This is a genomic window from Planctopirus hydrillae, assembly GCF_001707835.1.
GTDB classification, from domain to species: domain Bacteria; phylum Planctomycetota; class Planctomycetia; order Planctomycetales; family Planctomycetaceae; genus Planctopirus; species Planctopirus hydrillae.
Genome location: NZ_LYDR01000116.1, coordinates 115,343 through 173,013, shown reverse-complemented (window position 1 = coordinate 173,013; position 57,671 = coordinate 115,343). Strand labels below are relative to the sequence as shown.

General features: G+C 55.5%; 48 protein-coding genes (2 of these 48 running past the window's edge). 18 read left to right on the top strand and 30 right to left on the bottom strand.

Annotation, left to right across the window (positions count from 1 at the left end; all coding sequences use genetic code 11):
• A protein-coding gene (gene glgP, locus A6X21_RS14495) for an alpha-glucan family phosphorylase (RefSeq protein WP_068849038.1) crosses the window boundary here: on the top strand, positions 1-1,292 show its 3' portion. It extends 850 nt beyond the left edge of the window; 1,292 of the gene's 2,142 nt are visible here — the last part of the coding sequence; its start codon lies off the left edge, out of view; it ends in the stop codon at positions 1,290-1,292.
• A gap of 154 nt (positions 1,293-1,446) precedes the next feature.
• On the opposite strand, the gene A6X21_RS14490 is transcribed toward glgP, so the two are convergent.
• The 3 genes from A6X21_RS14490 to A6X21_RS14480 all read right to left on the bottom strand — a co-directional run bounded on the left by A6X21_RS14490 (position 1,447) and on the right by A6X21_RS14480 (position 3,476).
• Positions 1,447-1,785: a rhodanese-like domain-containing protein gene (locus A6X21_RS14490; RefSeq protein ID WP_068849035.1), complete on the bottom strand. Its 339-nt coding sequence runs from the start codon at positions 1,783-1,785 to the stop codon at positions 1,447-1,449.
• Positions 1,786-1,952: 167 nt separating this feature from the next.
• The gene (locus tag A6X21_RS14485; protein ID WP_240490270.1) at positions 1,953-2,951 is read right to left on the bottom strand and encodes a dihydrodipicolinate synthase family protein; all 999 of its coding nucleotides are present in this window, start codon (positions 2,949-2,951) and stop codon (positions 1,953-1,955) included.
• Positions 2,952-3,017: 66 nt separating this feature from the next.
• Entirely contained in the window at positions 3,018-3,476 is a 459-nt protein-coding gene (locus A6X21_RS14480; protein ID WP_068849138.1) for a bis(5'-nucleosyl)-tetraphosphatase, read from the bottom strand.
• Positions 3,477-4,104: 628 nt separating this feature from the next.
• Here A6X21_RS14480 and A6X21_RS14475 point away from each other — a divergent pair.
• Together A6X21_RS14475 and A6X21_RS14470 are read left to right on the top strand one after the other, a co-directional pair.
• Positions 4,105-4,722, top strand: a complete 618-nt coding sequence (locus A6X21_RS14475) for a superoxide dismutase (RefSeq protein ID WP_068849136.1) — start codon at positions 4,105-4,107, stop codon at positions 4,720-4,722.
• Between the two features lie 443 nt (positions 4,723-5,165).
• Positions 5,166-6,557, top strand: coding sequence for a (Fe-S)-binding protein (locus A6X21_RS14470; protein ID WP_068849033.1), 1,392 nt, complete (start codon positions 5,166-5,168; stop codon positions 6,555-6,557).
• Positions 6,558-6,682: 125 nt separating this feature from the next.
• Here the strand turns inward: A6X21_RS14470 and A6X21_RS14465 are convergent, their stop codons facing one another.
• On the bottom strand, positions 6,683-7,315 hold the full coding sequence (locus A6X21_RS14465; RefSeq protein ID WP_013111743.1) for a sigma-70 family RNA polymerase sigma factor: 633 nt from the start codon (positions 7,313-7,315) through the stop codon (positions 6,683-6,685).
• 128 nt (positions 7,316-7,443) lie between these two features.
• On the bottom strand, positions 7,444-8,379 hold the full coding sequence (locus tag A6X21_RS14460; RefSeq protein WP_068849031.1) for a histone deacetylase family protein: 936 nt from the start codon (positions 8,377-8,379) through the stop codon (positions 7,444-7,446).
• A gap of 170 nt (positions 8,380-8,549) precedes the next feature.
• Between A6X21_RS14460 and A6X21_RS14455 the strand changes: the two genes are divergently transcribed.
• Positions 8,550-10,070 carry a sulfatase family protein gene (locus tag A6X21_RS14455; protein ID WP_068849029.1) on the top strand — a complete coding sequence of 507 codons (1,521 nt, stop codon included), beginning with the start codon at positions 8,550-8,552 and terminating at the stop codon, positions 10,068-10,070.
• Positions 10,071-10,308: 238 nt separating this feature from the next.
• Here A6X21_RS14455 and A6X21_RS14450 read toward each other — a convergent pair whose 3' ends face one another.
• Entirely contained in the window at positions 10,309-11,979 is a 1,671-nt protein-coding gene (locus tag A6X21_RS14450; RefSeq protein WP_068849027.1) for a 30S ribosomal protein S1, read from the bottom strand.
• A gap of 330 nt (positions 11,980-12,309) precedes the next feature.
• On the opposite strand from A6X21_RS14450, the gene A6X21_RS14445 reads away from it, so the two are divergent.
• Positions 12,310-13,233 (top strand): DNA-methyltransferase, encoded by a 924-nt coding sequence (locus tag A6X21_RS14445; protein WP_068849133.1) that lies wholly within the window; start codon positions 12,310-12,312, stop codon positions 13,231-13,233.
• Between the two features lie 2,874 nt (positions 13,234-16,107).
• On the opposite strand, the gene A6X21_RS14430 is transcribed toward A6X21_RS14445, so the two are convergent.
• Both A6X21_RS14430 and rfbB read right to left on the bottom strand, forming a co-directional pair.
• A complete protein-coding gene (locus A6X21_RS14430) occupies positions 16,108-16,425 on the bottom strand; it encodes a hypothetical protein (RefSeq protein WP_068849021.1) in 318 nt (105 codons plus the stop codon).
• Positions 16,426-16,690: 265 nt separating this feature from the next.
• Positions 16,691-17,719: a dTDP-glucose 4,6-dehydratase gene (rfbB, locus tag A6X21_RS14425; RefSeq protein ID WP_068849019.1), complete on the bottom strand. Its 1,029-nt coding sequence runs from the start codon at positions 17,717-17,719 to the stop codon at positions 16,691-16,693.
• A gap of 671 nt (positions 17,720-18,390) precedes the next feature.
• Between rfbB and A6X21_RS14415 the strand changes: the two genes are divergently transcribed.
• A complete protein-coding gene (locus A6X21_RS14415; RefSeq protein WP_013111827.1) occupies positions 18,391-18,744 on the top strand; it encodes an HPF/RaiA family ribosome-associated protein in 354 nt (117 codons plus the stop codon).
• A gap of 1,496 nt (positions 18,745-20,240) precedes the next feature.
• Here A6X21_RS14415 and A6X21_RS24730 read toward each other — a convergent pair.
• On the bottom strand, positions 20,241-20,624 hold the full coding sequence (locus A6X21_RS24730) for a hypothetical protein (RefSeq protein ID WP_165603808.1): 384 nt from the start codon (positions 20,622-20,624) through the stop codon (positions 20,241-20,243).
• Between the two features lie 71 nt (positions 20,625-20,695).
• Here A6X21_RS24730 and A6X21_RS14395 point away from each other — a divergent pair, with 71 nt between their 5' ends.
• Complete coding sequence (locus A6X21_RS14395; RefSeq protein WP_240490268.1) at positions 20,696-21,337, top strand: HEAT repeat domain-containing protein; 642 nt, start codon at positions 20,696-20,698, stop codon at positions 21,335-21,337.
• Between the two features lie 246 nt (positions 21,338-21,583).
• Here A6X21_RS14395 and A6X21_RS14390 read toward each other — a convergent pair whose 3' ends face one another.
• A complete protein-coding gene (locus A6X21_RS14390) occupies positions 21,584-22,849 on the bottom strand; it encodes a Gfo/Idh/MocA family protein (RefSeq protein WP_068849005.1) in 1,266 nt (421 codons plus the stop codon).
• A gap of 318 nt (positions 22,850-23,167) precedes the next feature.
• Between A6X21_RS14390 and rsmA the strand changes: the two genes are divergently transcribed.
• From rsmA to A6X21_RS14370, 3 genes are read left to right on the top strand one after another with little or no spacing between them, the layout of a single operon-like run.
• Positions 23,168-24,112 carry a 16S rRNA (adenine(1518)-N(6)/adenine(1519)-N(6))-dimethyltransferase RsmA gene (rsmA, locus tag A6X21_RS14380; protein WP_068849001.1) on the top strand — a complete coding sequence of 315 codons (945 nt, stop codon included), beginning with the start codon at positions 23,168-23,170 and terminating at the stop codon, positions 24,110-24,112.
• A gap of 57 nt (positions 24,113-24,169) precedes the next feature.
• The gene (guaB, locus tag A6X21_RS14375) at positions 24,170-25,666 is read left to right on the top strand and encodes an IMP dehydrogenase (RefSeq protein WP_068848999.1); all 1,497 of its coding nucleotides are present in this window, start codon (positions 24,170-24,172) and stop codon (positions 25,664-25,666) included.
• Positions 25,599-26,837, top strand: coding sequence for a hypothetical protein (locus A6X21_RS14370; RefSeq protein WP_068848997.1), 1,239 nt, complete (start codon positions 25,599-25,601; stop codon positions 26,835-26,837). Before guaB ends, A6X21_RS14370 begins: the two co-directional genes overlap by 68 nt.
• Positions 26,838-27,604: 767 nt before the next feature.
• On the opposite strand, the gene A6X21_RS14365 is transcribed toward A6X21_RS14370, so the two are convergent.
• Together A6X21_RS14365 and A6X21_RS24725 are read right to left on the bottom strand one after the other, a co-directional pair.
• Positions 27,605-28,909, bottom strand: a complete 1,305-nt coding sequence (locus tag A6X21_RS14365) for an outer membrane protein assembly factor BamB family protein (protein ID WP_068848995.1) — start codon at positions 28,907-28,909, stop codon at positions 27,605-27,607.
• Positions 28,890-29,045 (bottom strand): hypothetical protein, encoded by a 156-nt coding sequence (locus A6X21_RS24725; protein WP_165603807.1) that lies wholly within the window; start codon positions 29,043-29,045, stop codon positions 28,890-28,892. The genes A6X21_RS14365 and A6X21_RS24725 overlap by 20 nt, the downstream gene beginning before the upstream one ends.
• A 65-nt stretch (positions 29,046-29,110) precedes the next feature.
• On the opposite strand from A6X21_RS24725, the gene A6X21_RS14355 reads away from it, so the two are divergent.
• From A6X21_RS14355 to A6X21_RS14345, 3 genes are all read left to right on the top strand, one after another.
• Positions 29,111-30,427: a YkgJ family cysteine cluster protein gene (locus A6X21_RS14355; protein ID WP_068848991.1), complete on the top strand. Its 1,317-nt coding sequence runs from the start codon at positions 29,111-29,113 to the stop codon at positions 30,425-30,427.
• A gap of 187 nt (positions 30,428-30,614) precedes the next feature.
• Positions 30,615-31,112 carry a SixA phosphatase family protein gene (locus tag A6X21_RS14350; RefSeq protein ID WP_068848989.1) on the top strand — a complete coding sequence of 166 codons (498 nt, stop codon included), beginning with the start codon at positions 30,615-30,617 and terminating at the stop codon, positions 31,110-31,112.
• Positions 31,113-31,180: 68 nt separating this feature from the next.
• Complete coding sequence (locus A6X21_RS14345) at positions 31,181-31,834, top strand: HYExAFE family protein (protein WP_068848986.1); 654 nt, start codon at positions 31,181-31,183, stop codon at positions 31,832-31,834.
• 137 nt (positions 31,835-31,971) lie between these two features.
• Here A6X21_RS14345 and A6X21_RS14340 read toward each other — a convergent pair whose 3' ends face one another.
• Positions 31,972-33,459, bottom strand: a complete 1,488-nt coding sequence (locus tag A6X21_RS14340) for a high affinity choline transporter 1 (RefSeq protein WP_068849131.1) — start codon at positions 33,457-33,459, stop codon at positions 31,972-31,974.
• A gap of 657 nt (positions 33,460-34,116) precedes the next feature.
• On the opposite strand from A6X21_RS14340, the gene A6X21_RS14330 reads away from it, so the two are divergent.
• From A6X21_RS14330 to A6X21_RS14320, 3 genes are read left to right on the top strand one after another with little or no spacing between them, the layout of a single operon-like run.
• Complete coding sequence (locus A6X21_RS14330; protein ID WP_068848983.1) at positions 34,117-35,109, top strand: DUF1559 domain-containing protein; 993 nt, start codon at positions 34,117-34,119, stop codon at positions 35,107-35,109.
• Positions 35,106-35,507 (top strand): hypothetical protein, encoded by a 402-nt coding sequence (locus A6X21_RS14325; RefSeq protein ID WP_068848981.1) that lies wholly within the window; start codon positions 35,106-35,108, stop codon positions 35,505-35,507. The genes A6X21_RS14330 and A6X21_RS14325 overlap by 4 nt, the downstream gene beginning before the upstream one ends.
• Positions 35,508-35,536: 29 nt before the next feature.
• Positions 35,537-37,669: a G8 domain-containing protein gene (locus A6X21_RS14320; protein WP_068848979.1), complete on the top strand. Its 2,133-nt coding sequence runs from the start codon at positions 35,537-35,539 to the stop codon at positions 37,667-37,669.
• A gap of 23 nt (positions 37,670-37,692) precedes the next feature.
• Here the strand turns inward: A6X21_RS14320 and msrA are convergent, their stop codons facing one another.
• Together msrA and A6X21_RS14310 are read right to left on the bottom strand one after the other, a co-directional pair.
• Entirely contained in the window at positions 37,693-38,247 is a 555-nt protein-coding gene (gene msrA / locus A6X21_RS14315) for a peptide-methionine (S)-S-oxide reductase MsrA (RefSeq protein WP_068848977.1), read from the bottom strand.
• 189 nt (positions 38,248-38,436) lie between these two features.
• Positions 38,437-39,465, bottom strand: coding sequence for a GspE/PulE/PilB domain-containing protein (locus tag A6X21_RS14310; protein ID WP_068848975.1), 1,029 nt, complete (start codon positions 39,463-39,465; stop codon positions 38,437-38,439).
• A 385-nt stretch (positions 39,466-39,850) separates the two neighbouring features.
• On the opposite strand from A6X21_RS14310, the gene ispH reads away from it, so the two are divergent.
• The gene (gene ispH, locus A6X21_RS14300; protein ID WP_068849129.1) at positions 39,851-40,795 is read left to right on the top strand and encodes a 4-hydroxy-3-methylbut-2-enyl diphosphate reductase; all 945 of its coding nucleotides are present in this window, start codon (positions 39,851-39,853) and stop codon (positions 40,793-40,795) included.
• Positions 40,796-41,070: 275 nt separating this feature from the next.
• On the opposite strand, the gene A6X21_RS24720 is transcribed toward ispH, so the two are convergent.
• The 10 genes from A6X21_RS24720 to A6X21_RS14245 form a co-directional block, all read right to left on the bottom strand.
• On the bottom strand, positions 41,071-41,217 hold the full coding sequence (locus A6X21_RS24720) for a hypothetical protein (protein WP_165603806.1): 147 nt from the start codon (positions 41,215-41,217) through the stop codon (positions 41,071-41,073).
• 598 nt (positions 41,218-41,815) lie between these two features.
• Positions 41,816-43,576 (bottom strand): type II secretion system minor pseudopilin, encoded by a 1,761-nt coding sequence (locus tag A6X21_RS14295; protein ID WP_068848971.1) that lies wholly within the window; start codon positions 43,574-43,576, stop codon positions 41,816-41,818.
• Positions 43,573-44,529, bottom strand: a complete 957-nt coding sequence (locus A6X21_RS14290; RefSeq protein ID WP_068848969.1) for a type II secretion system protein GspJ — start codon at positions 44,527-44,529, stop codon at positions 43,573-43,575. Before A6X21_RS14290 ends, A6X21_RS14295 begins: the two co-directional genes overlap by 4 nt.
• Positions 44,526-45,092 carry a type IV pilus modification PilV family protein gene (locus A6X21_RS14285; protein ID WP_068848967.1) on the bottom strand — a complete coding sequence of 189 codons (567 nt, stop codon included), beginning with the start codon at positions 45,090-45,092 and terminating at the stop codon, positions 44,526-44,528. The genes A6X21_RS14290 and A6X21_RS14285 overlap by 4 nt, the downstream gene beginning before the upstream one ends.
• Before the next feature lie 17 nt (positions 45,093-45,109).
• On the bottom strand, positions 45,110-45,871 hold the full coding sequence (locus A6X21_RS14280) for a prepilin-type N-terminal cleavage/methylation domain-containing protein (RefSeq protein ID WP_068848965.1): 762 nt from the start codon (positions 45,869-45,871) through the stop codon (positions 45,110-45,112).
• A gap of 1,169 nt (positions 45,872-47,040) precedes the next feature.
• Positions 47,041-47,709 carry an FHA domain-containing protein gene (locus A6X21_RS14270; protein ID WP_165603805.1) on the bottom strand — a complete coding sequence of 223 codons (669 nt, stop codon included), beginning with the start codon at positions 47,707-47,709 and terminating at the stop codon, positions 47,041-47,043.
• Between the two features lie 1,033 nt (positions 47,710-48,742).
• Positions 48,743-49,768 (bottom strand): glycosyltransferase family protein, encoded by a 1,026-nt coding sequence (locus tag A6X21_RS14260; RefSeq protein WP_068848956.1) that lies wholly within the window; start codon positions 49,766-49,768, stop codon positions 48,743-48,745.
• Complete coding sequence (locus A6X21_RS14255) at positions 49,759-50,466, bottom strand: glycosyltransferase family 2 protein (RefSeq protein ID WP_068848953.1); 708 nt, start codon at positions 50,464-50,466, stop codon at positions 49,759-49,761. Before A6X21_RS14255 ends, A6X21_RS14260 begins: the two co-directional genes overlap by 10 nt.
• Positions 50,467-51,036: 570 nt before the next feature.
• The gene (locus A6X21_RS14250) at positions 51,037-51,987 is read right to left on the bottom strand and encodes a motility associated factor glycosyltransferase family protein (RefSeq protein WP_068848951.1); all 951 of its coding nucleotides are present in this window, start codon (positions 51,985-51,987) and stop codon (positions 51,037-51,039) included.
• A gap of 30 nt (positions 51,988-52,017) precedes the next feature.
• The gene (locus A6X21_RS14245; RefSeq protein ID WP_068848949.1) at positions 52,018-53,835 is read right to left on the bottom strand and encodes a hypothetical protein; all 1,818 of its coding nucleotides are present in this window, start codon (positions 53,833-53,835) and stop codon (positions 52,018-52,020) included.
• Between A6X21_RS14245 and A6X21_RS14240 the strand changes: the two genes are divergently transcribed.
• Positions 53,815-53,994, top strand: a complete 180-nt coding sequence (locus A6X21_RS14240; RefSeq protein ID WP_068848946.1) for a hypothetical protein — start codon at positions 53,815-53,817, stop codon at positions 53,992-53,994. The two genes, A6X21_RS14245 and A6X21_RS14240, sit on opposite strands and share 21 nt — an antisense overlap.
• Positions 53,995-54,568: 574 nt before the next feature.
• Here the strand turns inward: A6X21_RS14240 and A6X21_RS14235 are convergent.
• From A6X21_RS14235 to A6X21_RS14215, 5 genes are all read right to left on the bottom strand, one after another.
• Positions 54,569-55,009, bottom strand: a complete 441-nt coding sequence (locus A6X21_RS14235) for a hypothetical protein (RefSeq protein ID WP_068848944.1) — start codon at positions 55,007-55,009, stop codon at positions 54,569-54,571.
• A 298-nt stretch (positions 55,010-55,307) separates the two neighbouring features.
• A complete protein-coding gene (locus tag A6X21_RS14230; protein WP_068848942.1) occupies positions 55,308-56,039 on the bottom strand; it encodes a hypothetical protein in 732 nt (243 codons plus the stop codon).
• Between the two features lie 223 nt (positions 56,040-56,262).
• A complete protein-coding gene (locus A6X21_RS14225) occupies positions 56,263-56,781 on the bottom strand; it encodes a hypothetical protein (RefSeq protein WP_068848940.1) in 519 nt (172 codons plus the stop codon).
• Between the two features lie 88 nt (positions 56,782-56,869).
• Positions 56,870-57,322: a hypothetical protein gene (locus A6X21_RS14220; RefSeq protein ID WP_068848938.1), complete on the bottom strand. Its 453-nt coding sequence runs from the start codon at positions 57,320-57,322 to the stop codon at positions 56,870-56,872.
• Between the two features lie 26 nt (positions 57,323-57,348).
• Positions 57,349-57,671 carry the 3' portion of an HK97 gp10 family phage protein gene (locus A6X21_RS14215; protein WP_068848936.1) on the bottom strand. It continues 67 nt past the right edge of the window, so only the last 323 of its 390 coding nucleotides appear in the window; its start codon lies beyond the right edge, outside the window; the stop codon is at positions 57,349-57,351.

Genomic DNA, 57,671 nt, shown 5'->3' with positions numbered 1-57,671 from the left:
ATGGCATGTCCTTTACAGATGCCATGCGTGAGACAACGGAAATGTGTGTCTTCACCACACATACACCTGTCCCCGCAGGTCATGACCGTTTCGGTTACGACATGATTGACGAGCACCTGGGGCCGACGGCGGATCAACTGGGCATTGGCACAGTGGGTCTGATTGGTTTGGGCCGCGTGAATGTGGCTGATCCGAATGAGCCTTTCACCATGACCGTGCTGGCATTCAAATGCAGTCGCCGGGCGAACGGCGTTTCGGCATTGCATGGCATGGTGAGTCGTCGCATGTGGACGGGTTTGTGGCCGAACAAAGCCGAGCACGAAATCCCGATTGGTCATATTACGAACGGTGTGCACCTGGGGACGTGGCTTGCGCCGCAGCTCGCCGAAGTTTACAACCGCGTGCTGCCACCGGATTGGAAGCATCGCAGCGGTGAAGCGGACACGTGGAAGAACTTTGAGAGCATTTCGAGCGGAGAATTCTGGGAAGCTCACGAAGCCCTTAAACAGCGTCTGATTGCGATGGTTCGCCGCCGGATGATCACTCGTGCTCAAAGGCTCAATCACGATAAGAAAGAGCTGGTCGAGCTGGAGTCGCTGCTGAATCCGGAAGCATTAACGATTGGTTTTGCCCGCCGGTTTGCTCCTTACAAGCGAGCCGATCTGGTGCTGAAAGACGTGGCCCAGCTCGCGGGGATCGTGGCAGATTCTGAGCGTCCTGTGCAATTGATTTTCGCTGGTAAGAGCCACCCTGCTGACGATTTCGGCAAGGGGATCTTGCAGCGGATTTTCAAGATGTCGCAAGACCCGGCATTCAAGGGGAAAGTGGTTCTCGTCGAGAACTACGATATGAACCTGGCCCGGCACCTTGTTCAGGGTGTGGATGTGTGGCTCAACAACCCACGGCGTCCTCTGGAAGCTTCGGGAACGAGTGGTCAGAAGGTGGTCCTCAATGGTGGCCTCAACTGCTCGATTCTCGATGGCTGGTGGGCAGAGGCTTACGATGGTCTCAATGGTTTCGCGATTGGGAATGGTCGTATTCACTCGAATCAGGAAATTCAGGATGAGCGCGACGCGAAGGCGCTGATGAAGGTTCTTCAGGAAGAAGTGATTCCACTCTTCTACGACCGCGACGAGCATGGCCAGCCACACAACTGGATCAAGCACATGAAGCGGTCAGTCCGTACACTCGGCTGGCGATTCAACAGTGATCGTCAGGTGATGGATTACGTGATGAAGGGCTACATTCCTGCTGCCGGTGGCGAGTACTGCGAAATGGATCGCTTCCACTAGGCCCGACTCTCGTGGTCAACGTTCAAGAAGTTGGCTGCGGACAGGGGTAGTGGCTGGCAGATCACCGTCTCCACGACAGCCTGGATCTCGCAAGAGACCCAGGCTGTTTTCAGTTGAGTGGCGGTATCCTCTTCAATACATCTTGCGGAAGTTTTTAATAGCGGGGGAGTGTCGGATCGATGGCGGTTGCCCAGTGATCGATGCCACCCGCCATACTCACCGCCTTCGGAAAACCCTGCTGTCTGAGCCACTGCGCCACTCGCAGGCTTCGGCCACCATGGTGGCAATGCACGACGATGTCGTTTTCCTTCTGCCCGGCCAACTCACTCAGGCGATCCTGCATCTGGCTCATCGGCAGAAGCAATGCGGCTTCGAGATGCACAATCAGGTGTTCATCCGGTTCGCGGCAATCGATCAGTAAAAATGGCTTTCCTTCGTCAAGCCACTGCTTCACGAGGGAACAGTTCGTTTCGAGTGGGAGTTCTTCAGTCATCGCGTAGCTCACAATTCCAGGGTTCGTGCAGCCAACTCACTGGTTTTCAGCAGGGAGGCTCGCTTGAACATGACATTCATTGTATCGATTCAAGACCGATTGGAAGCAAAAAGCGTCGATTCTCCGGTCATTTATCGGGCCCATTGGGATCGGGCAAGGAGAGAGATTCATGCGATTCCGCCAGCATGTGCTGAATGAGCGGTCGAGGGGATTTCAAGCCCCATCGATTTCGCAATTTCCTCGAGCACAGGCAGATCGGTTGCGGGTCGTGTCGGGCTGCCGGGATAAGTGAAATCTGTTCGGGCCCAGCCACGCAGTTTCAGGAATTGCGCAGCCGTATGCTTGTAAGCGGCCCCGGGGTGACGAAAGGCAAACGCTCCCAAATATTGAAGCTGATCGTTGAGTTCAAAGAACCGGGCGTCATTCCCGGCCCAGTAACGATCGCGCAAAGCAAACAGATCGGGGGCAAATGTGCTCAGGCCCAGGAGATAATCACTGCCATACATCACCATATCGATGGCGAGGTCGTTCCCGGTGTAGAGGATGAAATCGGGTCGCTCGCGATTACGAATCACGAGTCGTTCGAACTCAGGCAGCCTGTGAAACGATGAATGCTTGGCACCGACGCATTGGCGGATCTTCAGCAGGCCACGGAATGTTTCCAGATCGTAAACTTTGCCAAAACGGGCTAAGTCGGTCGTCAGTTCAAACCCGAGAAAGCGATCGCAGCCACGGGCCAGTTGCTCATAGCGACTCAGGATTTCATCGCTGCTTCCTGTGGTGAGCCCGAACGATTGAAAGACAATCGGCAACCCACCAGCTCGGGCAATTGCTTCCATGCGCGATGCATAATGAGCACCATGAAATGCTGCACCCGGCTCATCACGCACAAACGCACCCGCAATGAATAGCTTCCCGCCCAGAATCGATTGCGTTCGCTGCAGGATCTCGTCTTCGAGTGGAACTCCCAGCAGGTTGATATACCCCGTATCCATATTCACTGCAGGAGTGAGACCCGCCTCAACTGTACGGATCAAATGAGCTTCCCACGCTTCCCAGTCGATGGTGGTCTGGTCGCTCATGGGGAGCAGGATGGCCGACGCTCCACGAATGGTTCGGCCCGGCTGGAGCATCGACAGCGGATCAATCTTCGGAGGAGATGACATGATCACTTTTCCAGAGTTCGATCGATCAACGTCGATCATCAGGGACATCTGGCCTCAGGTGACAATTCACGAGGCCGCTGGAGGATCGACTCGCAGCACTTCCGGATTGGAGGCAAAATGTTCTTCAATTTTTGCCAGGAGCGGATTGATTGTGTACCGCTGAATATGATGAGGCGGCGTCCAGAGTCGCCACTCGTAACCGACATGCTCCGTGAGCTTCAGTGGCCGGTCGCGATTCAGCCAGCCCAGATAAATCATCAGGGTTTTTTCAACAGGCTCGGGACCAAAACGCGCTTCGACGGGATGGTAGGTTTCGGAGTAACTGAAAGTGGGGTCAAGCACGACATCTGTCCGGGGAATCCCGGTTTCCTCTTCCATCTCGCGCAGGGCACATTCGAGATCGTTCTCACCCTCTTCCAGATGCCCCTTGGGAAGGTCAAAACGATGCCGATGCTTCAGCAGAAGATAGGTCAGATGTGGAGTTTTACGAAACAGGATGACTCCGCACGCCCTGACTTGTCGCATGCTTGATTGTCTCCTGATGAAAAATTCACGATGAAAGTAATGGTAACCGCAGTGACATCGACAGACAGGTGGATGGCCAATCTCTGGCGCGCAGCCAGAGCTTCTCTCAGGCTGACGGACGATCGACGCACCGTCAACCTTCCGGAAACCGGCTGACACATTGAATATATCGCCAGTTACCTGTGCTGGCGAACGATCAGACCGTTTCAGGCGAGTTTCATCCTCATTGCCGCCTGCGGTACCTCGCGTGAAAATCTCCTTTGATCGCTTTTCTGGTGAGGTTTCCAGCACCTGTCAATCTGCTGAAAAGGGCATTTTCATGCCAGCGAGACTCGGCAGAACTTGGAGAGCTTTATGAGATATGCCTCTTGAGAGTGTTGTTCACAAGGTGGGATTCCCTAGAATAGAACACAAGTCGCGAGTGTGGCAAAAAGGGCATCTGTCGCGTGATATGGCCTTTGGAACCATCGCGGAACGACCAGACATTTGCCTGACAAACGCCCACAGGTTTCCTGAAAGGGTGAGGGTTCAGGGCAGATTCCCGCCAGTTATTAACCTGAGGGTGGCCTGCCGTCTGAAGAGATGCACCCGCTTGAGCCATCGAAACGAAATTGAAGGAGAATCGATTATGCCTTTCACATTGCCTGCTTTGCCCTATGCCCCCACAGCTCTTGAGCCGCACATCGATGCCCAGACGATGGAAATCCACCACGGCAAGCATCATCAGGCCTACATCAACAATGCCAACAAGGCTTTGGAAGGTCATCCCGAACTGGCTGCGCTCACCGCAGAGCAGCTCATTTCCGATCTTTCCAAGGTTCCTGAAGGGATTCGCACAGTCATCCGCAACAATGCAGGTGGTCATGCCAATCATTCGCTCTTCTGGACAGTCCTGGCACCGAATGCTGGTGGTACACCAACAGGGGCACTCGAAGCAGCAATTAACCACACGTTCGGGACATTCGACGCCTTCAAGGAAAAGTTCAACGCTGCCGCCACGACGCGTTTTGGCAGCGGCTGGGCCTGGTTGAGTGTTGATTCCAAGGGTGGTCTGGTGGTGGAGAGCACACCCAATCAGGACAGCCCCCTGATGGAAGGCCGCACACCGATCCTGGGGCTCGATGTGTGGGAACACGCTTACTACCTGAAGTATCAGAACCGCCGCCCGGATTACATTGCTTCATTCTGGAACATTGTGAACTGGCCTGAAGTCTCGAAGCGATTTGCTGCCGCTGGTGGCAAGTAGTCGCGTCGTTTGTTGCGGATGGCGCGGGGGTCAAACGTCCTCGTTTGCCCCCAGGTTTTATGACTCAGATCGTTGAGGAACCATCTGCGCAAAAGACAGGAATGCATGTCACAGATGCATTTGAGCGGGTGACCTTGATTGACCAGGGGGCGGATAGAAGACATCCGACCCCCGCCACCCGTTGTTCTGGCGAGTGAGAAGACATGCTTGCCCAGAGCTGCAAGCATGGCACTGAGCGAGTTGACAATGTACCGAAACATACTTGCTCAGGCCCGCAAGCATGGCAGACAGCAGGCCCATCGGCTTGAAACTCCGATTCGTGATCCGAAAGAACTCCCGGGACTCGCAAGAGTGCCGGGAGTTTGCATTGAGCCATGAAACATCGTCATCATGACTTGAGCGAACTTGAAAAAACGTCCTGATGCAGCGAAAGAGTTTCTCACATGAGTCCCAATCAGGCTGTGCCGGCATCGGGTCAGAGTCCAGAAAACAGCAGCTTGCCCGCCGGTTTGCAGACTCAGTTGCAGGCCTCGATCCCGCAGAAGCGATTTCTTGATTGTGTGCATTGCGGGCTGTGTCTTTCGGCCTGTCCGACATATCTCGAAACCGGCGATGAAAACGACAGCCCGAGAGGGCGCATTTATCTCATGCGTGCTGTGGCCGAAGGTCGGACCGGCCTGACCAATGAAATCGCCTCCCATCTCGAAGCCTGCCTCGATTGCCGGGCCTGTGAAACGGCCTGTCCTTCAGGAGTCCAATACGGTCGGCTCATCGAGCCTTTCCGCGTGGCGATGGAAACCACACGAACAGAGGTGCAGCCGGGGTTGGCCAGTCAGGCCAGCCAATGGCTGACCAGTACGTTACTGACGAAACTCTTTCCTTCTGCCGGGCTCACACAATGGGCGTTGTGGCCTGCCCGCTGGATGCAGGCACTGGGTGTCGATGGATTGGCGAAGAGCTGGCCGGCACGAGCATTGACGCCGCAAATTCTGCAGCGGATGCATCGCCTGTTGCCGAAGTTGTCACCTCCTGCCGGAGCGCTGCCGGATCGTTTCGCCCCGGTGGGCCCCCGGCGGGCAACAGTCGCTCTGCTGACAGGTTGTGTCGCTGAAGCGATGTTCTCGCAAACCAACAGAGCCACGATTCGCGTCCTGCAGCACAACGGTTGTGAAGTTCTGATCCCAAAGACGCAGGCCTGCTGTGGTGCGATTCATTATCACAATGGCGATCGCTCCGAGGCTCTGCGTCTGGCACGTCAGAATCTGGGGGCTTTTCCATGGCGGAATATTGATGCCGTGATTGCCAATGTCGCTGGCTGCGGTGCGATGCTCAAAGACTATGGCCACATTGGCGAGGAAGATCCGCAGATTGATCCTGTGTTGCTGGAAGAACTGACTTCATTCGCCCATAAGATCAAAGATGTTTCCGAGTTTCTTGTCGATCTGGGGCCGATCGAACCGCAGCATCCGGTCCACCTGAAAGCGGTTTATCACGATGCCTGCCATCTCTGCCATGCTCAAAAGGTCAAGCAGCAGCCTCGACAACTCTTGAGCATGATTCCCGGATTAACGATCGCCCCGATTGAAGAGGCCGAAATCTGCTGCGGCGCAGCAGGAAGTTATAATCTGACTCAGCCGGAAATGGCCGATCGACTCGGACAACGGAAAGTCGGTCATATTCTCGATGTCGAGGGCGTGCAGGCGGTGCTGACAGGGAATGCCGGTTGTGCGCTGCAAATGGCGGCCTGCCTCTCGGAAGCCAATTCCAGCATCCCCGTCATGCATGTCATGGACATTCTCGACCAGAGCTACGGGCCAATACCGCAAAGCAGGTAAAACGAATCACAAATTTATTGGCGCGTTGATCGTCACAAAAGCATGCTTGCTCAGAGCCGCAAGCATGGCACACAGGCCAATACCACAAAACAGATAACTTTCGGGCAGCCCGCTGCACACGAAGATCAGGTTCCCGGGAGGCTGAGCCCGTCTTCTCCCAGAACATTTCTCAATTTGCGCAGGGCTCTTAAATGGCGCATGCCGGCGGCTGGTGGTGTGAGCCCCAGAATCTCGGCCACTTCGTTATTTCCCAGTTGCTCAAAATGACGCATCAGGATCATTTCGCGATCATCTGCCTCAAGTTGTTCGAGTGCCAGCAGAAATCGCTCCTCGAACTCGCGGCGAATGTTCTCAGCCGCCGGTGTCAGTTCATCATCTTTGAACTGATCCATCAGTTGATCGCCGGAATTCTCCTGGCTGACGGGCAAGGCCTGTTCTCGATCCATGCTCCGCCGGAGGGCACCGCGATGCCGGCGATGCAGATCGATCATGCGGTCGCGCGCCAGATGTCTCAGCCAGACATGAAATGGCAAACGGGGATTTTCCAGATATTCCCGCAGTCGCCCGGAGGCTTCCATAAAGACATCCTGGACCACGTCACTGGCATCGACCCGGCGGGCCATCTGCCGATCCAGTCGCAATTCAATCATCCGGCGCAGGGGTGTACGGTGTCTCTCCAGAAGTTCATTGACAGCTTTGTCATTCCCTTCCCGGAGGTTCTTCAGCAGTGCATCAGTCTGGATTGTATTTTCTTGCATGCCTCAATTATGACTGAAAAAACAACCGCACTGCACGTCAGAATTGGGAGCGACGTCACGTTTCCAACTCCTGAGAACGATTTTGCTGGTCATCCCTCGGGCCCGGGATCTCAATTCTCACAAACCGGTCAGCGTCTGTCACGTCGCTGCAGATTCCAGCGAATTCCCTCAAGAACAGTCGCAAAGTGAATCTCGACAATATCTTCCACTCGAGGCGAATACCCTCCCGCCATGCTGATGGCCACCGGGAGGTCGTATTGCTCACAAAATCGGTACACCAGTCTGTCGCGAGCCTGTAACCCGGCTTTCGTTAACGCCAGCCGTCCCATTTTATCTCCCTCGAAGGGATCCGCACCCGCCAGAAACAACACCAGATCGGGTTGCGGAAATCGCCGGGCACATGCGGCTAATCCCTCATCGAGAGCCGCCAGATAGGCGTCATCGCCGGTTTCATCGGGCAGGCCACAATCCAGATCACTGGTTTCTTTCACAAACGGATAGTTGCGTTCGCTGTGAATCGAGAAGGTGAAAATCGAGGGATCCTGCCGGGTGATGGCGGCTGTCCCATTCCCCTGATGGACATCGCCATCGACAATCAACACACGCTGAACCAGTTGTTCCTGCTGCAGGACTCGGGCGGCAATCACACTGTCGTTAAAGATGCAAAAACCTTCGGCCCGGTCGGCATAGGCATGATGAGTTCCACCGGCCAGATTCGCGCCAAACCCTGTGACCAGAGCCGAACGGGCGGCTTCGATGGTGGCACCCGAAGACCGCCGCGATCGCTCAATCAACTCGGGCGACCAGGGAAACCCCAGCCGCTTGATGTCGTCGCGAGTCATCTCACCTGCCGACACCTTGTGTAAGTAGTCGGCATTGTGCGCCAGGAGAATCTGAGCATCGCTGGCAGCGGGTGGTTCCAAAAGCTCGATGGTATGCGGATCAATTTCACCACTTCGCAAGGCCAGATCGATCCGTTCTCTCAATGCTGAATATTTGCTCATCGGGAAGCGATGGCCAGGTGGCAAGGGGAGGACAAATCGCTCGGTCGTGTAGATATGCATGCAAAAATCACTCATGATGTCGAGGAGGTCTCAACCACTCAGGAAATCCGATCAGTATCGAGAACTTGAGTGGGTGCCAGAGATGTTGTGAACGAGGGCAATTTCACCGACTGAGATGACTGGACTTTCGAAAACTTGCACCTCTACAGATTTTAGACCTGGAGACTTCCATGCGTCATGAATTGATGGCCATCCAGCCTGTAAAAGCTCGGGATCACCGGGCCGCGTATCCCACCTCCTGGCTCCTGTGTCATCTGGCGATCAGCCTGTCGTTGTGTCTCTGGCAGGTTGGCTCGATCACAAAAGTGATGGCAGCCGAGACTCGGCCTGAAAAACCGAATGTAATTATCATCAATTGCGATGACCTCGGCTATGCCGATGTGGGTGCATTTGGTGCGACAATCTGCAAGACGCCCCAGATTGACCGGATGGCCAGAGAAGGAGTGAAAGCCACTTCGTTTTACGTCGCTCAAGCGGTTTGCTCGGCTTCTCGGACCGCTCTGCTCACAGGCTGCCTGCCGAATCGTATCGGAATTCTCGGGGCACTCAGTCATGTCTCGAAGAACGGCATTGCTGACAGCGAAGTGACTCTGGGCGAACTTTTTCAGTCGCAAGGGTATTCCACCGCCATGTATGGCAAATGGCACCTGGGCTGTCAGGCTCAGTTCCTGCCTGGTCGTCATGGGTTTGACGAAGCCTTTGGGATTCCTTACTCGAATGATATGTGGTCGAAGAACCCTTATGGCAAGTTCCCTCCGCTGCCACTTTTCCGTCAAAAAGGGGATGCACCTGCTGAGATCATGGGCCATGACACCGATCAATCCCGCTTCACGACGGACTTCACGATGGCAGCGGTGTCCTTCATCGACCGGCACGCCGACAACCCCTTTTTTATCTACCTGGCTCATCCCATGCCCCACACACCGATTTTTGTCAGCGAAGAGCGCAACAGCGGTGAGAGAGCCCAGCTTTACCGAGATGTGATCGGTGAGATTGACTGGTCAGTCGGTACAATTCGGCAGACGCTGGAAAAGCATCAGCTCACGCGCAAAACACTCGTGATTTTTACCTCCGATAACGGCCCGTGGCTCGTCTTTGGAAATCATGCCGGCAGCACAGGGCCACTCCGCGAAGGGAAGGGGACCATGTGGGATGGTGGTGCCCGCGTTCCGTTTGTGGCCTGCTGGCCCGGTGTCATACCGCCCGATACGACGGTCGATCTTCCCATGGCCACCTACGACCTCTTTCCCACCTTCGCGAAGATGCTCGGTGCTGAACTTCCCGCTCATCCCATTGATGGTGTGGAAATCTGGCCCCAATTGACCGGTGCCTCGAAAGCACAACCCCACAAAGCGCTGTGGTTCTACTATGGCCGCGATCTGATTGCTGTGCGTTCCGGCCCATGGAAGCTCGTCTTCCCGCACACTTATGTTCATCCCGTGGAGCGGGGAAACGATGGCCAGCGCGGCAAGCTCGTCAACCAGAAGTTCAACGAGTCAGCACTTTACAATCTGGATTCTGATATTGGCGAAACGACGAATCTGGCCAGCCAGCACCCTGAGATCGTCCAGCAGCTCGAAACCTTCGCCGAAGAAGCCCGTCGTGAACTGGGTGACGCTCTGACCAATCGCAAAGGAAGCGGAGTTCGTCCTCCCGGCACAGTCAACGATTCCCCGTCACTTGGAAATTAGTGCGCTTCCACGAAAACACAGCGCTCTTTGTGCCAAGCGCGTTAAGGAAAAAAACCTCGCCCGCGTCTGCGTGGGAGAGGGTGGCACGAAGTGCCGGGTGAGGGTCTGACCAATCGATGTGCCTCAATCACAAGGGCTGCCGCCGGGGCGCCAATTCACAGCCTCCGCAAACAGCCACACCCTGAGCCAAACAATGTTCAGCTCAGGGTGTGCGCATTTTCAAGCGATGCAGAAATGTTTAGCGGAAGGAGTTGGGGTCGCCAAACAGGCCGCCTGATCCCGTATTCCCGGTCGTACCACCACGCAGCGGCTCTTTACGTTTGCGTTCGTACTGCTGGCCTTTACCTGGGGCGAGGTCTTCATCCTTTGGTGGAGCCACCACTTCAGGTTTCGGCTTGAGGGCTTTGACTGACAGGCTGATCCGTTGACGCTCAGGCTGAATCTCCAGCACTTGAGCATCGACCTGCTGACCTTCCTTAAGGACATCAGCCACCCGCTTGACTCGCTTGTAGTCCAGTTCGCTGATGTGGATCATCCCTTCCACACCCGGCTCCAGCTCAATAAACGCACCAAAATCGGTAATGCGTGTCACCTTGCCAGAGACTGTCTTGCCAACGGCATAGGTCTCAGGAGCCGAGTTCCACGGATTCTGCACGAGTTGCCTCATGCCCAGACCGATCTTCTGCTTTTCACGATCGAGTGACAGCACCACCACATCGACAGTCTGCTGTTCACGCACACAATCCGAGGGGTGTTTGATACGCGTCCAGCTCATCTCGCCCACATGCAGGAATCCATCGACCCCACCCAGATCAACAAAAGCACCATAATCCTTGATCGTCTTGATGGTCCCGGTGAACTTCTGGCCGACTTCAACCTTATCCCAGAAGCTGGCAGCGGCTTCTTTACGCTCGGCAATCAGAATCGCCTTGCGGCTGACCACGAGATTCCGCTTGGCGGGATTCACTTCTGTGACTTCCACCGGGAACTTCTTGCCTACAAAAGCATCCATCGAGGAGACAAAACCAAGTTCCACCTGGCTCGCTGGCAGGAAGGCACGAATCTGGCCCACAGCCACTTCCAGCCCACCCTTGTTCACAGCGGTTACATAAGCTTCAACAATCTGGCCCTTCTGGAGTTCATCCCAGTTGCCACGCGCCCGACGGGTCGACTTGGTCAGATTGACGTAGATCAGCCCCTGCTCGGCATCGTATTTTTCCACGATGACCAGATGCTCTTCGCCAGGATGCGGGGGCTTTCCCTGGGGAAAGTTTCGCGTAGGGAGCATGCCGGGCGAGCGGAAGCCCAGATCGACAAACGTATTTTCTGGCGAGACCGACTGCACTTTGGCCTTGAGCTTCATGCCCGGCGCCAGTTGGTCTTCGGATGTAATCTGTGCAGCGACAGAAGCACTATCGCCCGCACCCACAATCTCGCTGGCACCCGCCACCGTGGGCGCTCCACCCGACATGGCAGCAGCCAGTTCCGCTTCCAATGCGGGGTCGAGTTCTTCCGTCCGGGGAATTTCCACCGGGCCCGCTTGAGGAATCGTCACCGCCTGGGGTACGCCCGGCGTCTGTCCATCAGCAGCGTAAGTGGGAATTGCCAGTCCATCTTTGGCCGAGAGCGTCGGATTGAGTTCCACGCGCTTGCGAGGTGCCTCAGCAGGCTCTTCAGACGCTGGCGCAGTTTCTGGTGAAACAGTTTCTGCCGCTGGAGCAGAAGCGACCGGGCTGTCGCCGGGAACAACCTGGGGAGCACTCGAAAGCTCTGTAGGAGCAACTGCCTCGCCAGAAGAGACAGGCTCAACCTGAGAGACAGGTTCTGCCTGAGAGACAGGCTCTACAGGGGAAGATGCCTCAGGCGAAAGGCTGGCATCCACAGGTTTGTTTTCACCGTCACCGCTCATCGTAATTTACCAATATCGATCGTTCGTTGTGGTGGGCTGTCATCCAGTCTTCAGCCGCCACATATCGGGATATAGACTGGCCCCAGAAATGCTAGCGAAAAAAAATTGTCAATGCCACGAGCAACCGGAAAACCGCCAGAAACTGACCGACTTTGCCTCATTTCGGAAAGCTCCTCCAGACCCACCCGGCTTACCCAAGCCGCCAGATGTGATTAAATGTCCAGTGGCGCAGCTCGTTGATTTTCACACCACGTGCGGCCACCATCGGTACCTGCTCAGAACCAACGGGCCTTTTTGTCGCAGGTCGATGTGCACTTGCAGGAGTCTCCCTTGAATCAATTGCTGCTGGAAGACTGCATCTCGGGTCTGGCTCAACAGCCTGCAGGATCGGTCGATCTGGCGTTTGCCGATCCTCCCTTCAACATTGGCTACTCTTACGACGTTTATGCCGATTCCAAAGAAAGCCAGCAGTACCTTTCATGGTGCGAAGAGTGGATCGCTGCCGTCTACCGGGCGCTCAAGCCTGATGGCACATTCTGGCTGGCAATCGGCGATGAGTATGCGGCCGAGCTGAAAGTTGCGGCCCAGAAAATTGGCTTTCATACGCGCAGTTGGGTCGTGTGGTATTACACCTTCGGGGTGAACTGCAAATTCAAATTCACCCGCTCGCATGCACATATCTTTTACTTTGTGAAGGATCGCGAGAAGTTCACCTTCAACAGCGAAGATCCTGCCAACCGCATCCCTTCCGCCCGGCAGCTCGTTTATGCCGATAAGCGGGCCAATCCGAAAGGTCGCCTGCCAGACGATACCTGGATCATCCCCCCCACTGTCGAAGAGATGGCCCGCCAGACCAGTGCCACCTGGGTGCTCAGGCCACAGGATCTGGCCGATCGCTTTACTCCTGCAGAAGATACCTGGTACTTCCCGCGTGTGGCGGGCACCTTCAAAGAGCGCGAAGGTTTTCATGGTTGCCAGATGCCCGAACAGCTTCTCGGACGCATCATCCGCATGTGCTCAAATCCCGGAGAACTGGTGCTCGACCCTTTCTCAGGGAGTGCCACCACATTGGCCGTGGCTAAGAAACTGGGCCGCAACTATCTCGGCTTCGATATCAGCGAGCAGTACGTGACTCACGGCCTCAAACGACTCGAATCGATCGCACCAGGCGATCCCCTCGACGGTGCCGCCGAACCCACCATGAGTGCCCCCAGTACCGCCAAAGGCAAACAGCGCAAAGCACTGCCGAAGTAGCGGGGTTTGACCAATGGGCGGGTGGCCCGGCCAACTTGTGCCCAACTTGCGTACACAGGTCGTTGTGCATCGGCACGACAACAAGATGCCGCGCCATGTGGCCTCTCCTGTCCCAAACAACGCTCAAACTCTTTCGCTGCCCCTTTCGCGCGAGCTCCCCGAACTTCCAATTCATACACACGCGAAGCCGCGAAGTTCGCCAAGAAAAGTTGAGTCCCGTATGGTGGATTAAGGCCTTGCGCAACCCACCAATCCAGAAGACTCCTATCCCATGTGCAATTATCTCCGTGTGGCCCAGCCCAAGTAGGGCAGGCTCCCGCCTGCCTGCCTGACGCTGCTCCAACCTTCGTGCTCTTCGCGACCTTCGTGGTACACCCGATTCTTACTCATCCGAATGGCCCAGAGGCGCCTTTGCACATCCGGGTGGCACCAGTCACAAGAAACGTTTATGCAAAACAGAACAGTACAATTCCTGTGGAACACCCCGGCTGATATTCTGTCTTCTATCGAAATGTCCAATCTACTCATGCACAGCTTGCTGAACCGTCTCACCGATTGGCCCTGGAGTTCGTTCCATCGTTCCGCAAGGGCTGGCGAATACCCACTGAGCCGGGGCCGCTTGAATCCATGGAGTGGCAACGAAGTTAATGACCTTGAATTACGGTACGAGACAAGCTGGTGGGTTGCGCAAAGCCTTAACCCACCCTACTAGTCTAAGGACATTTTATGTATTCTGTTATTCGGTTTTATATACCATCCAGAAATTTCATAGTAGACGATTTAATAAGCAGGATAAGAATGACTGAGGTTCTTATGCACCCTGAGGCTGGCTTGGGTGGCCACGATCGCATATCGTGCGACTTAAGCGAGGCTTCTTGCAATGAAACACATGGGCAAGAAGTTTTTCATAAGTTGCATAAATGTAAATCATTGTTCGACTGGTGTAATACACATTCCGTCATGATTGAAATCGATTGGGGGGTGGGCATACCCGGCGATCTTCAAGGGGTAGACACGATAGAACTTCCCCGTGGCTACTTGAGATTATTGGCAGCCAACAAGATTGATTTGACGGTATCAGTTTACAGAAAAGACGACTTATAGGCGATTGCAATGCTAATTGAAATAAAAATATTCCCCAGATCAACACAACTTGATTCAGAACGCATAAGGAAGCAGTTGGTAGAATATGAGTGCGAGGATATTGTAGTTGCGGGTTTGTCAGAAGAAGGTGTTTCTGTCACAATAACATGCGGACATTGCTTAGAGCCCCATTTAATAATAGCCAAATCATTACTTGAGTGTGTTTTCGCAGGTGTAGAGCACCAGGAGTGTGAGGCAGCAAAAACAATCCTTACTGTCTTTCTGGAGCACGATGATCAACGAGATTTCGTGAAATCATTCATTTTCCCGGTTTCTTTTTTGGAATACATTGCTTCCTGGAATTGTGACCTATCGATACATATTTGCTATTAGACTGGAGATTCTGAGCTCGGGCTAGGTTAGCCCAAGTAGGGCAGGCTCTCGCCTGCCTGCCTGACGCTGCTCCAACCTTCGTGCTTTTCGCGACCTTCGTGGTACACCTGATTCTTACCCATCCGAATGGCCCAGAGGTGCCTTTGCACATCCGGGTGGCACCAGTCACAAGAAACGTTTATGCAAAACAGAACAGTACAATTCCTGTGGAACACCCCGGCTGATATTCTGTCTTCTATCGAAATGTCCAATCTACTCATGCACAGCTTGCTGAACCGTCTCACCGATTGGCCCTGGAGTTCGTTCCATCGTTCCGCAAGGGCTGGCGAATACCCACTGAGCCGGGGCCGCTTGAATCCATGGAGTGGCAACGAAGTTAATGACCTTGAATTACGGTACGAGACAAGCTGGTGGGTTGCGCAAAGCCTTAACCCACCCTATGTGACTAGAGTTTTATCGAGAAACATCGATATGACATACAACCCGTTGTCTAATGAGCCGTTCGAGCCAGATTGGTATTTGAATCGTGCTGAGCATGAATAAGGAGGAGACCCGTGGGTGCCTTCAGGGCGATTGCAAGAAGTGTAGAGCAAGGTGTTACTCCTCGCGATTCTATCGGTGGTGATGCAATAACTCCATCTGAGTATCGGATTCCATGCTGCCAAAAGTGTGAAAGACAAATGCTATTGTTTCTCCAGTTTGACATTGACCCAAGGTGGTCAATGCCATTCGAAGACGGAAGCCATTTCCTCTTGTTCATGTGTCCTCTATGCAATGAAATCCCGTCATTTGCGGCGTATTCTGGCGGTCAGCTTTCAGGCGATTATTGGAGTAGGACAGAGGGGCACTACTTCGCTTGCCTGAGTAAGGCCGGATCTTCAGAGTCTATTCGGCTGGCGGAGGCAATTCTGATAGCGAAAGAACTTTTCTTTGAGCCCCTAAAGGACGTTGCCGAACACTTGCCTGACACTATCCGCCTGGGCGGTGAGCCTTTTTGGCTTCAAGAACCCGAGCCTGTAATTTGCAGCTGTGGTTCAAACATGGTGTTGATTTCACAGATTGCTGAGAATTATGGCTTTGACAAGCAGCCCGGAGCCCCCGAGCAACCAGACTCCTTTTCCGCTAATCAATATTGCCTGTTCCTAGGAAATGAGGTCTACATATTTGCATGTCCACGCCAGTGCGACTCGCGTGCGGTATGGGTTACGGTTCAGGGCTGAGGTGTATTGGCATATGATCTCGCGGATAGCACAAATAGGATTGTTTAAGGTTTTGTGCAACCCGCCAACTCAGAAGACTCCAAGCCCATCAGCAACTATTTCAGGGGTAGGGAGGACTCATTGGATTGAGACGACACGAAGGGGTCAGAACTCATTGATTTTGTCGGCACCACTACCTCTACCCCGTCGAAAGTTCATATTCATCAAGCGAGGTGGAAGTGACAATATCCACTAGCTGTTCGATGGATTCCAATATGGACTCTCGAAGATCGGCAGGAGCGTATAATTCAATCCAATTGCGAAGCTGATAGAGCTCCTCGATAAACTGATCCTTAAACTCCTGCCTTATGACTAACGCCGGAAGACATTCTATCATCTGTAGCCCAAGTTCCTTTGCGGGCGGCAACCAATAGGTGACAAACGTATTGGCAGTGCAAACTGGGGTGAATGTCAGGTCGCGGCTCTTTTTGCTTTCCTTACATAAATCAATTGCCATATCGAATATTCTCTTTGCGACCGATACGACATCACAGGGGCACCTCAACCTACACCCTGTCTTCTAGCAAGATAGCCAAACCACAAGAGGTCTCTGGCCAACCGCAGCTTCAGCAGTATCTCATCCGCGTTTTCAAATTCCGCATGGCAGTTGTTCCATCACCCAAACCTCCTCTGCTCCGGCACACCGTTCGCCCGCACCCGGCGAACTTGCAATTTCATGCGACATCTTTAAACCCTGTCGGTCTGCGAAATTCCCCAGGAGCTTATTTGAGCACAGCGTTCACCCAGGCCTGATTGCCCAGATACCACTCGACTGTCGCCCGCATCCCCTGTTCGAACGTGACGGATTGTTTCCAGCCCAGCTCCCGCTCGATCTTCGAACAATCAATCGCATAGCGGAAGTCGTGACCGGGACGATCAGAGACAAACGTAATCAGGTCGGCATGTGTGCCACCTTGTGGCCTCGGACGCAACTCATCCAGCACTTTGCAGATCACATGGACCAGGTCGATGTTGCGAACTTCCGCCCGGCCACCAATCGCATACGTTTCCCCAATCACTCCGGTTTCGAGAACTCGCAGCAGAGCCGATACATGGTCCTGGACATGCAGCCAGTCGCGCACGTTCTCTCCCCTGGCATAAACAGGGATCGGCTCTTCGGCCAGCGCCTTGCGAATAACGACAGGAATCAGCTTTTCAGGAAACTGAAAGGGCCCATAGTTGTTGCTGCAGTTGGTGACCAGCACTGGCAACCCATAGGAATGATTCCAGGCCCGCGCCAGATGATCGGCCGAGGCCTTGCTGGCCGAATAAGGAGAATGTGGGTCGTAGCGCGTCTCTTCGGTAAACTGGCCGGTGGCCCCCAGCGCACCAAACACTTCATCGGTCGAAACGTGCAGAAAGCGGAACTTCGCTTTGTCGCTGGCCGCGAGCTTCCCGTAATGCGTGCGGGCTGCTTCCAGCAATGTGTAAGTTCCCACAATGTTGGTGTTGATGAACTCTGCCGGCCCGGTTAACGATCGATCCACATGGCTCTCGGCTGCCAGATGCATCACAGCGGCAGGCTGATACTCGGCAAAAGCCGCATCCATTGCCTCCCGGTCAGCAATATGCTTCTGAATCAGGAGATGTCGCGGATGAGTCGCCACTTCTTCCAACGATTCAAGATGCCCTGCATAAGTGAGACAATCGACATTCACGACCGTCCAATCGGTGTTCCTCACCAGATGACGGACAAGGGCAGAACCAATGAAACCACAACCACCGGTAACGAGAACATGCATGGTGAGCATCCGTGCCTTGCGAGAACTTCAGGGTTTTGAAAATGAAAATGTGACCAGCAGTCATACACAAATCAATGCCAATTGGGGAGTTCCGTCGATATCAAAAATTTCTGATCGGTTCCCTGATTTTCGTCATCCACCCCGGCGTCTTTGTGCGTTAAAATAACATGCAGACACAACACGACAGGAAACGCCAGGCCTCGCCATGCGACACACCCGGCAGGCCGGATGACGTTCCCCGGATTATTTCTGCGGCATCATTCATCGAGCGAAGACATCCTTCCGTGTTGTGCCTGCCTTTGATGTGATCGTGCAAGTTGGCAGGTTCTCTGCCTCACTCAACAAACATGCTTTTGATTGAGCATGTCGATTGAAGATGTGGCTAAGCCAGCCAGCTTTCTGATCAGCGGGCAGTGTCGTTTCAATCTCTGATTCAACGTTTCTATTTCCAGTAGCGATTAATGCGCGGTGCTTGTCGTGTCATGCTTGCAGCTTTGGGCAAGCATGTCTTCGCGATCCGCAATGCTTGTTTCATGTGACAGGTTGTGGGAATTCTGGAAGTGGGGGAGTTGAACAACAGATCGTTTCGTCAGCCCGCAGGAACTCGAGTCGGTTTTCTGTGAAGTCTTCCGTAATTCGCGGCTGTTTATCTTCCAGAGTTTTCGAGAGAGAGGCGATGAATGCATACGAATCTCATCACGCGTGGATTGGTTCTTCCTCAAGGTCTGAGAGAATTTGTTGATCGCAAACTGGAGTTCGCACTCGACCGTTTTCAGCTTTCGCCGGCTGATGTCGAGATCACCCTCGAAGATATTAACGGTCCTCGAGGCGGCCAGGATAAGCGCTGTCGCTTGCGGGTCGGTAATACCAAACGCACGCGAGTTCTCATTGAGGAAACAGGATCGGATCTGCAGCGTGTTCTTTCGCGGACAGTTGATCGCATGGAACAGGCTCTGGCCAAACTGCATCGCAAACATCATTCGCGAGCCTCCAGACAGCCGGGCCGTCGCCTGGCCATGGCAGCAGATCTTTAGGCCACAGGATTTGTTCTGTGGAGTGAGCCAGATTTCATGTTCTCACCCAGTGTTTGTCTTGTGAAAGCGATCGTGTTGTTAAATCGTGTGGATGCAATGATGTTTTATCACTGCACCAAGGTCACCTGAACGCGATCCGTCATCACGACCGCTGAACTGTCCCGGCAGGCCCGGCTGCAAAATCTGCAGCCGGGCCTGCCTCTTTGAATCTCAGCGCAACCTCCCCCAGTTCTCAACCCTCGCCCGCGTCTGCGTGGGAGAGGGTGGCACGAAGTGCCGGGTGAGGGTCTGGCCAATCGACATGCCTCAGCCATCAAGGCATCCGCAGGGGCGCCGATTGTTGGCGTGTGGCCAGAGATGACAAGCATCCCGCGATGAGGTCGTTTGTTGATTGCACGTCCAATTCATTCGAACTCGCCCTCATCCCGGCCTTCTCCCGTCGGAACGGGAGAAGGAGCAAAAGACCCTCGCCTGCGTCTGCGTGGGAGAGGGTGGCACGAAGTGCCGGGTGAGGGTCTGGCCAATCGATGTAAAACAGTCGCCGAGGATGCTGCCGGATCGACCGGCGTAAAAAGTCCTCAAATGATTCGAGGCCAACGGTCTTGCCATCTGAGCTGCTCGAGGCCATTGGCATACGCTTTGGCAGGTTCTGCCGGAGTCTCGACCCCCTGATTGGCAAGGTCTTTCCACCCTGCTCAGCAGGTACAACAGGAACTCTGGACGAAGGGTGGCGCGTAGGCCTTTAACCCCTGTTACAGCCCGCACCGTGGGTGCATTCGCTACACCAGCAACAGTCACACACAAGGGCCCTGGTCTCGTTAATCGTTAAGGTCAATGGAGTGTTGGTAAGCTTTAACGACGAAAACCGCCCGCAAAGTCACCCTTGTTTTACGGAACCGGAACAACCGGCACATTTCCATGGATGGAAGACACAAATCCTTGCTCAATTAGCGGTTTGGGAAACTCAAGCGATCGTTCCAGTGGGGCCGATGGAATAGGCAACTTCGCCCGAGCAGTCCGTATCACCGGGTGGTGATGCGAGGAACTGATCGGAAGAAGACAGCGACCTTGCCACTCGAGATCGCCCGCAACGATCGAACAGTGGTACGGGGCCTGGTCAGCCGGACATGTGAAGGATTCAGTTTGGTGTGACGCGACACGGGTCGCGGGGCGGGGCTGACAGCTCGGCGCCTTAGGTGAGCACCGCCTGCCAATCCACTGCTGACCGACACTTGTCTCGCGGGTTGGGAAGACCCTGTTTTCGAATCCCTAGGGAAGGAGATTGAGACTCATGCGATGGATCAAGTTTTGTGGAACCATGCTTGCTGCGATGAGCATGGCCTCGCTGGCTGAAGCCGGCCTTTTCCGCGGCCATGGCTGCGGTACTGAAAAGGCTTGTGGTTGTGCTTCGACCAGTCAGCCTGCCTGCTGTAAGCCCGTTATTGTCAAGCCTTGCTCGCCAAACGTTTACGTTTATCAGCGCAAGTGCTCTGACATTAAGCCCCCCTGCTGCGATACATGTGCTCCAGCGACCTGCTGTGCACCTGCTGCCGCCGCTCCTGCTTGTGCTGCTCCTGCAGCTTGTGCTCCAGCTCCAGCCGCTTGTGCTCCAGCCTGTGCTGCTCCTGCAGCCTGTGCTCCAGCTCCAGCTGCTTGTGCTCCCGCTTGTGCCGCTCCTGCAGCCTGTGCTCCAGCTCCAGCTGCTTGTGCTCCCGCTTGTGCTGCTCCTGCAGCCTGTGCTCCAGCCCCAGCAGCTTGTGCACCAGCCTGTGCCGCTCCAGCTGCCTGTGCTCCAGCTGCTGCTCCAGCCTGTGCTGCTCCTGCAGCCTGTGCTCCAGCTCCAGCCGCTTGTGCTCCAGCTTGTGCCGCTCCAGCCCCAAGCACCTGCGCTCCAGCCACCTGTGCTCCCAGCTGCACTCCAGCTGCCAAGCACTGTGGTCTGTTCGCTCGCTTGAAGGCTAAGTGCGCCAAGCCATCATGCGGTTCAACATGTGCACCTGCTCCTGCAGGCTGTGCTGCTCCCGCTGCCTGTGCTCCAGGCTGTGCTGCACCAGCTCCAACGAGCTGTGCAACCACAAAGTGCTGTGACGTTGACCCTTGCGAAGTTGCCAAGCTGATCTACACCTCGCAGACAGCTTGCTACGCCAAGGATCGTCGTCATGCCATCCACAAGCTGGGTGACAAGTACAACTGCGTCTGCAGCCCAGAAATCATGTGCGCCTTCATCTACGCCCTCAACGATACCGATGAACGAGTTCGTCTGAAGGCTGCCGATGAAATCGGTGACCAGATCCGCAAGCACTGCTGCTGCTCGCCAGAAGTTGTCGCTGCTCTGACACACGCTCTGGGTGATTGCCACAAGCCAGTCGTTCGTCAGGCCACACAGGCTCTGGAACTCTGCGGCTACGAAGTTGTTGAAGGTAACTGCGATGCTGTCTGCTCGACAAGCTGTGCACCAGGCACCTGCCCAGGCACTGCTCCAGCCGTTGCTCCAGCTCCAGCCCCAATGGCTCCAGAAGCTGTCCCAGCTCCAGTTCCTCCCGCTGCTCGCAAGAACAGCGAATATCGCCAGCTCTTCAGCTTCAACAACTAGTTTGTGTCGGCTGAACAGCGAATCGATAGCGGCAATAGACTTCTGACGGTGTTACAACGAACAGCAGCCCCCGATCGCAAGACCGGGGGCTGTTTTCATTTGTAAGGGAGGTAGTTGTTGGTGGGTAGTTGCTAGTGGGTATTGGACATTTGGGGTTTGGTATTTGTCTGCTGGAAAGATGCTGTCAACATCGCTGAAACGGCCAGCTCAACCAACAACTAACAACCCCCAACACACAAACACCAATTACTTCAGCGACCACGGGGCTCGATACGGACGATTCACCAGAGCGATCGCTTCAGGATCATTTCCGACGATCTTTTCATTGACGGGATCCCATTCAATCTTGCGGCCCAAACGAATCGCGATGTTCCCCAGGTGGCAGGCACTGGCAGTGCGGTGGCCAATCTCGACATCGCAGATCGGCAGCTCGCGCGACTTGATGCAGTCGAGAAAATTCTTGTGATGATTGCTCGAAACATAGAGCGATTCATCACCGCTCGAAAGTTCCTGCTCAACGAGTTCCGCAGGTGTTCCCCGCAGCACGCCGCGGTTGACGAAAATCGTCCCTTTCTCACCAATGAATGTGGTGCCGCCAGGAATGTCTTTCTGCTCCTGGCCCACAACGATTTCGACGCCGTTGCCATACTTGTGCGTGATGCGGCAAGCCGTCGAGACTTCAAACCACTTCTCAGGATGGAACTCGGCTGTCCCTTCCGTGCTGACTGGCCCGGTATGATCAAAACCGAGTGCCCAGTGAGCAATATCAATGTGATGGGCACCCCAGTTGGTCATCTGCCCGCCCGAGTAATCCCAGAAGAAGCGGAAGTTGTAATGCACCCGCTTCTGGTTATAGGGCCTTTGTGGTGCCGGCCCGAGCCACATGTCGTAGTTGAGTTCGGCTGGCGGTTCAGAATCAGCCACAGGAGGGCCTCCAAAGTTCGACTTGGCCAGGCCCACCAGAACTTTGTTCACCTTGCCAATTTTTCCATTACGCACCAGTTCACACGCCTTGCGGAACTTGGCGTCGGATCGTTGCTGTGAGCCCGTCTGCACAATGCGGTTATGAGCACGAGCCGCTTCCACCATGGCCCGGCCTTCGGGAATCGTCAGCGTGAGTGGCTTTTCGCAATAAACATCTTTGCCCGCCTGGCAACCATGCACGGTCGGCAAGGCGTGCCAGTGATCCGGCGTGGAAACGACAATGGCATCGATATCTTTGCGTTCGAGGACTTTGCGGTAATCGTCGTAACCGTCGACCTTGAAGCCCTTTTCGCTGACCATTTTGATCGTGCTGGCCAACCGCTTGGAATCGACATCGACAATCGCGGCCGGGGCGACACCCTGACCCATAAACGCCTTGAGATTTCCCGAGCCCTGACCGCCAATCCCGATGTGTGCAGTAACAATTCGCTCATTGGCACCAAATGCCCGCGCGGGAATGATCAGTGGAGCCGCAAATACGGCGGAAGCCGCCAGGAAAGTCCGGCGGGAAAGCTGCTGTTTGCTCATGAAAAATACCCTTTCCAGTTGTCAATACCCGGCTGTTAAAACCTTGAAAAGATGGTGCCAGCTCGATGAATGCCATCTCAAGGAATCGTTCTCCATCCTAACCATCGATTCCGACAGATCGCTACCCGCTGTTTCGCAGTTCCGGGGATTCCGGGAGAAGGTTTTTCCTGTGGATTTCCACAACAGATCGCCGGATGAAGGGATTCACAGAAAAATTTTCCAGTGGTCGATTCGCCAAAAAGGATTCCTGCGGGTATTCTTGACTGATTGATCCTTCGCCACTCTCCGCGAGTGGCCAGAGTACTTACCCCAGAACCTATGAGCGAAGACCACCGCCAAACGCGTACACATCTGACGGAGCTGTTTCATAAGCTCCGGATTAATCCGCGCGGTGATCTGGGTCAGAATTTTCTGATTGATATCAATCTGGTGGAACTGGTGGCCCGCGAAGCCCAGTTATCCAAAGATGATGTGGTTCTTGAAGTGGGGACCGGGACCGGCGGTCTCACGATTTTCCTCGCTGCCGAAGCGGGCGAAGTCGTCTCGATCGAGTACGACCCGAACATGCATGCCATTGCGTCGAAACAGCATGCCGGTTTGTCGAATGTGCAGTGGGTGAATACCGACGCTCTCAAGAACAAAAATCAACTCCATCCGCTGTTGGTCGAAAGTGTCAACACCGCCCTGGCCAGACGGCCCGGCTCGACCCTGAAGCTCGTGGCAAATCTGCCTTACAACGTCGCCACTCCCGTCATTTCCATGATTGTGGGGAGCGACTGGCCCTGGTCGCGAATGGTCGTGACGGTCCAGTGGGAAATGGCCGTGCGGATGCAGGCGACGCCGGGAAGCAGCGATTACAGCGGGCTGTCGATCTGGTTACAGTCGCAATGCGATATTGAAATTCTGCGTAAGCTCCCTCCGGATGTCTTCTGGCCCAGGCCCAAAATCGATTCTGCTGTCGTCCTGGTCACACCGGCACCCGCCCGAAGAGACCGCATTGCCGATCCGGAATTCTTCCATAACTATCTGCGGGCCATCTTCATGCACCGGCGCAAGCTATTGCGTGGTGTCCTGTGCAGTACCTATTCCCAGGTCGCCAAACCCCGCATTGATGAACTGCTCCAGCAGGCAGGGATTGCCTCACAGGCACGGGCTGAGGAACTGCCGACGGAGATTCATGTGGCCTTAGCCAACCTGCTCTACCACGAAATCAATCCACCAACGCCCGCTACGGGTCTTGATTCACTGAAAACTGCGAACTGAAAACTGCCTGCTGCCAGATTCTGGCAGCCCCCGGCTTTGTCGGAGAAGCTCATTACCATGCAAGATCGAATTGCCTATCAGGGAATCACCTTCGACGATGTTCTGCTCGAGCCTGGCTTCAGCGAACTCGTCCCTGCCGATGTCGAAACATCCTCCCGGCTCACCCGCAATATCCGGCTGAATGTGCCGATTGTTTCCAGCCCCATGGATACCGTGACAGAAAGCGACATGGCCATTGCCATGGCGCAGGAAGGCGGCATGGGGATCATTCATAAAAACCTCTCGATCGAACAACAGGCGTTGCACGTCGAGCGGGTCAAACGCAGTGAACACGGCGTCATTGTCGACCCTGTGACGTTACCTCCCGAGGCCACCGCTTTGGAAGCGTGGGAAATCATGGAGCAAAGGAACATTGGTGGTGTTCCGGTCACTCAAAACGGTCGGCTCAAAGGGATTCTGACCCGTCGCGACCTGCGGTTTCTGGCGTCGAAAGATACCCCCATTTCCGAGGTGATGACCAAAGAGAATCTCGTGACGGCGAAAGAGAATACGACTCTCGAAGAAGCCGAGCGGATTCTGCTGGAAAACAAGGTTGAAAAACTGCTGCTGGTAGATGACGAGTTTCAGCTCAAGGGGCTGATTACGATCAAGGATATCGATAAAAACCTTCGTTTCCCGAAAGCGAGCAAAGATCGACGTGGACGTTTGCGCGTCGGTGCCGCCGTCGGTGTGTTTGACTTTGAGCGTGCTGCGGCCCTTATCGACAGGGGGGTTGATGTGCTTTGTGTCGACAGCGCACACGGACATAGTCAAAACGTGATTGAGACCGTTAGGGGGGTGAAGAAACGCTGGCCAGAAATCGATGTCATAGCTGGGAATATTGCAACAACGGCAGGAGCCCGCGATCTGCTGATGGCGGGGGCGGATGCAATCAAGGTGGGCATTGGCCCAGGCTCGATCTGCACAACGCGAATTATTGCCGGAGTGGGTGTTCCTCAGTTAACAGCGATACACAATGCCTCATTGGCAGTGGCCGGGACAGATGTTCCGATCATTGCCGATGGTGGCATCAGGTATAGCGGTGATATCACCAAGGCTCTGGCCGCAGGTGGTCATTGCGTGATGCTGGGAAGTTTGCTGGCGGGTGTGGATGAAAGCCCCGGAGAAGTGATTCTTTTCCAGGGCCGCAGTTACAAACGCTACCGGGGCATGGGCTCGATGGGGGCCATGGTCAAAGGGAGCAGCGAACGCTACCGGCAAGGGAAGGTTGACGAAAGCAGTCCAGGGCGTGGAGCAGGGAAGCTCGTTCCCGAAGGCGTTGAAGGGCGAGTGGCTCATAAAGGCTCGCTCCACAATCTGGTTTACCAGTTGATCGGTGGCCTGCGGGCCGGCATGGGATACTGCGGTGTGCCCACGATTGAAGATCTGCGGACAAACACGCGGTTCATTCAGGTCTCGGCTGCCACAGTGAGGGAGAACCATCCCCATGACATTACGATTGTCGAAGAATCTCCAAATTACACCGTCGAGCACGCACATCGCGAAGGCTCGTAATCAGGCCTGGTATCAGCCGGCTCTGGCAGTCGCACTGGCCGGTGTGCTGATCGCTCAGTCACCAGCCAGTGATACCTCCCGCAGTCCGCTCGATACCTTGCGCGAACGTTCTCCGGAACAGCGCTGGACCAAAGTTCGCGAAGAAGACGCCGAGCAGAAATTGTCCCGGCAGACCGTCATCTCCAGCGAGACACAAGCCTTCACAAACGTCGGTTCGTCAGGTTCCGGCACTGCTCCAGAGCGCCTCCCTGTCGATCGAATCCAGGAAGGCAAATCGGCTGCGCCCGACATGCCAGCCTCGATTATCGATGCGGCTCCCACAGCAAACTCCAAAGCTGTCGTGGCGTTCCCTGAATCAAACACTCCTCCACAAGCCGCCACCACTCCTCCGGCCTATCCATTTCTGGATCAGCCCGAGGTTCTCGTGCAAGGTGATCATCAGTGGATCTTGCCAGCACCTTCAGCAGAGCAGATCGTCGCTGCTGTGAGCCAGAATTCTCAGGCTCCAGTCCCCACTGGCGATCCTACTGGCCCGACACCGATTGAAGTGAACTCGAACAGCAATGGCGGAACGGCTAACGGTGCGATTGCTCCGACACCAGTCGAGACACAAGCCGTTGCGCCGTCAGCCAGCTTGCCGCCCGTTCCACCGCTGCCCAAAGAATCCGAACGGGCCATCATTGCCGATGAGCATCTGGCACCAGCGCTCCCCAACCTCGGGATTCGGCGCATCTACCAGATTGTTCCTTTCGGTGATCCCGTTGCCGATGAAGATATTCGTCGATATGCCCTTGAGCAGCAGAATAAGGTAGGCATCCATATCGACAACAGTCCCGTACCTCCACGGAACTATCCTGACCTCCTCGCTTTGTGGGAACCACCCAACCTTTATCACCAGCCACTTTACTTTGAAGATGTGGCCCTCGAACGATATGGCCACCACTATCCCCCCGGGATTCAATCCGCCGTGTCACTCGGGAAATTTGGTGTGCAACTGATTGGCTTCCCTTATCAGGCGGTTATCCATCCCCCCGCATCGAAACAGTACGCACTGGGTTACTACCGACCTGGCGAAGTGGCTCCCCGGCTCACCTATCAAATCCCCTGGAATGCTCACGCCGCCGCTGTGCAGGCTGGAGCCGTGGTGGGCTTTATTTACATGATTCCGTAAGAGTCACCACTTCATAGAAGCAGGCAGCTCGCCTGCCAGCCAAAGCTTTTGCTCCTTCTCCCGTTCTGACGGGAGAAGGCCGGGATGAGGGCGAGCTCGAACAGGTTTGGCGTGCAATGCACGAGCAGCGTTATCGCGTGATGCTTGTCATCTCTGGCTACTGGCAGTCTATCGGCGCTCCTGCGGATACCTCGGTGACCGATACATATCGATTGGTCAGACCCTCACCCGGCACTTCGTGCCACCCTCTCCCACGAGGACGCGGGCGAGGGTTTTTTCTCCTTCTCCCGTTCTGACGGGAGAAGGCCGGGATGAGGGCGAGTTCGAACGTATGGAGCGAACAATCCATTAGAGATTTCATCGCGCGATGCATTTCATCTCTGGCTACTGGCAGTTTATCGGCGCTCCTGCGGATACCTCGGTGACCGATACATATCGATTGGTCAGACCCTCACCCGGCACTTCGTGCCACCCTCTCCCACGAGGACGCGGGCGAGGGTTTTTTCTCCTTCTCCCGTTCTGACGGGAGAAGGCTGGGATGAGGGCGAGCTCGAACGTATTTGGTATGTGATGAACAAGGGGCTCCAACGCAGTAGGGCCTTTGATAAGGTCTCATGCTGAAAACATCATGGGAGGAGCACTGCTGGCAAGCCAGCAGTGGCACACGGTGGAAGTGCAAGAGACTCCTCCACATCGAACGGAAAGACCTTCAACCCGTTTTGCCTTCACCCTGATTCTCTTCGACGGATTCACTGCAAAGCACGGTCTCAATTGGCTGAAGGTTTCCTGCCCACCTGATAGAGGTTTGTTCGCGAGCGGAGATACATCAGGTCATCACTCACTGCGGGCGAGGCCATGAACCCGTCGCCCAACTGGCTTTCTCCCAGTTCTTCAAACTCGCGAGACGCCTTGAGGACCTTGATCTTTCCCTCCTGGCTGAAGAACCAGAGTTTTCCATCGGCATACAGTGGTGTCGCGGTATAGTTGCCACCGAGTCGCTCCTGCCAGAGCTGTTTACCCGTGGTGGCTTCAAAACAGGTGGCGGCACCCCCATCGTGGACCATAAAGAGCAGATCACCAACCAGCACATGCGTGGGCTTGGAAGGGATCCCTTTGGCAGCACTCCAGCGGACATGGGTCTCGGTCACATCGCCTGTTCCTGTCGGATCGACCGCATGCAGTGCAGCCTTGCCGAAGCCGGTGTTGATAAAGACCAGTCCATTCCCATAGACCGGCCTCACAGTGGCTGAGAATTCCTTAAAGCGAATTCGCCAGATCTCTTTCCCTGTGCGAGGATCCAGGGCCAGACTCGCTTTGGATGTGGGGCTGATCAGTTGTGGCTGGCCATTGACCTGAATGATGGTGGGAGTACAGAAAGCTTTCTTGAAGTCGCCATTTTCAGAGCCATATTCGACCTGACGATCGACTTTCCAGACGGTCTGACCTGTGTCCTTATCAAGAGCGACCACATACTGAAAATCAAAACCGTCCATGTGCAGAATCAGCAGATTCTCGAACAGGATGGGTGAACTTCCGGGGCCGCGAAAATGCTCACAAGGGAGATCGCGCCTTTGCCAGAGCACTTCACCCGAGCGGCCCGCCAGGCAGGCCGTGCCATAGCTGCCAAAACTGATCCACGCCTTCCCGTCTTCCAAAACAGGCGTGGGTGAGGCATAGCTGTTGAAATCGTGGATCTCGCTGGGCTTCTCGACTTCGAACAGCAGTTTGTCGAGCACAATCTTCCCCGAGGGCTTATCAACGCAGATCACCGAGAGCTTGTGTCCATCGGGAGTCGCCGTCGTCATCCACAGGTCATTGTTCCAGATGACAGGCGATGACCAGCCTTTTCCATGAATGGCGGTTTGCCAGAAGATGTTCTCCTCGCCGATTGTGACGGGAAGTTTCGTACTTTGAGCATGGGCATTTCCTTCCGGCCCGAGAAACTGGGGCCAGTTGTGCTGCGCCTGACTTGTGGACCACAGACCAAAAGTCAGCACCCACACGGCCATCAGCCCGCGGCTCAAAAACAGTCCCGCTTCCGAAAACCGCAGATCAATCAATGGACGTCGCATGGAGAAAATCCTTGAATCCGAAAGCAGCCACAACTTCAGACCGTGGACTGGACAAAGTCGCGATGGCTTTCTGCAGTTCAATCATCCCGGAGATCGGGCCAGTCGGTATGCTGTAAAACGCTGTTCGTGAGAACATATCAATAAATCCTTGCGCAGAATAATCGGCGGCATGATCTGACGCCACTGGAATGGTTTTCTCTGATGGCCAAGCGACCGAATACTCGACTTCTGGAACTGCCTCTTCTGCAGAACTGGAGCTGCCACAATTGCGGCGGCTGCTGCAAAAAACATCTCATTGAAATCACGGAAGCGGAGCGCCAACGCATTGACAGCCAGGGCTGGAGTGCAGCCGAACTTCCGGAAGGCTTGCCTCCTTATGTTCCTTTGGGCCGAACTTCCGAAGGACGTTACCGATTATCGCAGCGAGCCGATGGAGCGTGTGTGTTTTTGACAGACGAAGGTCTCTGCCAGATCCATGCCAGATTTGGAGAACCGGCCAAGCCTTTACCCTGCCGGCTCTATCCGTATGTGTTTCATCCGACAGGGAAAGGGCTGGTTGTCGGCTTGCGCTACAGTTGTCCTTCGGTCATTCGCAATGCCGGTCGTGATCTCGTGTCTCAACAGGATGAACTCAAGCAACTGGCCCAGGAAACGATCGCCGATTGGCCTGAAGAGATCCCTGCACCCAGGCTTTCCGATCGCTCACCGGGAGCCTGGCCACTGGCCGATGTGCTGATGGCTGCGCTGCTGGACGAACTGCAGCAGCGCGACGTCTCTTTGCGTTTGCGCCTGGTTCGCTTGGCGGCATGGACGGAGTTGATTTCAACGACCAATCTGACCGATCTGACGGTCGCTCAATTGCGGGAAACAATCCGCGTGGTTCGTGAAACCGTGGCTCAGTTGCTCCCGGAAGAACCGACAGTCGTGGTTCCTCCGGCGGATCGTCTGACGCTGGTGGGCTTTACACAACTGGTGGCCTACTACACGCGCGAAGATACCATTGTGGACCAGTCGAAGGGCTGGGCCGGTCGCTGGAAACTGTTGCAGGATATTCTGGTCTTTACCTTTCGCAGAGGTCGCCTGCCTGATCTGGCCACTGACTGGAAGGGAATTCCCATTCGAGATGTCGAACAGGCATTACCCTGGAAGACTCCTGCCGCCGACGAACTGCTGACGAGATATCTGGTCACCAAGCTGCAGAGCCGGGCCTTCTTCGGGCCGGCTTATTATCACGAACCAGTCATCGAAGGGTTGTGGAGCCTCTTGCTGACAATTCCTGTGACGATCTGGCTGGCCCGCTGGCATGCTCTCGCCAGACGATACAACGCCGGGCCAGGCAGCACGTCGGAACCCTGCGCGATTCAAACCGTCGATCTGGAAGCGGCTCTGGCCCGCGTCGATCATAATCATGGCTATTCACCGGCATTAGGGATGCGCAGCGTCAAATCGCGTCTGCGCAGTTTTGTCCGTCGAGATCAACTCACCAGCCTGATCTGGGACATCACCCGTGAATCGTGAATACTAGAGAGTCAGGATTTTAGAACCTGAAGAGTCCTGGCGATCCTTGCGGGCAGGTTCTTCGCAGCCTTGAAAGAATCTGCTGGTGCATGATCTGGAAATGCGGCAAGATGTCTTGCGGTTGATAATGTAACGACCCCATCCACTTGAACCCATTCGCGACTGCCATTCGGCTGAGGAGGAGACCATGAAAAGACTGCTCCTGTTACGACATGCTAAAGCCGTCGCTGAAGATGCCAGTAGACTCGACCATGAACGTGCCCTGGCACCGCGTGGCTGCGAAGACGCAACCCGGTTGGGAGAATGGATTGTTCGACAGGGACTGATCCCGCACTTCATCATGTCGAGCAGTTCACGCCGCACTGTCGATACCTTACGGCTGGTGGGGAGTGCCTTTGGACATTCTCCGTTAGTGATGATCCGGCGCCGGCTCTACATGTGCCACGAAACAGACTATCCACCACTTCTGCAGGAAGCACCCTCCGATTGCGAACTGCTCCTGGTTGTGGGGCATAATGAAGGGTTGCAGGAGTACCTCACGCGTCTGACGGGAACGGGCCGGGCGGTTCCCACCTGTACGCTGGCTGTCGTGGAACTGCCGATTTCGGACTGGCCGGAAATGACGCTGGCTGTCCGTGGGAAACTGGTGCAACTGGTGACACCCGACGATCTGGATCCGCAATAATGCGGCTGTCTCGAACGGGTGACCAATAAGGTCTCGGCTGTCGATTTTTCGAGGCAAGTGGATTTGTTATGGCTCGTCGCTGGAATCATTACGATCTGTCATTCGAGATGTATCTCAGAGACAGAGGGATTCCGTACATTGCTGTCGATGAAACCCGCCGGGCACTGCTGGCACAGGCCAGTCTGAAATCGATGGATTACATCGTGTATGGTGCGCGGGGCCAGAACCTGCTGGTCGAAGTCAAAGGTCGCAAAGCGCGAACCAGCCAGCTTTCTGAGAACTGGGTGACTGCTGACGATCTGATCAGCCTGAGGCGGTGGGAAGAGGTTTTTGGGAAGAGTTTTCGAGCCGTGATGGTCTTCGCCTACGATGTGACGGAAAGAACGCCAGCACTGCAGCGACTGGCTGATACTCCGTCGCACGCAGCGGTTGACGCACCGAATCTGGCCACTGAACCGTGCTTTACGCATCAAGGTCGCGACTACATTTTTCATGATGTCTGGATGGAAGATTACGAGCGGCAGGTGAAAGTGCGGTCGTCCCGCTGGGAGACGTTATGGGCTCCCGCGGCTGCCTATCGGGAAGTTCGCTTCTCGATGGAGGATTTTCTGGTCGCTCCGGTGATATCAGCAGATCCCTTGTCCGGGGTTCAGGCTGCGAGGGCGACTTTGCCTTTGCCAGCCGCCGCCCAGTCCCACCCACAGGCAGATTTGAAAGACTGATGTGCCGGATGGGAGTCCGTGTGGAGTGGACCTTGTGATCAATGTCAGAGTCCCATGACCTGAAGGCCAAACGAAGACGTTTGACCCCAACCACGCTTCAAGTCAATGCGCAGGCAAAGATCGACGTCGTGACAGGATCAGTGGTTCATGACGCTGCGGCGTTCTTGTGCGAGATCGGCGGGATGTCGAGGAACGTGCTTGATCCAGTTAGGCATCGAAGAGCCAATGACCATTCCAAGAATCGATGCCATCAGTCCATAGATCTGTGGCGGCACAACCTGCCACAGGTTGGCACTCTCTTCATCATGAATGAACTCGGTTCCCAGCCAGACGGGCAGAGCCAGGATGATCGAAAAGACGGCTCCTTGAGTGGTCGCTTTGGACCAGTAAATGCCAAACGCCAGAGGGACAAAGGCGATCACCAGAGTGACTTTGTAGCCACTCTCGACCATCTCATACATGGTGCTTTCCGAGTTCACGGCTAATGTGGTGGCTGTGATGGAAACCAGCACCAGCATCGTACGCACGAGCCAGAGCAGCGTGTTGTCGCTCATTTTGAGAGTAAACTGCCGCAACACGTTTTCTGTGAGAATACTGGCTGGTGCCAGCAAGGTACCACTCGCCGTCGATAGAATGGCCGAAAGCACAGCGCCAAAGAACAGAATCTGCACCCAGAGTGGAGTCTGATTGAGGATCAGTGCTGGCAAAACTTTCTGGACTTCGCGAGCGTCTTCAGAGGCAAAATGACCAGCCGCGGCCGGGTCGATCATGGTGGCGGAAAAGGCGATGAACATCGGCACAAAGGCAAAGCCGAAATAGAACAGGCCGCCCAAAAGTGTCCCCGCTCGGGCGGTGGCTTCATTGCGGGCACTGGTGACCCGCTGGAAGACATCCTGCTGGGGAATCGAACCCAGGGCCATCGTGAGAAATTCGCCAATAAAAATCAGCCAGGCGGCGGTTGTCACATGAGGAAACAGATTCAGCTTTCCCGCCTGAGCAGCCGCTGCCACGACGGGCTGAAATCCCCCCGCCTTTTCACCCAGAATATATGCGACGAGAAGTAGACCAATCACAATGGCGACCGTCTGCACGACATCTGTGAGAGCGATCGACCACATCCCGCCGAAGAAGGTGTAGAGCGTGACGATGACTGCACCGATGATGATGGCCTGATTCAAGGTGACATATTCGGGGAACAGCACATTAATGACCAGCCCGAAGGCCGAGAGCTGTGCTGTCGTCCAACCCATGTAAGATGCCGCAATCCCCAGCGAGGTGAGGATTTCCACAAAACGGCCATATCGCACATGGTAATAGTCGCCAATCGTTAACAGCTCGAGACTGTAAAACGTGCGAGCAAAGAAGATCGCCACCAGCACCAGGCAGACCGATGCGCCAAAGGGATCCCCCGAGACAAATCCCAGGCCCTGATCAGCAAAACGTGCAGAAACCGAAAGCACAGTTTCGGCACCAAACCAGGTGGCAAATACGCAGGCAAAGTTCATTCCCAAAGGAAGAGATCGACCAGCCACCATGAAGTCTTTGGCGTTTCCCACCATACGGGCGCCATAGGCGCCTAAAGCCAGTGTGCCCACCATGTATGCAATCACGCACGCAATCAGCACTGACACATCCCCTTCATGGAGCCTTTTCAACAGGCCTGGGCAGCCAACCCACCCAAAACCTCCGCATCAACGATCAAAAAGCCTGTAAGAAGACAGGCGGCTTTCAATCCGCAGGAAAAGGGAGCACAAATCTTCGCCCGCTCAAACTTTGCAACCGCAAGAGTATTGAAGTTTCCCGACCTGACTGCAAGCCGAAAACGGTTGCAAAGCCCCCAGGCTGTGGATGTTGCGGCTTTTCCTGACAGATCGCATTGACAAGTCGCGATGCGTGAAGGGTCTGACTCTCTCTGTACGAGTCATGATTCTCATCGAGCTTGTGCGAACGCAGGGCCTTTCAAAGTCAACCATCCACTGGCCTGAAAGAATGGGAGATGGACACTGCGATCTCTGCATGAGCTTCATCGACAACCCGCTCATGTCGATCACTCGTCGCCATACCCGGATCACGAGATTGTTATCCAGACCTCCGGTTCAAGGTCTGAAAGTTGCTTTGTCTGTCGGGGGTTCACTCTCAAACACTTCCCGAGTGTTTGAGGGGCTCAGCCTGTCAGAATTTACGACAGGCGAGGTACAGCGAGCGACAATTTGTTCGACGAAGGCTCATAAGCCATCACTCGAACTCCTGAATTAAGGTCCTGAATATTGGATATCGTCTCGATGAAGAAAAAGACAGGTTTCACACTGATCGAGTTGCTGGTTGTCATTGCGATTATCGCCGTGCTGATTGCCCTGCTCTTGCCGGCGGTCCAGCAGGCGCGGGAAGCAGCCCGTAGAACCCAATGCCGGAACAATCTCAAACAGATTGCGCTGGCTATGCACAATTATCATGATGTCAATAACTGCTTTCCGGCGGCTCGGCTTTCGAGCACCCCCAAGTACGGTCAGATGGTGGCGCTACTCCCCTATCTCGAAGGGGGGAATCTCTCTCGCCTGTTCGATGTGACGGCAACAGGGGGGTTCGCAGACCCAGTGAACCAGAAGGTCGCGAATACACCGGTTTCAATGATTCGCTGTCCATCAAATCCCGTCCCGGGCCTGATCAAGATGAGGAACAGCAGCTCCACAGGGACAAGCTACGGATCCTTCATTACCAGCACAGGCTCTACGACAGATCCCAACGACCCGTCGATTATGACAGGCTGGGCCAATGACTATTGGGTCAATCATGGAATTAACAGTTCCAGCTACACACTGGCCTATTCGACGGGGATCTCTCCCAGCCCGATCCTCAAGGGGACAAGCCCTCGCATGCGTGACGTCACGGACGGCCTGTCGAATACAATACTCGTCAGTGAGCATGCAGGCTATGATGTTCATTATGTACGTGGAGTTGGCATGCCCATGCCTGCCACAGACTTGACGCTTGATCAGCCCGGCGCATGGGGAACATGGCTCGGCTGGTGTGCCTATATGATTCAGACATATCCAGTTTATACAGTCGATACCTATCCGACGAATCTATCCAACATCCCGTCGGGAACAGGCTGCACTGTGAATTGCAATAATTCACAGGGGATCTTTGGTTTTCATGCCGGCGGCGCCACTGTCGCCATGGGTGATGGAAGCGTACGGTTCCTGCCCGAGAGCCTATCAAACGTGATTCTGATGGGGATGGTGACCCGCGACGGTGGCGAGGTGATTTCTGAATGAAATGTCGCCTTTTCGTTGCAGCCCTCGTCTCATTGAACCTGCTGATGATCATTTCGGGATGTTCTCTGAGTGATCAGAAATGTCTCGTTTCCGGCCAGGTGACAATCGACAGTCAACTCGTTGATGGAGTTTATCTGCTCTTTCATCAGGAGCATTCCAGCGATGTCGTGGGAACAGCCCGCACTGATCCTTCGGGTCATTACCTCGCGAAGCTGCCTGTCGCGGGGCGCTATGCTGTGACAGCGTTTTGGCCCAGGGTCATCCGGAATGCTGAAGAAACGATTGAGGGTGAAGATCGCCTGGGCGGAAAGTACCGCGATTCTTTGAACCCGTTGACGTTTATCACTGTTTCCAACGGCGAGAACTATCCACCTGCGATCAATATCTCCTCCCGATAGCAATAGAATAGTCTTTTAAGGATCTTTCAATGATAACGAATCGATATACCATATATTCCTTGTTCGCTTTTATAGTCATCATGCTTTCCGGAGAAGCAGCATTCAGCAATGAGTCGAAAACGATCTTTTCCACACAATCGGGAAAGTGGTCTTCCAAAGAAACCTGGAGTTCAGGGAACCTCCCGGAAACGGGAGATCGGGTTGTAATCCGCGCAGGCCACCATGTGATTTATGATATTGGCCACCAGGGCCGAACTCCCAGCTTTCGATTGGTTCAGATTGCAGGAGAGCTCGAGTTCGCTACGGATCAGAATACCCTGCTCGAAGCAGGACTCATTACGATTATTGCCAGCGAAGACCCCTCCGAAGAAGGTTTTGACTGTCACGCAACTCCTCCTCCCGTGGGAGAAGGTCGCAAGCGTCCAGCGTTGTATATCGGTCGACCGGGCGCTCCTCTTCCAGCCGAGTATACGGCAAAAATTCGACTGCGATATTTCGAAGGTATGAATAAGCTCTCCTGCCCGGCTCTCGTGTGCTGCGGCGGACGTATGGAAATTCACGGTCAGCCAATGACGCGCACCTGGGTCAAGCTGAAGCGTTCTGTGACTCTAGCGGAATCGACCGGACGTGGTGCCACGACGCTCTCTTTAATGGAGAGTGTCGAAGGCTGGAAAGAAGGCGACCAGGTCATTGTCACCAGCACACATCGTCAACGCGATCGCGAAGATGGCGATTTTCTCAGTAGTGCACAAACGGAAGTTCGCCGGATCGTGCGGACAGGCAGCCAGGACTTTACGGGGGGATATCCCTTAACTCTCGATAAACCATTGCAGCATGCTCATTTCGCTGATGAGAACTTTCAGGCCGAAGTTGCGAATCTGACTCGAAATGTTGTCATTGAATCCGCAGAGCCGGATGGAGTTCGAGGTCATACGATGTACCACAGGTACTCAGCGGGTTCTATCAGCTATGCCGAGTTCCGACATCTCGGTAAGCGAGATGAACTGGGTCGATATAGCATTCATTTCCATCTCTGCGGCGAAACAATGCGTGGCAGTTCCGTGATTGGTGCATCGATCTGGGACAGCCATAACCGTTGGATTACGATTCACGGTACGAATGCTCTCGTGATCCGTGACTGCGTGGGCTACAAGAGTGTCGGACATGGATATTTTCTGGAGGATGGTACAGAGGTCAACAACATCCTGGATCATAACCTGGCAGCTCTCGTACTCCCTGCCAAAACTCAAAAGGATCAGGTGGTACCATTCGATCTGAATCGAGGTGCAGGCTTCTGGTGGGCGAATTGCCACAATCAGTTTACTCGGAATGTGGCTGCAGAATGTGCCGAGTATGGTTATCGCTTTGAAAACAAGAAAACGGCAGACTTCGATCCGATCCTCTCTGTCCGTCAGCCGGATGGATCGGTCAAGAGTGTTGATACTCGAATTCTGCCCTTTATCCGTTTTGAAGATAACGAAGCCCACACGATGCGATTCTTCTGTCTGAATCTGCGGGGAATCGCTCGTCCGGAGGGTGGTCGCCTGAACTTTGTCGAGCAGAATCAAACGCTTGCACGCGAGGCCGCTGAAGCTCTACCACCCAATGGCGCACCCTTTTGGATTAAAGATTTCAAAGCCTGGGAAGCCAACTGGTCCGTTCATTTAGGAACGACAGGTGTCTTTATCGACGGGCTCAACTCCTATCGCTGCGATGTCGCTATCTGGCGTTCCGTGATGGATCGATCAGGTTTCCGCCGGATGACTTCCCGTGAAATGCGTGTGAACGATATCCATGGCCCGATCAGCATGGGAGCAGTCCCGGCTTCAACAGCCAGTGAAAATGACGAAGGATATGCCTATGAAGCCCGGCTGCAGCCCGCTTCAGTTTCAAGCTTTAAAGATCAATTACCGCCCGTAACTGTTATCACTTCCATTGTACGTCAGGGACAGTTATTGAAAGTCTGCGGCTCTGTCGCGGATACCAGCGATATTCGGCATGTGCTCGTCAATGGTCAAAAGGCCCGCTCGCTACGGGGAAGTTTTGCCGAATGGGAAATTGTGCTGGAAGCTCCAGCCAGTGGCCCCATGGAATTGACGGCCATTTCTGAGGATATCAATGGCCATATCGAACAAACGCCTCACATCATTCGTCTCGATTGATGGAGCGTTTGCAACCATTCCGCCTAGCGGCTTTTGAGCCGCTGGCTGAATTTCTGGCGGAACTTGGCGACTTTCGGGGCGACGACAGCCGCACAGTAGGCCTGAGCCGGGTGAGCGCGGAAGTAGCCTTGATGGTAGTCTTCTGCCGGGTAAAAAGTGACCGCGGGGACGATCTGCGTCACAAATCTTCCAGGCCAGATCCCAGCCGCTTCGAGTTCAGTAAACCTGGATTGAGCAACCGTCTGCTGATCGCTGTCATGGAAAAAAATCGCCGAGCGATACTGCGTGCCAATATCGTTTCCCTGGCGATCCTTTGTGGTCGGGTCGTGGATGGCGAAGAAAATCTCCAGGAGGTCGCTGTAGCTGATGACCTGAGGATTAAACTCGATCTGGACAACTTCTGCATGGCCGGTTCGTCCTGTGCAAACCTGCTCATAAGTCGGATTGACGGTGGCTCCACCCATATAGCCTGAAACGACACGATCAACACCAATCACATTCTCGAAGACCGCTTCGAGGCACCAGAAACAGCCACCTGCTAAAGTCGCTACCGAACGGTCAGTTTGTGCATTGGTCATGGAAAACCTCTTCCTCTCAGCAGATCTGTGCAGCCACGCGCCTCGTGAGTCGATCTCGCGGCAGCCGGCGTTAATTTCCTGCCTTACGCGATTTGATTCCACTCGTAGGATTTTAGTAACAGCGGCATCAGGCCGGAACACTGCTGAAAAATGGTTGTCCAGCCCCATGAACATGCTGAGTGAGCCAGATCACTTTCGTTTGATGTAGTTCATATAGGCGAAAAAGATCACCGGTGGTGCGACGAGGAATGTCAGCGGGAAAAAGACCCAGCCGGGAATACGGTTCTGATAAACGTAGGGCCACAGGATCCAGGTGTCGAGGTTGAAACCGGCAATCAATGTGCCGCAGATGATCAGAATCCCCATGTTCCGCTGTTCGGTGTATTCATCATCGGTGAGCTTTTCAGCCGCCTGTTTGCGAGGTGCGGCAGCGCCGGGCTTGCTGGCTGATGATTTGCTCCCCTTTTTGCGATTGGGTTCGGCAACTTCCTTGCGCATGCCGTTGGCATAGTATTTGGAGATGCCCTGATTGATGCCGAGCTGGGAAGCGATGACATGCCGCATGGGTTTGTCGTAGCGGAGGCGAATTTCGTCTTCGAGTTCCTGGGTGGGATCGTCGGCGCACGCCACGAGAATCTGTCCGTCGTCTTCAAATAATGGCAGACAGGTATGCCGGCGAACGACCTGCCGGGGAAGAAGATCGAGAATGGAATCGTCGGGGAGCATTTCATTGAGGTCGACAAATGGTCGCCCCAATTCGCTGGCTAAGGCCCGGGCCGCCGTTTCACCATCGGCCAATTTCAATTGAACAACAGCGTCTTTGAGAGTGAGGCCCGAGCGATCTGCGAAGGCCTTGACTTCCTTGGCCTGATCCTGCGAGATGACCCCTTGATCCACCAGGTAAGCTGTGACTGGCCGGCGGCCGGTGCTGGGGTCGCGGTCGTCGATTTCTCTTCCGAGTGAGCGATCGTAATCGAGTTTGCGTTCGAGATCGGTAAGGCAGAGCATGGCTCTGGCGAGTTCGTTGAGCAGTTCCTGCGATTCCGTCGCGTATTGGCCGGTGGCGTATTTGCGGACATGGCCGTTGAGTTTTTTGTAGTTCTTGCGAATTTTGTCAGGGTCGTCCTCGAATTGGATGACCCGCAACAGGGCATAATGATCGGGCGGACGGTCACCTTCGGGAATTCCCAACCATTCCTTATAAACGTCAATGGCCACGGTTCACTCCGGCTGGTTGTTTCGTCGAGGGGTCAAGTCTGATGTGATCAACCGTAATCGTTCGGCAAATGGGAAAGGCGCACTGCGAACGGAGCGGTTTGTTGTTGGATTATCATCGAATCAATCTGCTGGAGGCAACGCAAGAGAGCATTCTCCTGTTTTGACTTTCTCCAGTGAGAAACTGCCCATTCAGCCCTGGAAAGCCAGGAGTGGCTTCGATTTGTGATGCCTGGGCCCGAAAAATCTCATCCCGACTGACAGGATCTCTGCTGGAAACGAGCCCTTCCTGCTAGAATACTGGGAGTAAAGTCTTGCAGGCTCTGGGCATGAAAAGCGTTCCCGTTTGGCCTCAAGAAACCATGTTATGGCCTGGCGGGAAAAACGGATGCGGATACTCCTGGCAAATCCTCGTGGCTTCTGTGCTGGTGTGAACATGGCCATTGAGTGCCTGGATGAAGTGATCCGCATGTTCGGGCCGCATGTCTTCGTGTACCACGAGATTGTGCATAACAAGTATGTTGTCGATCGATTCACGCGCCAGGGTGTCACTTTTGTGAATTCGGTCGAAGAAGTCCCCGAAGGTTCAGTGCTGCTCTACAGTGCCCATGGTGTTTCGCCAGTCATTCGGCAGGCAGCCCGTCAGCGAAAACTGCAGACAATTGATGCCACGTGCCCACTGGTGACCAAAGTGCATCTGGAAGCCATCAAGTACGCCCGGGAAAAATACAATATCATTCTTATCGGCCACGAAGGTCACGACGAAGTGATCGGCACGATGGGTGAAGCTCCTGAGAGTATCACCCTCGTCGAGACTGATGAAGATGTGGCCCGTTTGCCCTTCACTGCGGAGGATCCGCTGGTTTATCTGACTCAGACAACACTTTCGGTCGAGGAAGCCGGGAGAGTGGTGGCTGCCTTGAAGGCGCGATATCCGCATATCAAATCTCCGCCCAAAGAAGATATCTGCTACGCGACGACCAACCGGCAGGAAGCTGTGGCTCAACTGGCGGCAGAGGCCGACCTGGTGATTGTGCTGGGGAGCCAGAACAGCTCGAACAGCCGCCGGTTGATGGAACTTGGCAGTGCCGGCAACAAACCCTCTTATCTGGTGGATGGCGCTCACGAACTCAATCACGCCTGGTTTGAGAATGTCGAATGCGTGTTGATCACGGCGGGTGCCAGTGCTCCAGAGGTTGTTGTTCAGGATTGCATTGAATACCTGCGAACCAACTTTGGTGCACAGGTGGATGAACGCACCATCCGCGAAGAACACGTCTCTTTTCCGCTACCCAAAGAACTCCGGGCCTTGCAGCGGTTGGGAAGTTCCTAGACCATGTTTCAGGTTTGCCGGGTGGTGTTGTGTGTGATTTGTTCTGAAAAGAATGGGTCTCACGGACCGAATCAGGAAGGGTGAGTCTTTCATCGCGGGCGAGGGTTTTTCTCCTTTTCCCGTGCCGACGGGAACAGGCCGGGATGAGGGCGAGTTCGCACATGTTTGGTGTGCGATTAACAACCAGCTTCAACGCGAGATGCTTGTCATCTCTGGACACTAGCCAGCAATCGGCGCCCCTGCGGTAGCCCTTATGATTGAGGCGTATCGATTGGTCAGACCCTCACCCGGCACTTTGTGCCACCCTCTCCCGCGAGGACGCGGGCGAGGGTTTTGGAGAGGCAGTTGAACAGATAGCTTTCCTGGGAAATCACATCGTCGTGTTGGTTGAAGAAGGCATGCTTGCCCAGAGCTGCAAGCATGGCACGAAATGCAAGGAAAACTGCAACTGAGGAGATGGGGGTACACCACGAAGGGCACGAAGAACACGAAGGGGAATTCAGAGTTAAGTTGTGAGTGGCATGCGGGAACGTGTCCTGCTGAAGATTAGGGCTGATCTTCCTGGTGAACTTCGCGGCTTCGCGTGAGGACGATTTGAAATTCGGAGGTCTCTCGCGAACGTGCGAAGGGTGAAGTGAAAGAGTTTGGGCGTTGTTTGGAAAAAAAGAGACGCATGGCGCGGCGTCTTGTTGTCGTGGCTTTGCACGACAACCTGTGTAGGCAAGTTGGGCACGAGATGGCCAGGCCACCCGTGAAGGCGCGAAGGGTGATGAGTTGGTGCATTTCGCTGGCGCTGCATGGCACCCTACGGGAAGTGAAAGATAGAAGACCCTCACCCGGCACTTCGTGCCACCCTTTCCCGCGAGGACGCGGGCGAGGGTTTTGGAGAGGCAGTTGAAAAGATAGGTTTCCCGGGAAATCACATCGTTGTGTTGGTTGAAGAAGGCATGCTTGCCCAGAGCTGCAAGCATGGCACACAGCACAATGAGACAGGGAGAAGGTTGGGATGAGGGCGAGGAGTTACAAGGGGGCTGGTTCTGGTGCGATCATGCTGCGGGGATAGCCTCTCCCTAGTGAAGTGAGATCGCGGCGATAGATGACCTGTGGTGGATTGACAGTCGCATCGACGATGACTTCCGCGCGATTGATGGGCCCGCCACCATCGGTGAAACCTAAAATCTGGGCACGAAAGACACTTCCCTGGCAGGTAATATACGGGTCGAGTGTGCGCAAGGTCGCGAGATCGGCAATCCCTTCGGCATAGAGCCAGGCAATGTTTTTCCGTTGAGCCAGGATGCTGGTATTGGGCATTCCGTTGGAATCGACAGGTTGTGAAGCCATGATGCCGTCGAGGAGTTCTTCGGTCATGCCGGGGATGCCGGAGAGCACCTCGACACGTGCTTCGTTGATGTTGATGCGCCCTTCGATAAAGTCGTCTTCAATGGTGCTCAGGTTTTCCAGAATTGCCGGGAGGGTGGCGGCCAGTTCGTTGGGTTCGTCTTTCCAGGGGCTTTCGAGTGTGGTTTGTGCCCCATTGACCGTGGCGGTGACAGAGACACCCACGAGGTCAAAGATTGAATTCACTTTGAACTGGCCACCACGGGTGATGTCGATACCGCCACGCGTGACTGTTCCTGTTTCGCTATTGGCGGCTTCACCCAGGCCTCGAACCAGCGATTGAATGGCCTGAGATTCGCGCTGCTGGCGTCCACGCTGAGAACTGGAACCTGTGGGTGAGCCGCCAAAGTTGCGAATGCGGTCATTGCCACTGGTGCTGTTGGCGGGTTGTGTTTCGGTGGTACTGTTCGGCCCGTTGACTCGATAGGCAATGATGAATTTGGCGACCTCTTCGCCGTACTCGGGTTCGAGGGCGTCGTAAAGATCGGTCAGAAAATCGTTGTTGAGATAGATTTTCTTCGTGCCATCGGGACGCTTATTTTTTTCGCGGCTATGAACCGTGAAATAGGCACTCCAGCCCTGATCAAGAAAAGTGTCGTTGTTATCAAAGGGTGGGCTTGAGTCGCCATCAACCTCATTCTGATCCAAGAGACCATTCCGATTGGCATCTTCGCCATAGAGCAACTGTGGAGTGACGCCCTTGACCATCAGGAGTTCATCCAGCGATTCGAGTGGCCCGTTTTTGGCCTGATATGGTGGCGAAAGAGTTTCGTAATAGCTCGATTCAGCACCACCAGGTAACTCTTCGTCGTTGGTGTCGATCCAGTCGCGAATGGCAGCGGCGATGTCTTCTGTCATGTTGGGAATTCCCATCAGGAGAGCCGACATTTCTTCTTCCGTGAGCTTCAGAGCCGAGAGTCGATTGAGATTGAGCTTTCCGGATTCATCCATGACGCCGTAACGAATGGAGTAAGTGGCGATGTCTTGAGGAAGCGGCGAAACGACAGAAAAGCGAATGTTCCCCCGGGCGCGTTCGGATTCTTCGACGAGCACACCTTGAAAGAGAGCCGGGGCATGCCAGAGACTTTCGGCAGCGGTTTCGCCTTGCTGAGCGACGGTCGTAGCGAGGTATTCGATGCCGGATTCGACGGCTGCCTGCACACGAACTTCGGTCTGATAGAAACGGGTGGCTTCAAGTTCTGAAGTCATCTGCCGGGAAAATGAGGCAACTCCATAGGTGAGAAAGACAGTCACCACGAGAACGAGAATCAGAATCATGCCTTGCCGGGGGGATGATTTCTGCCGCGGGGAGAGTCTTCGTTTTGGTTTTCTGGTATGAGGTGCGAGCTGGCGTGAATCTGCCAGTGGGGAAATTCGTTTCATAATGTTTCCTCCGGTGGCTTCGGATCCGCCAGGGGGACGGCGATCACAAATGTCGCCTGATTCGACATGGGTGAAACCCCGGTATTGAAGATGGTTCCCAGTCGATTCTCTGCGGGAACAAACTGCAAAGTGACTTCAATGGCGCGAGGTAAAGCCTGCATGGTGGGGCTGTCCCAGCTTTCGAGCCAGGTCAACCCATCAAAGTAGCGGAAGCTGACTGAGGCGATCTCCGGTGCCAGAATCTTTGGCATGGCCAGGGCCTTGCCACTCGTTTCCGCGAAGGTGGCTTCGAGCCGATCGGCCTCATAGCGAGCGAGGCCAGACTGTGAAGTTTCCCCCGTCTGATTATCCAGACTGCCGCCCGCCATCCAGTAGTAACAGATCTGTCGCAAATCACTGGAAGTGGTGGCGGCGTAGTACTCGGCATCACTGAATATTTGCGTTTCCATTCGCGGCAGACTGACGTGCAGCTTCAGGTTTGCGATATCGCCAACAACTCCGGCACTCCCGGCAGCCAACTGGTCGTCCGCACCGACGACTGAAATCGTGGTTGTGGTGGTTTCGTCGGTCGTGGTGCTCGATGAACTGCCCGAACTGGTTCCAGAAGTGCCTGTACCACTTGTGGATGAAGTACCAGTTGTTGAGGAGGTACTGGTCGAGGTGGATGTGCTGGAGGAGACAGTGCTTGAGGCGGATGCTTCTTTCTGGAAGGCAAAGGTGACATTGCGAATATCGCTGGCAATCTGCCGCTGGATCGCCCGCACCAGACGCGAACGTTCCAGCTCGACCCGGCTGGTCACCGTACTGCGATAATAGGTGTTCAACGCCTGCGAAATGATCATCACTAAGACGGCGGTTAAGGCGGCGGCGAGCAGCACTTCCAGCAGATTAAAACCTTGCCGGGAGGCTCGCTGCCCAATCGTACGGCGAGAGCATGAACGGCGGCTGATCATCGTGAGCCTCCACCCTGCTGTGATCCACCACTGCCAGATCCTGAAGAAGAACCAGAACTGCTGGATGAGGTGCTGGTCGATGAGGTGCTGGCTTCAGCGGCGGCTGCTGCGGCTTCTTCGGCAGCAGCATCAATGAACCATTGCGGATCCCGGATCCAGCGTTTCAGTCGAAAGCCGGCACTGGCCAGAGGTGTGGATCCTTCGCGAGTCACCATGACTTCAACGGCTAATAGCTCAGCATAAGGGCCTTCGGAAACATTCATGCTCCATGACCACGCGGGATCGTCATCGAACGGAGTGGACGAGACGGGAGAAAGTGCCACCACACCGGCCACTGCTTCCTGCATTTTGGATTCACATCTCCAGGTGGCTTCGGCCAGCAGCCGCGACTGAATCGACGCCCGGCTGCCATTCCATACGAGTTGAGAAAGTGCCACCGTTGCGCCCAGAAAGATCGTACCGGCAAGCACCACTTCGAGGAGGCTGAAACCGGCAGTCCGACACCCTACGCAGGGAGGCCGATTCCCTCGAACTCGGTGCTCATCATGGCGTCTGTATCGCATCGAGAGAATTCCTTGGATTAAGGTTCAAACCTGGGGGATGAATTCTCCCTGGTTGATGGATCTTCAATGGTCATGGCCGACATGGTGGCACTGCCGGTTAATCCTCGCACTCGAATTCGAATGGTGCGGCCGGAAGAATCGGAAATCTTGAATTGTTGATCGATGGTGGTGCCATCCGGCTGGAAGACGAGGGGGTCGGACCATTTGACCTGAGAAAGTTCGCTGGCATTTTCGAGGTCGGCAATCAAGTTTTCTGAGACTGTCTGAGCGAGGGACTGGTCTCGAAAAGTGGGGGTTGGATTCGCGAATCGAACAGGACTTGCCAGATGCCCTCCGATCGAGCGACTGCGTGTCCAGGCATTGAGCGGGCCCGTGGCGACAGGCTGGCCTGTATTATCGACAGGAGTCGCTGAGGATGAGGAATTTCCCGAGGTCAGTGCGGCATCAGCAATCCCTGTGCGGGTAGTGACGAGAAAATGATTCCCCCCCGGCTCATAGCGAAACTCGGCAGGCTCACCTGCTTCCATCGCCATCATCCGTGCTTCGGAAAGCAGCTTACAGATTTCATCAGCCGATGAAATCATCGTCGAATCGGCCAGACGACGCAGTGCCGATGGTGCGACAATCGCGGCCAGTACGCCCAGAACAGCCAGCACTAAAAGAATTTCCAGCAACGTGTAGGCAGAACGTGAGTGGTGTGCAGGAGAAACCCCTGCCACTTGCAGCCATGGGCGGGCATGACTGTTCTCGGTACTGCGGATTTTTCGTGGGCATTTCATGCCGACCGGGATCTCCTGCGGTGGTGATCAGACTTCACTGTTTTCTCGGAATATCTTCTTTCACTGGCTGCCAATGTCGAGCGTTCTGGTGGTATGAACACTCAATCGCTGCCAGAGTTCTGCAAAGAATGCCTTCCAGTGAACAGTTGCTACAGGCTTTCGAGAAATCTGCGGCGTTTAAGCTGTACGTCGGGCATGCTTAGAGCCGCAGGAATGGCACAAAGAATGTTGTTAATCCGGAGAGCGGTGTTATTTATTGAACAGGATTCGGTAACCAACATCCAGCAGGAGTTGAGATTCTTGGGCAGATCTTTGAGGTTCTCGGGAAAAGGCTGCGAGCTGTTGGTCGCGAAGACATGCTTGCCCAGAGCTGATGTCTATGACACACAACCTGGCATTCATTTGGATCTGAAGTGTGGCTGGAGACTGCGTGGGTGGGGTCAAACGTCTTCGTTTGCCCCCCCCCAGTTTGTGGGGCTTTTGTCGTTTTTGTCAAACAGCGTGAAAAGTCGAGGATTCATGTGTCGGATGCAGACATCCGACCCTTGCCACCCGGCGCGAAGCCATGCTTGTGCAGAGCGGCAAGCATGGCACGAAATGCGAGGCAAGCTGCAATTGAGGAGATGTGGGGGTACCACGAAGGTCACGAAGAGCACGAAGATGGGAGGAAGAGTCTGGAAGGCGGGTGGGAGCCTTTTCTGCCTGGGCTGATCTTCTTGGTAACTTCGCGGCTTCGCGTGAGGGTGGTTTGAAATTCGGAGGTCTGGCGCGAAGGCGCGAAGGCTGCGAAGCGGAGACGAGTTGGTGCATTTCGCTGGCGCTGCATGGCACCCTACGGTTGGAAGAATGGAGAAGACCCTCACCCTGCCCTCTCCCACGCGGATGTGGGCGAGGGTTCCCGAGGGGAATGTGCAGGGCGCGGCTTCTTGTTGCCGTGAAAATTCACGGCAACTCATAGACAAAGAGTTGGGCACGAGTTGGCCGGGCCACCCTGAGGTGGCAGTTGTGTGATGGGCGGCCCAGAGTTGCGAAGACATGCTTGCCCAGAGCTGCAAGCATGGCACGAAGAGCAAGCACGGCACGAAGAGCAAGTAGGACACGCGGGGCGAGCATGGCACGCGGAGTTCTAATGGGCGCGCTTCTCGTGGCTGCGTCCAGTGCTGCCAATACTAGACGGTGTCGTTACTGGAGAGTCGGCGGAGAATCTCGGCCAGCGATGCTTCCAGTTCAATCAGTCGCTCGCGTTGAGCCCATGGAATGAGCAATTGCCTGAGCCCTGTCATGGCCGATGATTGTTCACTCGCGTTCTGAAGGACACTTCCGAGTTCATCGTGAATCCAGGCAATCAGATCGTTGAGCTGAACGCGCTGCAATCCCTTCAGATCGAGTGGTAACTCGGGGCGCCCATGAGGGAACATCGGTTTGCGGCCCATTTCAAAATCGGTCGCAATCGAAAACTCCAGATCGCCGGAATCTCCCGGATCGGTCAGGCCAATGCGGGTTTCGGGGGCTCCCTGATTGCTGGTTGCCAGAGTGACTGCCGGTGGTGGAACATCGCCGTAAAGCAGGACACACCGGCCCACCATAATCAGATCGCCCGGCTGGAGCACATGCATCTGCACAGCCCGGCCATTGACTCGCGTCCCATTGGTACTGTCGAGATCGGTCAAAATGACGCGTCCGGAATCTTCCTGCAGCTTGCAGTGAAAACGACTGATGCGATCATCATTCAATTGAACCGCATTTTCTTCTTCTCGACCAACAGTGCAGGGCAGGGCCAGGTCGTGAAAGACCTCACCACGTTCCATTCCTTCGAGAATCCTGATCACAACCCGCATATCGTTTCCCGGCAGCTCAGCAAATCCTGCACTGGAAGCTATGAGCCACAATCCCATGCGTCAAGCGGGAGGCGAGTTACGAGAGTTTTTTCCAGCCAACCCGGGTGGCTGGATGCCATCGTCTTCTGTGGCTAGCGCTGGTTTGACGCTGGTTGTTCCAGGCGAAGTTGATGGGTGGAAGTTTGAAGTTGGAAGTTTGGTGGCCGCTGTGAATTGGCGCCCCTGCGGCAGCCCTTGTGAGTGAGGCACATCGATTGGTCAGACCCTCACCCGGCACTTTGTGCCACCCTCTCCCGCGAGGACGCGGGCGAGGGTTTTGGAGAGGCAGTTGAACAGATAGGTTTCCTGGGAAATCATATCGTTGTGTTGGTTGAAGAAGGCATGCTTGCCCAGAGCTGCAAGCACGGCACGAAGAGCAAGCATGGCACGAAATGGAGGGCAAACTGCAACGGGGGAGATGTGGGGTCACCACGAAGGGCACGAAGAGCACGAAGGGGAACTCAGAGATCAAGATTTGTTGAGTGGCATGCGGGAACGTGTGCTGCTGTGAAGAGCGGGGGCTGATCTTCCTGGTGAACTGCGCGCATTTGCGTGAGGAGGGTTTGAAATTCGGAGGTTTTCGCGAAGGCTGCGAAGGGCGAAGAGTTGGTGCATTTCGCTGGCGCTGCATGGCACCCTACGGTTGGAAGAATACAAAAGACCCTCACCCTGCCCTCTCCCACGAAGACGCGGGCGAGGGTTCCAGAGGGACATGAGGCGCTCATGCTGATCTTCCTGGTGAACTTCGCGGCTTCGCGTGAAGAGGGTTTGAAGTTCGGAGTTCTCTCGCGAAGGCGCGAAGGGTGAAGCGAAAGAGTGTGGGCGTTGTTTGGGACAAAAGAGACGCATGGCGCGGCTTCTTGTCGTTGTGTCGAACACAACGACCCGGCCACGAGTTGGCCGGGCCACCCGCGAGAAGACCCTCACCCTGCCCTTTCCTACGAAGATGCGGGCGAGGGTTCCAGAGGGGCAGTTGGTGAAGCTGGACGAGGGTTCAAGAAGGAGGGAGGAGGTTTTTGAGGCGGGTGGCGAAGGCGGGGAGGGAGAAGTGTTGTCTGGCGTGGCTTTGCAGAGTCTGGCGAAGGGATTGGCAGGGGGTGGGCTGGGTGATCATCCAGTCGAGATCGGCGGAGAAGTCGGCGAGGGAATGGCATTGGCCGCGTTGCCGTAAGATGCGGGCTGTCGCCGGAAAATCGTTCAAGAGTGGGAACTGTTCGCAGAAGCCGCCCTGGGCATCGCAGATGGGGAATGTTCCGGCGAGCATGGCTTCTGCCAGGACGCGGCCAAAGCTCTCGTGGATCGCGGGCTGGGTGTAGAGCCAGGCGTCCCATTCACAAAGCCAGTGCCGGGCCGACCAGCCGGCGGGATGGAAAGAGATGCGTCCCCTGCAGGCATCCTTCAAGGCGGGCTGGCGAAGAGTGGGGCAACCGACGAATTCCCACCAGATCTGCGGGAACTGTTTCGCCCAGTGGGCATAGAGCGGGATGAGTTCTGCGGGAAATTTCTTCAGTGTGGGAGTGCAGAGGCGGCCCACGCGGAATGCACCGGCTGGCGGGGTGATGGAAGAGCCCACTGGTGATGGAATGTCGTGAGGATCGGGCACACCTTGCCAGAGGACTGTTCCTGCGAGCCGGGCCTGTTGTTTGAGCCAGTGGGAACAGACGACGAGTTGATGGGCCTTGACCAGTGAAGTGTGCGAATGGGCGTAAACCAGTGTGGGGCATGGCCAGCGTGCGAGTTGCCAGCGGGCATGAGTGTTGTGCAGCAGGAGTTGGGGCTGTTCGCCAGCATCTCGAATCTGTCGGACTTGTTCGTACAGTGCTGCTTGAAACTGGGAGAGATGACCACCGGCGAGTGAGCGGATGGGGACGGGGGCAAAGGCTGCCTGAGTTTCGCGTGTGATGGGACTGAGTGAAAAGAGGCTGTGCTGAACATCGGGAAGTGCCCGCGTGACAGACCAGGCACAGGCGGCTGTACCACCCACGATCTGGCCGACGTTGATGACTTGGATCAGGTGCATGGTCGATGGCCTTCAAGCTGCCACTTCTGGAAGTAAGCAGTTCGATCAAGAGCGTAGAGTTGTGAGCGAGCGGGGAGATGTCGGGTCGAGGCGTGGAGTGCGTGACTCAATGGGAGTGTGTTGAGGCAGCGGATGGGGCCTGGGGAGGAGTGATGTGCAGAGGAGGCGGCCAGCAGGCGTTGTTGAAAATCGGTATCGGAAAACCAGTGGCGGAAGCGTTCGTCGAAGTGTCCTAAGTGATGCCAGAGTGACTTGCGGAAAGCGAGGCACCAGCCGGCGAGCAGGCTTTGAGCGGGCATGCCCACACTGGCTGAGGCAGTGGGTGATTGCCAGGCAGCACCGGTGAGCTGAATGGGGGGCAAGGATGGTGATGCTGGCTTTTGCAGTGGTGCGAGGAGTTGGTTGATCCAGGGGCCGGTGGTGATGACATCGCTGTTGAGCAGGATGACGCAAGGGGTGCGGACGGCGGCAATCCCGGTATTCCAGGCGTGAGTGATGCCTCGATGAGGTTGGCGGATGATTTTGAGGCCCGGCATTGAGGCGAAGTGCTGGAGTGTGCCGGGTGGGTTTCCGTCATCGACGAGGAGGATGGGGATGTGATGCCAGGCGAGTAGTGAAGCGAGGCATTTCTGGAGATGATCGAGGCTGCCATAGACCGGGATGACGATGGTCGCCTGGCGGGCGAGGGAGTTGGGCATGAACAGGGGCCGGGGTTGGGGGGAGGGTGAGAAGGAGGGAAGGTAGGAAGGGAGGAAGGAAAAAAGGGAGAAAGGAGGAGAGTGGAATTCGGGGGGGGTCGCGCGAAGACGCGAAGGCAGCGAAGGGGAATGGATGAAAAGGCAAAATGCTGGGTGTGAGTGGGGGCGATGTTCGGGATAGAGGACACGCATGGCGTGGCTTCTTGTTGTCGTGGCTTCGCACGACAACCTGTGCAGGTCAGTTGGGCACGAGTTGGCCGGGCCACCCGGAGCGGTACATCAAATGTTACGTAGAAAAAAAGGGTTAAGACCACGCCCTTTCGCACTGTTTTGATTTTTTAGGGGCTTCAGGGTCGTGCCACACAAATGACGAGTGAAGGGTTGTGGCAGGGTATGCGCATGGCGCGGCTTCTTGTTGTCGTGAAAATGTCACGACAACCCGGCCACGAGTTGGCCGGGCCACCCAACTTCCAACTTCCAACCACCCCATGTCTCGTCATGCGTCGGCTAGGTGAAGAGCATGCTTGCCCTGAGCTGCAAGCATGGCACGAAAAATGTGTGGGTGACTGTTCAGGCGAGGGGGGCTTTCAGGTCGCGCATGGGGCAGGTGAGTTGTGGGGCCATGATGGGTTGGCCGGTGTAGAGGCCGCGGGTCTTTTGATGTGCTGGCGGGCCCTGGATGTGGGCGAGATTTTCGAGGGCGTGTTCGATGGTCTGACAGGGGAAGAAGTCGTTGAGGCGACTGTGAGGTGTGACGGAGATGAGCTTCAGGCCCGTTTGTGTCAGTGCCTGGCGTGAGAGTCTGAGGAGTTGAACGGTGCGCTGGTAGTGGTCGTCTGTGCGAAGGGCGGCCGCCAGAGGTTTGGCTTCATCGAAGTGATACTGAGGGCCAGTGATGGCGGTTTCCGTGAGTTCCGGGGCGATGTTCTGGCTGCGGCAGGCTTCGAGAAAGAGCCTGAGCGATTGGCCGGGCTGGTAAATGAGGCCGTGCTGCTGAGCCTGTTGCTGGAGTTCTGTCGAGGGAGCGATACAGAGTTCGCAGCCTGCGAGATAGATAGTGCGAAAGCCGAGATGCAGGAGCAGATCGAGGGCCTGGATGAAGGAATCATTCCAGTCGAGAATGCGGGTGGCGGCTGGTGAGAACGAGTTTGAGAAGTTGCGTTTTTCGTGTTCGAAGAAGACCACGCCGGGGCATTCGCAGAGTTTGAAGGTGTCGCCGGGGAGGAGATCCATGGCCCGTCTTTTGTGAATGAATTTGAGAGTGCGGGGAGTGCGATAGTTGGCCGGGAGAAAGCGTGTGGTGGGATCGTAGGCAGTCCAGAAGTCGGGGATGATGTGGCCGTGACCTGCGAGGTTGATGGCCATGATGGGAGCCAGCGAGGAGCGGATTCTGTCGAGTGGAAGGGTGGTGAGTGAAGGGCCACCACCTAAGAGCCAGCAGGCGGAACCTTCTGGGCCTGCGTAGAGGTTTTCGAGATCGAGCGGCGACCATTGCTGATCGGTGGACGAGCGATAGAACATGCCCGTGGTGCTTTCGAGGTGGAAGAAGAGTTAAGGGAGATCTTCGTCAGGGACGCTGGCGGGGAGTTCTAACGATTCGCTGGGGGTGGATGCCGAGGATGAGGTGACGGGAGACTCGGAGTCGTCACTGCTCAACGAGAGGGGAGCGGTCTCTGTCGAATCGAATGAGTGAGGGGGTTCGAAGGATGTGGGTGACTCGGTCGGAGAAGAAAGGGTCGAGGTTGGTTCGTCTGTCGGAAGTTCGAAGGATGTGGGGGTGGCTGCTGAATCTGTGCTGGATGTCGTTTCATGCGAATTGAGATCACTGGAGAGCGAAGTATTGGCGAGTGTATCGCTGGAGAACGAAGCGCTGTTCGATGATGAATCTTCGAGAGATTCTGAAGATGACATGAGTGAAGATGACCAGAGCGACGAGGAGTGCCAACTGGCTGAGCTTTCTGTGCTGGATGTGGCTGAAGAGGATTGACTGTAATCGCCGCTGGTGAAGGTTGGATGGTCGGATGAGTCGGTGGTGAGCCACGAACTGGAGTCGGAGGAGTGATCGAGAATGGAAGAGGCCTCACTCGAAGAGAGTATGATCGAGGAGGAGAGTTCGTCGGAGGTGAGAGAATCGTTGCTGGAGGAGTGACCGCCGCCACCACCGCCGCCGGGAGGCCAGGGGAGGGGGATTTCTTCGCCACCAAAGCCGGAGGGGAGTTCGCTGGTGGGTGCGAGGGGCCAGCGTTCATCGTGATCGGGTTCTGGCCAGAGAGTTCGCGGATCGACAGGGCCGAGTTCGAGCCTGTAAACAGGAGTTTCATTGAATTCGATACGCAGTTTGTCGGCCTGCCAGGTGGCTCCGGTCGATGCCGGGAAACCTTCGAGTTGATAGCGGGCTTTCCAGGGAGGCAGCCATGGGCTCGAAGCGACGGATTCCACCAGCAGGCGGCCTGTGGGAAAGGCATATTGCGAAAAGAATTCCTTGAGGAAGCCACGGGCATCCTGAGCCGTACGAATCCAGGGTACCCATAAGCGAATGCGGCGTTCGCCATACAAGGCTCGACTGGTGGGTTCAGTATAGTTGCCGCGCCAGCGATAGGGCTGGCCATTGGCAAGATAGAGGTAGGCCCCGGTCAGCAGGACGCGATTGAAGATCTGATCGAGACTGCGGGAGTGTTCGAGCTGGATGATCGAAGTTCGAGGAATGGCCTGTGTCGTGAATTCCTGACCAGCACGAAAAAAGAAGCGGCCCATTTCATCGACACCCCAGGGAGCATTGCCGGCCCTCAGAGCGAGATCCTTGAAGATCGAGCGGAGTGATTCTTCCCCATGAAACTTGAAGCTTTCCAGAGGGACGGGAGTGGCGGTGTGGGTGATTTCTTCGGGTGGGAAAGCGATCTGGGTGCCGGCGATCTCTTCGAGTTCGAGCAGTTTGCGGACGACGTCTTCCGGTCGTGACGCAAAGGCGAAGGATTCGTTGCCATAATCAGGATCGAAGGAGAACCCCCCTTCGGTGAGGCCGAGTCGATAAGGATCGGGAGTATCGATTTCGTTGTTCGCGAAGCCGCCCGGGAAAACCTCGCCCAGTTCGATTGCGAGGCCTTCCAGACGAATGATGGCGCGGTTGGGCCAGCGGGTGAGATGTTCTTCAATGCGTCCGAGATACCAGCGGGTGCCGAGTTGATCTTCGATCGAGACGAAATCGCCAGGTGCGAAGAGTGGGCTGTCGAGGGGGAGATTGCATTCGAGTTCGCCCGGGCCGCAGCCTCCTTGCCGGAGCCATTCGAACCAGCAGTTCGAGACGAGCCGCTGGTCGATGAGGAGAGGTGCTGCTGAGGGGCTGCCGGCGTGGAGAAAGATGTTGCGCATGAAGTGAGCCGGGGTTGGGAGAGTTGTGGGTTGTTGGTGGATGGTTGGGAGTGGGGTGTTTCGCGCGAAGGCTGCGAAGGGAAGAAGGTGGGAAGGCAGGAAGGGGGGAAGGAAGGGGAGGAGTTGGAGGTGAGTGTGGGGATAGGATTGATGTGGTAATTACGAAGCGTGGCTGGGGTCAAACGTCTTCGTTTGCCCCCGAGTCTTTTGGTGTGAGTAGCGAGGAACGTACTGGATGTATTCGTGCTGGTGACATCGATGGATCAGGGAGCGGATGAAGACATCCGACCCCTGCCACCCGGCGCGAAGACATGCTTGCCCAGAGCTGCAAGCATGGCACACAACACAATAAGAGAGTGCAGAAGACCCTCACCCTGTTCTCTCCCGGTAGACCGGGCGAGGGTTCCAGATGGGAGGCTGCAAGAGAGAGTGCGTGGCATGCGGGAGCATGCGTGATGGAAGATGTGAATTCTGCTGATCTTTTTGGATAACTTCGCGGCTTCGCGTGAGGATGGTCTTTCGTTCCAAATTTCACCACGAAGGGCACGAAGAACACGAAGGGAATTCAGAGATGAGATTTGGGCGATTGTTAGAAATGGGGAAAAGACCCTCACCCTGCCCTCTCCCACGAAGACGTGGGCGAGGGTTCCAGAGGGACATGAGGCGCTCATGCTGATCTTCCTGGAGAACTTCGCGGCTTCGCGTGAGGAGGGTTTGGAAGTTTCGATATTTGTTATGCGGTGTGGATCTGCGGATCGTCGGCCTGGATCGTGAGGGAATAGGTGTAGAGGCTGGCTTCGGAGAGATCCCATTCCAAACGGGTGGTCGAGCACTCCCGGAAGTATTGCCGCTCGTGGGTGACGGGATCGAAAAAGAGCACCAGGTCGAACTTGGGCTGTGACTCGCCCACATGCAGGGCCTCGCGCAGCGAGAGAAGTGTGGCGAGCATCTCGGCTTCAGTGAAGCGAACTTCGCCCGCCTGGGCAGCGACCTGTCCTTGAATGACAATCGTCGAGCCACCTTGAGAATGACCGACCGTGCGCTGGCCGTCAATCAGTGGAGACTTGAATCGTTCGGCATCCCAGACATCCTGCACGCGAAGAGAAACGATGGGCCTGGGGAGCGGGAATGAGGTGGTCGACCGGGCGATCGCCGGGTGGAACTGGAGAGGCATGATGTCGTGAGCCGATGAGGAGGGAGGGAAGGGAAGAAGGGGAGGAGTTAGGGCGTTCTTGGAGATAGGAGAGACGCATGGCGCGGCTTCTTGTTGTCATGGCCTTGCATGACAACCCGGCCACAAGTTGGCCGGGCCACCCGCGTGAGGAAAGTTTTTCGTTTGGAGGTTCACCACGAAGGGCACGAAGAACACGAAGGGAATTCAGAGATAAGATTTGGGCGATTGGTAGAAATAGGCAGAAGACCCTCACCCTGCCCTCTCCCACGAAGACGCGGGCGAGGGTTTCAGAGGGGTCTTAGCCGCGGCGATGGCGGAGTCTTTGGGCATCGGCGGCCAGGTTTTGCGTGAACGAATCAAGATCGAGAGTCTGGGCCATGTGAACGTGCAGTTCGCCAATCGATTGATGGTGGGAATTCTGAACGGTGGCTGGCGGAGCGATGGCTCTTGAAGAGCCGGAAGTGGTGGCTGAAAGTTGAGACAGACTTCCGAGCCCGAGCCGCTGGACGACTTCGGAACTCAGGACGAATTCACCAGCCGTGAGGAGAGCCGGGATGCGGTCGATGCCGGGTGGGCCCGTGACGAGTCCACCCGTGGCAAAGCGGCGTGTGTTCGTCGTCGAGGCACCACCATACGAGGAACCGGTGCCAGTGGGCACAAATGAGCCTGTGCCCAGAGGGAGATAACCCGAGCCGGTGTTCGAAGGGAATGTCGAGACTTGCCGGGCCAGTTGGCTGAGTGCTCGGCTGACGGAGGCAATGGCCGCCAGTGCCGGGCTGACATTGAGGTTGAGGGGTGTTCCAGAGATCTGCTGAATCTGGCGCTGGAGGCCTTGCAGGCTGCGGCTGAGACGTTCGACAGAGTTCATGGCAGTGGTCATTTGAAACGCGCCCGTCAGGCGGGAAGCCGATGAAGAGAGCCGATCTGTCGAGGATTGCAGAGAGCTGAGTTGCCGCCCGAGGTCTCCCAGTCGCGATTCCAGCTCGGAGCTGTCGGCGAGAATGCGGAGGGTTAAGGATTCGGAGTACATGGGGTGGCTCGATGGGGGAGTGGTGGGTTGTTGGTAGAGGGTTGGGAGTAGGGTGTTTCGTGCGAAGAGGGAAGGGAAGAAGGTTGGAAGGTGGGAAGGGGGGAAGGAAAGAAGGGGAGGAGTTGGAGGTGAGTGGCAGACATAGGAAGAAGACCCTCACCCTGCCCTCTCCCACGAAGACGCGGGCGAGGGTTCACGAGGGGTGTGGAGCGAGACGTGATCGTTATTCCGGGGTGGAGCGGGTGATTTGTGGTGCTGTCTGGAAGGCGCGGCCGGCGAAGGCGATGGTGTTGGCTTCAGCCCCTTCCGACAGAGTGAGAGTTTCGCGGTAGACATTGAGAAACGTGACGACTTCACTGGAGCCGCCGGCCGGATCGTGGATGGTGAAGACGAGTTCGAGTGTCTGTTGCTGGCCGGCGGGTGACGTGCTGGTGATGTTGGCTGCTGGCTGAAAGGTGAGGAACTCGTAGAGTGCCAGGGGATCGGTTGGTTCAATCGATTGACTGAGCAGTTGTGTCCACTTGGCAGTAAACGAGAGCGAGACCGATTCGTCATCGCCTTTGCGGAGATGACCTTGTGCAATTGAACCGCGATCTTTGATCTCGATGGTGCGTGAGCGTTCTGTCCAGGAGAGATCCCCATCATCGAGCAGGACGATCAGCGATTTGGGTGTGGGAGTCGTGCCATCGCGAATGAGGAGTTCCCCATCGCGAAGATTTCGAACGAGAGCCGAGGTGGGCATAGAGTGCCTCAATAGGAAGAGATATTGGGGGTGGGAATTGACGAGGATCGCGAACGATCTTCAGGAGGTGGACTTCAGGGGATGAACTTCAGGAGGTGCGAGCTGTGATGAGGAACTCGCGCCCCAGGAGTGTGGGAGCCGATGTCTCGATTGATCGAGAGGTGAGGTCGGCCACGCGCAGATAGCCAATGATGCTGGCGTGATCTGTGGGAAGATCGGCCACGATGGGAATCGTCTGTTCGTGCCAGGCCTGAGTGACGACTGTCTGAAGTTGTTCGAGGCGGCTGTGGAGAGAAGGGAGAGTTGCCTCTGGGGAAAAGGCGGTCTGTCTGACAAAGAGCCGGAGCGTGATGACGCAGGCGATGTGAGAGCGACCGAGCCGCTGGATGGGCTGTGTCCAGCTATCGACGCGGAGTTCGCACCATTGCTGCCACGATTGAGGATCGGCCTGGCGGCCTGGCCAGAGAGTGGGGAGTTCACTCGGGCAGACCGATTGCCAATAGTCGATGAGACTGTGCTGGAGTTGGACAGGTGAGGGCATGAGGGGAAGTTGCCTTCAGTAAAAAATCAGCGGATCTGTTCGAGAAGTGCCCGCCGGATCATGGCGAAGGGAGACATCTGGCTGGTTCCCAGTTCGAGAAATGGCATGTAGGGAACCTGATTAACAATCGTGATGGTTGACAGCGAACCGATGCTTCCTTCCGTGATCTGCAGGTCGGGAGTTGAGGTGTTGGCGGCTGTTTCGGGCTGGAGTTGTTGGGCAGCGAGCAGCCAGCTCGATTGAGCCCGGCCGGTATCCACAGGAGTCAACTGGGCAATGCGCTGGAGCAGTTTTCTGGCTGTCTTGCGAATGAGTCGCTGGCGGAAGGGAATGAGCTGATTGCGCTGAA

Excerpts from the sequence above, each read along its gene's own strand:
- A6X21_RS14260 (WP_068848956.1), bottom strand. The coding sequence starts at position 49,768 with ATGCACCTGATCCAAGTCATCAACGTCGGCCAGATCGTGGGTGGTACA.
- A6X21_RS14225 (WP_068848940.1), bottom strand. The coding sequence starts at position 56,781 with ATGCCCACCTCGGCTCTCGTTCGAAATCTTCGCGATGGGGAACTCCTC.
- A6X21_RS14270 (WP_165603805.1), bottom strand. The coding sequence starts at position 47,709 with ATGCGGGTTGTGATCAGGATTCTCGAAGGAATGGAACGTGGTGAGGTC.
- A6X21_RS14485 (WP_240490270.1), bottom strand. The coding sequence starts at position 2,951 with ATGTCATCTCCTCCGAAGATTGATCCGCTGTCGATGCTCCAGCCGGGC.
- guaB (WP_068848999.1), top strand. The coding sequence starts at position 24,170 with ATGCAAGATCGAATTGCCTATCAGGGAATCACCTTCGACGATGTTCTG.
- A6X21_RS14470 (WP_068849033.1), top strand. The coding sequence starts at position 5,166 with ATGAGTCCCAATCAGGCTGTGCCGGCATCGGGTCAGAGTCCAGAAAAC.
- A6X21_RS14290 (WP_068848969.1), bottom strand. The coding sequence starts at position 44,529 with ATGATCAGCCGCCGTTCATGCTCTCGCCGTACGATTGGGCAGCGAGCC.
- A6X21_RS24725 (WP_165603807.1), bottom strand. The coding sequence starts at position 29,045 with ATGTTCTCACGAACAGCGTTTTACAGCATACCGACTGGCCCGATCTCC.
- A6X21_RS14330 (WP_068848983.1), top strand. The coding sequence starts at position 34,117 with ATGAAGAAAAAGACAGGTTTCACACTGATCGAGTTGCTGGTTGTCATT.
- A6X21_RS14350 (WP_068848989.1), top strand. The coding sequence starts at position 30,615 with ATGAAAAGACTGCTCCTGTTACGACATGCTAAAGCCGTCGCTGAAGAT.
- A6X21_RS14285 (WP_068848967.1), bottom strand. The coding sequence starts at position 45,092 with ATGCGATACAGACGCCATGATGAGCACCGAGTTCGAGGGAATCGGCCT.
- A6X21_RS14295 (WP_068848971.1), bottom strand. The coding sequence starts at position 43,576 with ATGAAACGAATTTCCCCACTGGCAGATTCACGCCAGCTCGCACCTCAT.
- msrA (WP_068848977.1), bottom strand. The coding sequence starts at position 38,247 with ATGACCAATGCACAAACTGACCGTTCGGTAGCGACTTTAGCAGGTGGC.
- ispH (WP_068849129.1), top strand. The coding sequence starts at position 39,851 with ATGCGGATACTCCTGGCAAATCCTCGTGGCTTCTGTGCTGGTGTGAAC.
- A6X21_RS14455 (WP_068849029.1), top strand. The coding sequence starts at position 8,550 with ATGCGTCATGAATTGATGGCCATCCAGCCTGTAAAAGCTCGGGATCAC.
- A6X21_RS14475 (WP_068849136.1), top strand. The coding sequence starts at position 4,105 with ATGCCTTTCACATTGCCTGCTTTGCCCTATGCCCCCACAGCTCTTGAG.
- A6X21_RS14415 (WP_013111827.1), top strand. The coding sequence starts at position 18,391 with ATGCATACGAATCTCATCACGCGTGGATTGGTTCTTCCTCAAGGTCTG.
- A6X21_RS14370 (WP_068848997.1), top strand. The coding sequence starts at position 25,599 with ATGACATTACGATTGTCGAAGAATCTCCAAATTACACCGTCGAGCACG.
- A6X21_RS14245 (WP_068848949.1), bottom strand. The coding sequence starts at position 53,835 with ATGCGCAACATCTTTCTCCACGCCGGCAGCCCCTCAGCAGCACCTCTC.
- A6X21_RS14255 (WP_068848953.1), bottom strand. The coding sequence starts at position 50,466 with ATGCCCAACTCCCTCGCCCGCCAGGCGACCATCGTCATCCCGGTCTAT.
- A6X21_RS14450 (WP_068849027.1), bottom strand. The coding sequence starts at position 11,979 with ATGAGCGGTGACGGTGAAAACAAACCTGTGGATGCCAGCCTTTCGCCT.
- A6X21_RS24720 (WP_165603806.1), bottom strand. The coding sequence starts at position 41,217 with ATGCTTGCAGCTCTGGGCAAGCATGCCTTCTTCAACCAACACGACGAT.
- rfbB (WP_068849019.1), bottom strand. The coding sequence starts at position 17,719 with ATGCTCACCATGCATGTTCTCGTTACCGGTGGTTGTGGTTTCATTGGT.
- A6X21_RS14490 (WP_068849035.1), bottom strand. The coding sequence starts at position 1,785 with ATGACTGAAGAACTCCCACTCGAAACGAACTGTTCCCTCGTGAAGCAG.
- rsmA (WP_068849001.1), top strand. The coding sequence starts at position 23,168 with ATGAGCGAAGACCACCGCCAAACGCGTACACATCTGACGGAGCTGTTT.
- A6X21_RS14250 (WP_068848951.1), bottom strand. The coding sequence starts at position 51,987 with ATGTTCTATCGCTCGTCCACCGATCAGCAATGGTCGCCGCTCGATCTC.
- A6X21_RS14465 (WP_013111743.1), bottom strand. The coding sequence starts at position 7,315 with ATGCAAGAAAATACAATCCAGACTGATGCACTGCTGAAGAACCTCCGG.
- A6X21_RS14345 (WP_068848986.1), top strand. The coding sequence starts at position 31,181 with ATGGCTCGTCGCTGGAATCATTACGATCTGTCATTCGAGATGTATCTC.
- A6X21_RS14325 (WP_068848981.1), top strand. The coding sequence starts at position 35,106 with ATGAAATGTCGCCTTTTCGTTGCAGCCCTCGTCTCATTGAACCTGCTG.
- A6X21_RS14230 (WP_068848942.1), bottom strand. The coding sequence starts at position 56,039 with ATGTACTCCGAATCCTTAACCCTCCGCATTCTCGCCGACAGCTCCGAG.
- A6X21_RS14430 (WP_068849021.1), bottom strand. The coding sequence starts at position 16,425 with ATGGCAATTGATTTATGTAAGGAAAGCAAAAAGAGCCGCGACCTGACA.
- A6X21_RS14355 (WP_068848991.1), top strand. The coding sequence starts at position 29,111 with ATGGCCAAGCGACCGAATACTCGACTTCTGGAACTGCCTCTTCTGCAG.
- A6X21_RS14460 (WP_068849031.1), bottom strand. The coding sequence starts at position 8,379 with ATGCATATCTACACGACCGAGCGATTTGTCCTCCCCTTGCCACCTGGC.
- A6X21_RS14235 (WP_068848944.1), bottom strand. The coding sequence starts at position 55,009 with ATGCCTCTCCAGTTCCACCCGGCGATCGCCCGGTCGACCACCTCATTC.
- A6X21_RS14320 (WP_068848979.1), top strand. The coding sequence starts at position 35,537 with ATGATAACGAATCGATATACCATATATTCCTTGTTCGCTTTTATAGTC.
- A6X21_RS14220 (WP_068848938.1), bottom strand. The coding sequence starts at position 57,322 with ATGCCCTCACCTGTCCAACTCCAGCACAGTCTCATCGACTATTGGCAA.
- A6X21_RS14280 (WP_068848965.1), bottom strand. The coding sequence starts at position 45,871 with ATGAAATGCCCACGAAAAATCCGCAGTACCGAGAACAGTCATGCCCGC.
- A6X21_RS14390 (WP_068849005.1), bottom strand. The coding sequence starts at position 22,849 with ATGAGCAAACAGCAGCTTTCCCGCCGGACTTTCCTGGCGGCTTCCGCC.
- A6X21_RS14480 (WP_068849138.1), bottom strand. The coding sequence starts at position 3,476 with ATGCGACAAGTCAGGGCGTGCGGAGTCATCCTGTTTCGTAAAACTCCA.
- A6X21_RS14365 (WP_068848995.1), bottom strand. The coding sequence starts at position 28,909 with ATGCGACGTCCATTGATTGATCTGCGGTTTTCGGAAGCGGGACTGTTT.